Genomic DNA, 46,468 nt, shown 5'->3' with positions numbered 1-46,468 from the left:
TCTTTGTCGTAAAGAACTCACGACCCTTGATTACTCAAACGCCGCTCTTTCGTACTACCGAGGCGCATGGACAATTCCTCGGACGGGACTTTAACCCGCTAGCTAAATTACTGTTACTGCGAACGCGCTGACCCTAACCCCTGCCCTCTGCGCGCTTTTGCTCAAACCCGGCCACCACGAACCCGCGCGTTTTTTGCATGGTTTAATCGCTTCTTTGAACGAATCACGGGGGGCTATATTGCAGGAGTTAAATACCTGAATCGCCGCGTTGGCGTTGCGTTTGTGCTGTTTGCAGGGATTTTGGCCAGCACGGCGGCGCTGTATGTCTTAGTGCCGGGCTCCTTAGTCCCGGGAGAAGATCAAGGCACGATGTTTGTCAGCGTTGCCCTGCCCGATGCAGCCTCGCTGGCCCGCACCCGTCAGGTGAGCGCCGAATCAGATACCGCGCTCAGCAAGCTGGCCGAAATCAACAATGTCACTACCTTTACCGGTTTTGATATTTTATCCGGCTCTAAGCTCACCAATCACGCCACCAGCTTTGTGACGCTCACCCCTTGGGATGAGCGTAAGGGCCAAGGGCAGGATGCGTTTTCGCTGGCAGAAAAAGTCATGCAAAACGCCAGTTTTATCCAAAACGGGCTGGTTGCAGCCTTTACTCCGCCGCCCATTATGGGGATGTCAACCACCGGTGGCCTAGAGGGCTATTTACAAGATCGTAATGGCGCAGGTTCACAAGCACTTAGCTCGGTTACACAAAAGCTTATCGAGGCGGCAAAAAAACGCCCCGAATTTGCCAAGGTCAGCACCACCTTCCGCGCCGATGTGCCGCAATATTTTGTTGATCTGGACCGCGAAAAAGCCAAAGCGCTGGGCGTTAATATCAATGATGTATTCAGCAGCATGCAAGCCACCTTGGGCCAACTGTATATCAATGACTTCAATCGCTTTGGCCGCACTTACAAAGTGCAGCTGCAATCTGAAGCCCAGTATCGTAAACGTCCCAAAGATTTGGCCAATATTTTTGTGCGATCAGCCAAAGGCGAGATGATTCCGCTCACCAGCCTTGTCACCATTAAAGACACCAGTGGGCCGGAGCTAGTGGAGCGCTTTAATATTTTTGCTGCGGCCAAAATCATGATCCAACCTGCGGCAGGTGTTAGCTCTGGAGAGGCCATCAAGGCCATGGAAAGCGTTACAGCCGCCGCGCTAAGCAGCGATTACACCCTTGCCTGGACTGGCAGTGCTTATCAGGAAAAAGAAGCCAGCGGCACCGCCGGTATTGCCTTTTTACTAGGCATTGTGATGGTGTTTTTAATTTTGGCAGCGCAATACGAAAGGTGGAGTTTACCGTTTGCCGTCATTACCTCAGTGCCCTTTGCCCTATTTGGCGCGCTGCTGGCGGCGTATATGCGGGATATGAATAACGATGTGTATTTTCAAATTGGCATGGTGACGCTGATTGGTTTGGCCGCTAAAAATGCCATTCTGATCGTTGAATTTGCGGTGATGAAATTTGAAGAAGGCATGAGCTTATCTGACGCCGCCATCGAGGCAGCAAGGTTGCGCTTCAGGCCCATTGTGATGACATCCCTCGCCTTTATTTTAGGCTGCGTACCGCTGATTACCTCCAGTGGCGCGGGGGCGAACAGCCGACATTCCCTAGGCACGCCCGTGATTGGCGGCATGCTGGCAGCCACCTTTATTGCCATCTTCTTTATTCCGCTGTTTTTCCGCCTGATTATGAGCATAAAGAAAAAGTAGCCCCTCCCAAAAAAAACAAACACCCGCGCCTGCTGCTAACAGCAGGCGCACACCTTGAGATCTTCGCGATGAAACCATCCCTGATTGCCAGCCTGCTGGCGCTACTCTGCACGGCTTGCGCCATGACTCCCGAGCAAAGTCTACCTAGCCTTGATTTACCGCAATCCGCATATAACGCCCCTATAGCTAAGGACTGGTGGAAAACATTTGATGATCCACTACTCAATACGCTGATCGCGCAAACACTGCAGCACAATCATAATCTAAGCATCGCCATTGCCAGAATAGAAGAAGCCCGCGCCAAACTGGGCATCAGCAGCTCAGCCCAATGGCCTCGTTTAGAATTGCAAAGCATGCAGCAAAACAGCAGGGATACCTCAACCATCCAAGTTGCAGGTGCGGCAAGCTGGGAGCTGGATTTATGGGGCCGTCTTGCCAATCAAACAGAAGCTTCTAAACAACAGCTCTTATCCACTCAAGCGGCGCACACGGGCTTAGAACTGGCACTCAGCGCAGAGACGGCCCAAGCTTATTTCAATCTGCGCGCTCTGGACGCCCAGCTCCTGCTGGCCAAGCAAACCGTTGCATCGCGCAAAGCAGCTTTTTCCTTACAAACAAAACGTTTTCAAGGCGGGCTGATTAGCGAGCTAGAAGCACGACAAGCAGAGAGCGATTTTGCCACGGCACGAACGATTGTTCCCCAGTACCAAGCAAAAATTGCCCAAGCAGAAAGCATCCTTTCTGTGCTTAGCGGGCAATCCCCAAGAGCGCTTATCGAAGAAGGGCTACAGCGCGGCAAGCAAATCAGTGATATTCATATTGCCAATCAGCTACCCTCCCAGATTCCCTCTGATCTCTTATTGCGCCGCCCCGACATTGCCGAGGCAGAGGCCAAGCTACGTGCCAGCCATGCCGATGTAGCCGCCGCCCGCGCAGCATGGTTTCCACGTATCTCTTTAGCGGGGGTACTGGGTACAGCCAGTAATCCGCTGGCCAATCTATTTGCTGCTGGCAGCAAAACTTGGCAATTTGCAGGCAACCTTGGCATGCCACTCTTTGACGGCGGGCTAAACGCAGCCCAAATCGACCAGGCCCGAGCCCAAGATCAAGCCGCGGCGGCAGGCTATCGCCAAGCGGTACAAAACGCCTTTGCAGATGCCTATGCCGCGCTAAAAATTAATCAATTCAGCCTAGAAAAAACCACAGCCCAAACCAGCCAGAACTCAGCCCTTGAGCATCAGCTCAAATTAGCCATCCTGCGTTACGACAATGGCTATAGCGATTACCTAACCGTATTAGATAGTGAACGTAATTTATTTAATGGCAGGTTAGAGCTGATTAGCGCAACCCGCGATCAATTATTGGCACAGGTCAGTTTATTTAAAGCATTAGGAGGAGGAGCCACGTTAAATTGAAGCCAGTGGCTAAAAGCGGATAAAGAGATAAAGAGATAAAGATAGCAAAAAGGTGGAATACTACTTATGCCTCTTACTCATATATCGTAGAGGCGCTGCTTGCTGCGCTTTGTCCAGAAAAGGCACAGCAGCGCCCCAAAAATATAAATCTTCCTGACTATGCATCTTACTCAAACAAAGCCATGTATTGCATGTAGACCAATAGACTGTAGGGGCGCTGCTTGCTGCGCCCTGTTCAGCGAGGGCGCAGCAAGCAGCGCCCCTACAAGGTAACTCTATTAACTTTGATATTCTTAGATAAACGATAAAAAATAAGCAAGAGGCATAATCAGGTAAATCTTAATAATTTAACCCTTAGTGGAAATCCACTTCAATAGCTCTGCCTGCAAGACTTCAATACTAATTGGTTTAGACAAAAAACCATTCATGCCAGAATCAAGGCAACGCTGAACATCTTCTTTAAATGCATTTGCAGTAAGCGCTAAAATAATCACGTTACATTTATCACTATTTAAGGCCCTAATTGTACGGGTGGCATCAAAGCCATCCATATTCGGCATTTGGCAATCCATCAATACTAAATCATAAGTATATTGCTCAATCGCATGCACCGCCGCTTTACCATCATCCACCACATCAACTCGGCAGCCGATTCTCTCCAACATTAGCAAGGCAATTTTCTGATTTAATAAATTATCTTCCGCCAATAAAACATAGGGCTTTTCAACAAAATACTGAACCCCAATACTCGGCAATAATGGTCTTTCCTCTTTTAATACCTTCAAAGAAAAAGCCACTTGTAAACACTCAAATAATTGAGATGTACGGATGGGCTTATTCAGTAGCGCTTTAAACCCCATACCCCGCGCCCGCTCTGCCCGCCCAAGCAGCCCCATGCCCCCACTGAGCAACACCAAGGGCAGCTCAGCATATTCAGGGATTGCCCGCAGAGCCGTCAGCAAATCATCAAGTTCAGCTAATTGCGCATCCACAAAGGCTAAACAAATACCTTGCCGCTGCAGCAGCTCTTGCAAAAAAGCATCACTATTGGTGAATGCCTTAACGACAAACCCCAAGGCTTGCAATTGCACCGACAATAGCTCGCAATTTGCTGGCAACTCGGCAATCACCAAGACATACTGCCCGGTTAAATAGGCTGGCAGCACGAACGGTATGCCTGCTTGGCTCGCTTTACTTAAGATAATTTCAAACCAAAAAGTAGAGCCCTCACCCTCCTTACTATTTACATCGATTTGCCCCCCCATCGCCTCAGCCAAACGCCGGCAAATCGACAAACCTAAACCCGTCCCCCCAAAGCGACGGGTTGTAGATGCATCAGCCTGAGCAAAAGGCTGAAACAACTGAGCTTTTACCTCTGGCGCAATCCCAATCCCTCTGTCCACCACATCAATATGCAAGCGATACTGATTACTACTAATTAGCACCGTGCCTACCCTAATTAAAATAGGGCCTTTGCTGCTAAATTTAATCGCGTTATTAAGCAAATTTAATAAAATTTGTCTTAAGCGGCTAGAATCTCCATTAATGCGCCATGGCACATCAGGATCAATCAACAAAACAATTTCAAGGCTCTTTTCTACCGCCTTGCTCATGACTAGATCTAAAGATTCTTCAATTATTCTGCGTAAATCAAAATCAAGCAATTCAAGCTCTAATTTACCAGCCTCAATTTTAGAAAAATCAAGTAAATCATTAATCTGCGATAATAAGGCATCACCACCCGTATTAATGGCAGCCACAAATTCTTTTTGTTGAACATCAAGCGCCGTATCTCGTAGCAAAGCAGAAAACCCTAAAATAGCATTCAAAGGGGTTCTAATTTCATGGCTCATATTGGCCAAAAAATCACTTTTTGTTTGATTGGCACGATCGGCAGCCATTTTGGCATTTTGTAATGTTAAGGCTATCTTTTTAGCCGACTCCTCCCCTTTTTTACGATCAGAGATATCATCTAGTAAGCCCTGCAACATTTCTTCTTCAATTGGGTTTAAAACCAAGCTTAACCATTTACTATCTTTTTCATCCAAGAATGAAACAAACAGATCCTCATTCACCCCTCTATTTTCTCTTAGGGATAATTCAATAAGCTCACAGCAGCGTGGCGCAGCTTCCCCTAAATAATATTGCAGCATTTCTACACGATATGCAGTTAAAGGCTCTACTCCCAACAAACGCATAAAGGATAAATTATACGAATGTAAGCGCCCAAATTTATCTACTACAAAAATGCCCGTTTCGGCATTTTCAAAAATGGTCCGATATTTTTTTTCATCAATTTCACGTTGAATACGTAAATTTCGCTCATTATCTAAAATCAATACCAAACGATTTAATAACGCATTTACATCATCAACCAAGCGGCCAATTTCATCCCGTCCATGCCCACTCGGCAATTGCAGCTTGGCGCCTAGCTCCGCAGAAAGATGATGTAAATGATCAGAAATATCTTTAATCGGCCGAGTAATCAGCCGTAGCACAATCAATACCACAGCAAAAGCCACTAACATGGCTTGCATCAGCAATAGATAAACAATAAATTGAGAGCGCTCAGCAGCATTACGCTGAATCACTTCTGGGTCTAAATCTAATGCAATCTGGCAGACAATTTCTTGGGAATTAAATGGAGAACTAATCTGACGGACAATACTGCCTTGCACCTGCTCATCGTCTTCAATTTTTTCCCCTCCAGTTTGAGCGAGAATAGCGTGCTCATTTTTAATAAGAACGCGGTTTATAAAATGATTTTTAAGTAGGCCACGCGCAACTTCAGCGGCCAAATTTTTATCATTTAAAAAACAAGCAATTTTAACGGTATCTTCTACCGTGCTCAGTAATTCATTGGTTCGGATACGATGTTCCGCACGCTCTTTTTCTGCCAAAACAAAATAGGTTATGCCAGAAAAAAGTGCTCCTGTGAGTAAAGCGATACAAAGCACCAATATGGCACTACGAAAAACCAAGCTAGTATTTAAAAGTTTAAACATAACTATCGCTTTGCAAAATCAATAGCACACAAGCGCCTCTACAGTATATTGGCCTACATGAGATACATGGCTTTGTTTGAGCAAGCGCTATAATCAGGAAGAGTAATCTCCTTAAATTAACGACTTAAATCCAAAACCACTTTAACTTTAGCGCTTACTTTCTTTTTATCACAATAGGCAATAAAGCCAACATGATTAGCCACCATATCTAAAATGGCATCCGTATCATCAACAGGGGTGGGTGGTGCAATCTGCCCTGAAAATTTCAACCTTGCCCAGTAAGCATCCACATCGGCTAATTCTTTATTTAACAAAAACTTATAAAATTGTTCACGATCAGTTGGAGGAGAAATAACATCAAGTGGCACCGCATTTTGCCCAGAAGGAAACTTACGATAGCGCCCCATAAAAATATTAACCACTTCGTTTTTGCTCAGCTTTTCTACGCCGCTATTGGGATGGACAATCACCACCCAGTCTGCCGAAAAAGCAGCATGACTTAATAACAAAGAAAAGAAAAAGGCATAGATTCGCATTACATTGCCTTAAAAAATACAATCTAACGTTAAGCTATAAATTGTGGCACTCCCATCCCAGCCAGGCTGTTTATTTGCCCACTGAAATGAATCTCTACTTTGCACTTTATCTATTTGAAATTTTAAATCCAAATTACGCATAACATCATAGCGAACACCCATAGAATAAGTGTGCTGATCATCAATATAAACACCTTGCACATTTTTAATGAATGTATTCAATTCTGAAAACATCGGCACATCAGGTAAGCCAGGATTTTTGTTGACTCCCAAAGTGAAAATTTCAGAATATGCCGCAAAAGGAGTGAATTTGCCTATTCGATAACCAAGAATAATATAACCCGCATCATTATCAGGATAAGCAATCGTACTAGCGAATAAGCGGCGAAACATCAGTTGAATTTGTAATGGCCCATTGTCGTAAATCGCACCCGCCGATAAAAAATCAATCTGTTTTCCTTTAATCATAGCCGCATCAGCAAAGCCCGCCAAGCTAGGGTTAATGGCATTAATTTGGGGTGAGCGTAAAATAGCTAATGGCACATCAAAGCCTGGCACTTCATTTTCTAAAGTGAGTTGAGCGTAACCGCCCCTAAATTGCCAATTTTGCCATTGGTAATCTAAATAGCCGCCCCATACCAAGGAGCCTGCCAAATTAATGTTGCCCTCAACACCATTTAAGGGCAGCTTTTCTTTTGCTTCTCCAATAAATACTTTTGCAGTGACAATCCCGTCCCCTAATGGCTGCCGAAACACTAAATCAGCACCATCTATAAAACTAATAGGCAATCCGCCGTAATAATCAACGGGCGGGCGAACGGGTAAATAGGAATAGCCCACATGCTGTGAATCGGCCTGCATATACACATCAAAACCGAGCCGCCCAACGCGAGCTTGCACCGTTTCATTTGGCGCATATTTAACAAAAGCCCAACTGAAATCAGGAGTAAATGTATTGTCATAGCGACGTAAATTGGTGACTTGCGCAGTGGCAGAAAGCGACTCATTAACACGCAGGTCAAACTGAAGGCCAAGCCTAGAGTCCACCCCAAGATCAAAGCGCTGGGTATAGCCTACCCCTTTGCGTTGGGACAAATCACGTAAAAAGTCACCTTGATCGGTGCTGTTATACACGCCTCCCAACGTTGCAAAACCACTCCATGATAGTACGGATTCTTCTGCAAACGCAGGCAGCACCGTAGCGAGCTGCAGGCAGCCGTACATCATCAATAGTGAAGTGATTTTTTTACTCATCTACTTGTAGCCTGTTGAACTTACCGCCCTAGCTTTCAAAAAACCGTCCGCAAACACCCACCTTGCTTGCAGCGCCCCTCCCAAGCTCCTCACTTCAGGCTGACACCTACTTGAAGATAGCTAAGAAGCTAGGAACATCAAGGTTTTCCTGAGAAATGAAGCATGAATAGTGCGTCTGCCTTTCATAGGCCGAGGCAAACTTACATCGCAGCAAGCCTTATTGAGCCAATTCATGCACAAAAAAAACGACTCAAAGAGTCGTTTTTTTTAATTCAAAGCGAATGATCTAACAATAGAAAGGCTTATGCAATAAACGCAGCTACCGCACGCTCGAACCTTTGCATGGCTTCTTGAATATCTTCATCAGTAATCACCAATGAGGGCGCAAAGCGAATCACATTTGGGCCTGCCATTAAAATCATCAGGTTTTCTTTTACCGCTAAATTAAGCAGATCTTTCGCTCGGCCAGCAAATGCGGGGCTAAGCTCCGCACCAATCAATAAGCCCATGCCGCGAACATCCGCAAACACCGCATATTTTTCATTGATTTGATTGAGGGCAGCCACAAACAAGGTACGCTTAGTTTTTACCCCAGCCAATACGGCAGGAGTGTTCACCACATCTAGCAAGGCATTACCCACGGCACATGCCAAAGGATTGCCTCCGTAAGTGGTGCCATGCGTACCTACGGCGAAATGCTTGGCAATATCGTGAGTAGTGAGCATGCAGCCTAGTGGAAAGCCGCCACCAATACCTTTGGCACTGGTTAGGATGTCTGGCGTTACGCCATATTCTTGGTACGCATACAGGCTACCGGTGCGGCCTGCGCCGCTTTGCACTTCATCAAAGATCAGGAAGGCATGGTGTTTATCGCACAATGCCCGTACGCCAGCGATAAATTCCGCGGTAGCGGGCACAACACCGCCTTCACCTTGGATGGGCTCGATAATCACACAAGCGGTGTCATCATCGATCAGGGCTTCAAGTGCGGCTAGATTATTGTATTCAAAGTATTCAATACCCGCTGGTTTTGGGCCAAAACCATCCGAATACTTAGGTTGGCCACCCACGCATACGGTAAAAAAGGTACGGCCATGAAATGAATTGAGCGCGGAGAGCACTTTATGTTTTTTGTCACCAAAGCGCTCAATAGCCGCGCGGCGAGCCAGTTTTAGCGCGGCTTCATTCGCTTCTGCTCCCGAGTTACAAAAGAACACCCGCTCTGCAAAAGTAGCGTCCACCAATTTTTGCGCTAAATCCAGTGCGGGCTCATTGGTAAACGCATTGGATAAGTGCCACAGTTTGCTACCCTGCTCATTTAAGGCGAATACCAGTGCGGGATGGCAATGGCCCAGTGCATTAACGGCAATGCCGCCGGTTAAATCCACATACTCTCGGCCATCTTGATCCCAAACTCGGCTCCCTGCTCCGCGCACAGGTACAAAGGCGGCAGGGGCATAATTAGGGACCATATATTGGTCAAAATCGGCGCGGGTATGGGACATACGAGTATTCCTTTTTCTTAAATAAAAAGCGGCGAGCTACAATCGTAACCCGCCGCTTCTATTTTGTTCAAGATGAAAGCTGTTTTCTTCCACGAAAACCAGCAAAGCCACAAAAAAACACAGAAAATCGAGCAATACACGCCATATCATGGCGGTTTATTCGTAGCTTTTATACTTTTTGTGGACAAATCAAACTTTAAGCTGCTTTACCTGCTAGATACAACCAAGTTTCAACCACGGTATCAGGATTCAGCGAGATGGTTTCAATGCCTTCTTCCACCAACCACTGTGCAAAATCTGGATGATCTGATGGGCCTTGGCCACAAATACCCACGTATTTATTGGCTTTGCGGCAGGCTTTAATCGCCATCGACAACATCGCTTTCACGGCATCATCGCGCTCATCAAAGGACAGCGAAACAGGGCCGCCAGAATCGCGATCAATCCCTAAAGTCAGCTGCGTCATATCGTTCGAGCCAATCGAGAAACCGTCGAAGAATTGCAGGAATCGATCCGCCAGCACGGCATTAGCAGGAATTTCGCACATCATAATCACGCGTAAACCATTGTCGCCGCGTTTCAGGCCGTTGCGCTCAAGCAAATCGATCACGCATTCGGCTTCTTTGAGGGTGCGCACAAAAGGGATCATGACTTCCACATTGGTCAGGCCCATTACATCGCGTACTTTCTTAACCGCGCGGCATTCCAGCTCAAAGCAATCACGGAAGCTCTTATCCACATAACGCGCTGCACCACGGAAACCGATCATTGGGTTTTCTTCGTGCGGCTCGTATTCCGCACCGCCGATCAAGTTTGCGTACTCATTTGACTTAAAGTCAGACAAACGCACAATCACTTTTTTGGGCCAGTAAGCAGCGGCCAGCGTTGAAATCCCTTCAGCGATTTTATCCACATAAAAATCAACCGCACTGCGATAACCCGCAATACGCTCTTCAACCTGTGCTTTTAGTTCAGGCTGCAAATGTGGGTATGCCAGAAGGGCTTTCGGATGCACACCAATCATGCGGTTAATAATGAATTCTAAACGCGCCAAGCCTACGCCTTCATTGGGCAATTGGCAGAATTCAAATGCCAGCTCAGGATTACCCACATTCATCATGATTTTAACGGGCGATTCAGGCATTTGGCCGAGCGAGGTATCCATGCGCTCAAACTTCAAGATCCCTTCATACACATTGCCCGTGTCACCTTCGGCGCAAGATACAGTGACCAAGTCACCATCTTTTAAGACACGTGTTGCATCGCCGCAACCAACCACGGCAGGGATGCCCAACTCACGTGCGATAATCGCCGCGTGGCAAGTACGTCCGCCACGGTTGGTTACGATGGCAGAGGCGCGCTTCATGACCGGTTCCCAATCTGGATCAGTCATATCAGACACCAGCACATCGCCGGCTTCAACTTTATCCATTTCAGAAACATCACGAATCACACGCACGCGGCCCTGGCCAATTTTTTGCCCAACAGAGCGGCCTTCAGCCAGTACCTTGCCCGTTTCAAGCATGCGGAACTTGGTGAGCTTCTCAGCATTACTTTCTTGCGATTTCACCGTTTCTGGACGCGCTTGCAAGATATACAGCTTGCCATCAATCCCATCACGGCCCCACTCCACATCCATGGCGCGGCCATAATGCTCTTCAATAATTAAAGCGTAGCCTGCTAGTTCTTCTACTTCGGCATCGCTAATCGAAAACTTGCTCCGCTCGCTTGGGGCCACATCAACCGTTTTAACGGATTTACCCGCCACGGCTTCTAGATCGAATTCCATCTTGATGGCTTTGCCACCTAAATGGCGACGCACAATGGCTGGGCGGCCTGCACGCAGTGTCGGCTTATGCACATAAAACTCATCAGGATTCACAGCCCCCTGCACCACCGTTTCGCCTAGGCCATAAGACGCCGTTACAAACACCACTTGATCGAAACCGGTTTCGGTATCGATAGTAAACAACACACCCGCCGCGCCCAAGTCCGAGCGCACCATGCGCTGAATACCCGCTGATAGCGCCACCAGCTTATGATCAAAGCCTTTATGCACACGGTAAGAAATAGCGCGGTCATTATAAAGTGATGCAAACACTTCTTTCATCGCGACTAAGACGTTTTCAAAGCCACGAATATTTAAATATGTTTCTTGCTGACCAGCAAAAGACGCGTCGGGCAAATCTTCGGCCGTAGCAGAAGAGCGCACAGCAACGGTTACATCATCGCCAAGCAGTTTATAATGATCGTTAATTTCGCTTTCCAGCTGCGCAGGAAACGGTGTTTCTAAAATCCAAGTGCGAATTTGCTTACCCACGATGGCAAGCTGGCGTACATCATCCACATCTAAGCTACTCATGGCTGCATCGATACGATCGGCCAAGCCTTGATGGGCTAGAAATTGTCGATATGCCGCTGCGGTAGTAGCAAAACCACCGGGAACAGACACACCTTTTTCTGTAAGCTGAGAGATCATCTCACCGAGCGAGGCGTTTTTACCGCCTACCTGTTCTACATCGTGCATACGCAGATGGGCGAAATCGATCACATAGCGTTCGGACATGGTGCGGGCCTCTTAAATGTTGCGTTGCGATAAACTGAGTGCATTTTAGGCTGAGAGCGCTAAGAGACAACTCAGGATAATCCATTACAGGAAAATCCATTACTTGCAGTGAAGCCCTTACTAAATGGGCTGCTAGCAAGGCAGAGCCTAATAAGATAGAGACAGATTTTTGGTGTTTTTGAGCAAAAAGCTTACTATTAACGGAAAAAAACGTGCAAAACAGAGCGTAAACCCGCTTTTTTTGCAGCTAGAAACCTCTTTCAATAGATGGCAAGCCAAAACAAACGGCAGGCCTACACACATAATATTTGGAGATTTACGATGCGTCGCACGGCTTTCTTTGTCTCCGACAGAACTGGTATTACTGCCGAAATGCTCGGCCACTCTCTGCTTACACAGTTTGAAGACGTGACCTTTCACCGAGTCACCCTGCCTTATGTCGATACCCCTGAGAAGGCGATAGAAGTGGCTTTGGAGATTCGTAAGCATTCCGTCATTGATGGCTGCAGGCCATTAGTTTTTAGTACGGTGGTTGACCCGGTTATACGTAAGCTAACCCATGTACCTGAAGCTTTAGTCATCGATTTCTTTGAAATGTTTATCGGCCCACTTGAAGCCGAGCTAGGTCAAGACTCATCGCATACGGTGGGTAAATCGCATGCAATTGTTAATTTTGAAGAATATAAAAATCGAATTGACGCGGTTAATTTCACACTTAACCACGACGATGGCGTGATGCCACGCGATCTTTCTGAGGCAGATTTAATCTTAGTGGGCGTCTCAAGATCAGGAAAAACACCGACGTGTCTCTATTTAGCCCTGCAATTTGGGATAAAAGCTGCCAATTATCCACTGACACCCGAAGATTTTGGCAACCACACCATGCCCAAATTACTGCTTCCCTACCGTAATAAATTGTTTGGTTTAACCATTGAATCAGAGCGATTAACAGAAATCCGCGAAGAAAGAAAACCCGCCAGCAAGTATTCATCTATCGAAAACTGCCGTTTTGAAATCGCCGAGGCCGAAGCGCTCATGCGTCATGTGGGCGTGCCCTATCTCAACACCACCCGTATGTCGATTGAGGAACTCGCCACCACCATCATGCACCGCACAGGCTTGGTACGCCGCACCTATTAAATAGTGATTTTTAAGCCCCTAAAAACACGAAATAAAACCAATGGGCAGCAAAACGACGATTGATATGCTGCAGTTTCTGTTTGTGTATTCCGTGTTTTCCGTGGATAGCACATTGTTTGATTTCGCCACGTAAAGTAATCAAGGGAGGTTTGTAAATTAGCTTGCAACATCCCCACAGACAGGCATTCATTTGTGCTTACGCCATAACACAGCTTCCTTGCCGTTGCACTACACGGTAAACTCAAGCCCTCAACGATCAACGCACTTACTCGGCTTACTCGCATGACACATTCGGCCTCTGATTTAGACAGTATTTTTGAGTTTAAAAGCAGCAGCATCAAACTCCTGTCTTTTGTTCCCGCCACACTAGACCCCAGCCGATTAGAAGCCGCACTATTTGAAAAGCTAGGTGGGCGCGAGCATTTTCTGGCCGGCGAGCAACTTATTATTGATTTCAGCAGCTTACCCGAGCTGCCTTCGGCACTAGAAGTAGGTACTTTAGTCAGGCTTTTACAACAATTTAGCCTTTTGCCCATCGCCGTACATGGCGGTAATAGCGATCAAAAACTCGCTGCGGCGTCTGCTGGCTTAGTTGTTTTGCAAGACGATTCACTCTCCACCCCCATCCCTAGCGCCAACAAATCCGCACCGCCACCACCGGCACTAATCATTACTCGGCCTGTGCGCACTGGGCAGCAGGTTTATGCAAAAGGTGGCGATTTAATCGTACTGGCACTGGTGTCTGCGGGGGCTGAAGTGATTGCCGATGGCAACATTCACGTCTACGCACCTCTGCGTGGCCGTGCGCTAGCGGGTGCAAAGGGTGATAATCAGGCCAGAATTTTCACTACCTGCATGGAGGCCGAACTCGTGTCTATTGCAGGCATATACCGTTCTTTACAAGAAGATCTACCCGATTCGATTCGCACCAAGCCAGCACAAATCTACTTAGATCAAGAAAAAATCGTGATCGAAGCCTTAAACGAAACTAATTAAATATAAAGAAATCAGGGGATTTATAGTGGCAAAAATCATTGTTATCACATCAGGTAAGGGCGGCGTTGGCAAAACCACCACCAGCGCCAGCTTTGCCTCTGGCCTTGCTCTGCGCGGCTTCAAAACGGCCGTGATTGATTTTGATGTGGGCCTACGCAACCTTGATTTGATCATGGGCTGCGAGCGCCGTGTTGTTTACGATTTCGTCAATGTAATCAAGGGCGAAGCAACGCTAAACCAAGCACTCATTAAAGATAAGAACTGCGACAATCTTTATATCTTGCCTGCATCACAAACCCGTGACAAAGACGAGCTATCTAAAGAAGGCGTGGAAAAAGTTCTAAAAGAGCTAGAACAAAGCAACTTTGATTACATCATTTGCGATAGCCCTGCAGGCATTGAGACCGGCGCGTTTATGGCCTTGTATTTTGCTGAAGAAGCGATTGTTGTGACCAACCCTGAAGTCTCATCGGTGAGAGATTCTGATCGAATCATCGGCATTTTAGATGCTAAATCTAAACGCGCCGAAGACGGTGGCACGGTAAAAACACATCTGCTGATTACCCGCTATAGTCCTAAGCGGGTTGATTCGGGCGAGATGTTATCACTGGATGATGTGCAGCATTTATTGCGTATTAAATTGATCGGTGTAATTCCAGAATCCGAAAGTGTCTTGCAAGCGTCTAACTCGGGCAGCCCTGCGATTCATTTAGCGGGCAGCGATGTTTCTGAGGCTTACAAAGATGTGGTCGCCCGTTTCTTGGGTGAAGAGCGTCCATTACGTTTTATTGAAACACCCAAGGCACCGTTCTGGAAACGGCTATTCGGGGGTTAAATATGTCTATTCTGAGCTATTTCTTCGGTGAAAAGAAAAAAACAGCGTCGGTTGCAAGAGAGCGTTTGCAAATTATTTTGGCGCACGAAAGAAACGGTAGAAATACCCCTGATTACCTGCCCCAATTGCAAAAAGAGCTGATTGCCGTCATCTCTAAATATGTAGCGATTAATCCAGAAGACATCATTGTTCAACTGGATCGCAAAGATGATTTTGAAGTTTTAGAAGTGAACATTGTGCTACCTGAAAGCAAAAACGCTAAGGTACAAGAATTACGCTAATGTAATGTAATCCTCGAAAACCTCTTTTTCTACAGAGCACGATTAAATTGTTCGCCAGTTATGTGATTGATCTATCCGACGAGCAATTGCTAAGTAAGACCGGATCGTGACGTTAGGGTTTTCGAGGCGTCCTAAAGAACACCAATGAAGAGAGGCCACACCCTCTCTTCCTTATTTTGAGGTTCACCCATGTCTATAGTTATTAAAAACGCCGACGATATCGCTAAAATGCGCGTTGCAGGCAAACTTGCCAGCGAAGTGCTCGATTACATCACCCCTTTTGTCGCCGTTGGCGTCACCACGGCTGAGATCGATCGTCTTTGCCACGAATATATGCGCGACGTGCAAGGCACCATCCCTGCGCCGCTCAATTACTGCCCACCCGGTTACACGCCTTACCCGAAAGCCATTTGTACCTCGGTCAATCAAGTGGTATGCCACGGCATTCCTGCTGACAAGCCACTTAAAAACGGTGACTGCGTAAATCTGGATATCACCGTTATTAAAGACGGCTACCACGGCGATAACAGCCGCATGTACTTGGTTGGCGATGTCACACCCCAAGCTCGCCGCTTGGCTAAAGTTACATACAACGCGATGTGGATTGGGATTGATCAAGTCAAACCGGGCGCTCGTTTTGGTGATATCGGCGCGGCCATCCAAAAATATGCCGAAGGCGCAGGCTATTCGGTGGTGCGTGAATTCTGTGGCCACGGCATTGGCACCAAATTCCATGAAGACCCACAAGTTTTGCATTACGGCAAAGCAGGCACTGGCCCTGAAATCAAAGTGGGCATGATTTTTACCATTGAGCCAATGATCAATGCAGGCAAGCGCGAGATTAAAGGCATGAGCGATGGTTGGACCATCGTCACCAAAGATCGCAGCTTATCCGCGCAGTGGGAGCACACCATTTTAGTAACCGAAACGGGTTATGAGATTCTGACTCAGTCCGCAGGCACCCCCGCGCGCCCTGATAGCTACGCCATCTAAAATGAAATGCAGGGTGAGTATGTTTTCTCTGCTCGCCTGCATAACCATATAACTCAGGGACAAAACCGTGCTTCTTCTTACTTCACCCTGGCTAATTGGCCTACTTGTGATTGTGTTTTCTATTGGCGTGGCGCTGTGTTTTGTTGGGCTAATGGTGTCTTTAATGACGGCACTCGGCAATAGAAACTGGCTTTGGGCAGCGGGCATGCTACTGGCCTTTCCACTGGCGGCAGTATTCTGCCTGCGCCGCTGGCAGATTGCTGCGTGGCCCGGAAAAATGCTGCTGTCGGGGATGGGGCTGCTTATTCCACCCCTTGCTTACTTTTTACTCATGATTAAATAAGCACTTGCCCCCCCACAACAACAGCCATAAACCGAGGAACTCAAGGAAATAAGCGGCCTTGCTGAGGTAAAGGTACGCCACTTATTTGAGGCGCGTATTGCTGCCTCTGCTGCCACTGCAAGTATGCTTGCTCTCTTAGTGCCCGATCGGCGCGGGCCTCTTCTTCCTGCTTCGCCGTTTCTAAAGCCTCTGCAAATGTATTTTCTGCAAGCGTCGAACGCCCCTCCTTGACCTCTTGCAGCGCCTTTGCTTCCTTGCTAGGCAAAACATCAGCATTTTTTGCCGTGCGCAGGTGCTTAAACATACGGCGATCGATCACAATTACACCCCGCCGATCCTCCCCTTTATGACCAAACCCCAGCGGTACAAGCACCTCAAGTTCTGAGTGCGCGGTAGCTTTATCAGCTACAGAAGACGTAAGAGAATCACCCGTTTGCGCATCAGCCACATCATTTGCTGGCTGACTTAATGCGAGACTGATAGAGGGGCCAAGCGCCTTAGCCGCAAAACTTAATTGGCTTAGACCTAAAGCAAACAAACCCAACACAAAAACCCCATAAGATTTTCTTTCAAACAAAGCAAACACACCCAACTCCTTTTTATTAAAAACAATCACCACCACGCAACATCCGCGAAACCGCATTCATAATGCAGAATTGCAAATTACTATTTTTAGTATGACATCCAGACACCACGCTTCAAACGAGAACTATTACCAACAATAAACACTGATCCGATAATGCAAAGCGAGCAAGAAGTAAAAAACTTCACCTGATTATGTCTCTTGCTCAATTTCATTATAAATATCGTAGGGCGGGTGAAACCCGCGTATTTCTTCAGCATGGCTCACGGGCTTCACCCGCCCTACACATTCAAAAACCAAGTCCAACACTCAAGAAACCCATCTGCACAGACAAGAGACATAATCAGGAAACTTTAAACACTAGCCCGATTTTTTCGCCTTTACCTTCTAACTATTTACCCACTCATGCTGACGGCATTCATTCACATTGGTACACTGACCTTACAAAAAACAGCTAACGGGGTGAGCGCATGTACAGCATTAGACATAGTGAAAAACAGGATATAGAACAAATCTGCCAGCTTTACGCAGAGCCAAGTAATTACTCCGCCACACTGCAAGCACCTTTCCCATCTTTAGAAAAATGGGAAGCGAGGCTTACCCCCACCAGTAACGCTTATAGTTTGGTTGCTATACAGGGCAATGAGGTACTTGGGCAACTGGGCTTGCACCTTGAAACCAATCCACGCCGCAAGCACGTGGCGGGCATCGGCATGGCGGTAAAAAGTAGTGCCCACAGGCAGGGCGTGGGCAATGCTTTATTGCTAGCGGCAATTGATTTAGCCGAGCAATGCCAAGCGATCAGCCGTATTGAATTATCGGTCTACACCGATAATTTGGCAGCCCTCGCCCTTTATGAAAAGCATGGATTTATCAAAGAAGGCCTGTGCAAGAACTACGCGTTTAGAAACGGCCAGTTTTCTGATGTGTATATGATGGCAAGATGTAAATAACCCCTCAGTCACAACCACTCCAACAAGGATGTCACGATGAGCCAAACGCCCTTTGTACTTTATGCTGATTCTCTTTTTACCAGCCCTTATGCCATGTCGGTCTTTGTTGCACTACTGGAGAAAGACCTAGCCTTTGAAATCAAAACGCTGGATTTAGACGCTGGCGATCAGCCGCAAAATACCTACAGCCAGCAATCCCTGACTAGCCGTGTGCCTACACTAGTGGATGGTGATTTCTCTTTATCTGAATCATCTGCGATTACGGAATACCTAGAAGAGCGGTTTCCCGCACCGCAATACAGCCCGCTCTACCCAAAAGACGTAAAAGAGCGCGCCAAAGCACGGCAGATTCAGGCTTGGCTGCGCAGTGATTTGCTCGCGCTGCGCCAAGAGCGCTCCACCAACGTGGTGTTCTTTGCGCCTAGCGATCAACCCCTTTCTGCCAGCGCTCAAGCAGCGGCCGACAAACTGATCAAAGCCGCTGACCTGCTGATTACTGATAATCAGACTTCAATCTTTACCGAATGGTGCATCGCGGATATCGATCTTGCCATCATGCTGCAGCGCCTAATCAAAAATGGCGACCCAGTACCAGAAAAGCTAAAGAACTTTGCCAACACCCAGTGGGCAAGGGCTTCTGTGCAAGCGTGGCTTCAGCAAAACAGAGATTAGCCCGTTATTAAAGGCGCTATTTGCTCAGAGTGCAGCAAGCAGCGCCTGCATAGTTTAGTTCGCTTCCAAGATTTGACCTACACGCACATAGATTCAAAGCCCACCACACATTGCTGGCAAAAAAGATAGCTCGTTCAGGGGCGGCTCGCGCCAGCAGCGGCTAAGCCATCGGCATCAAGCACGGCCACTAAGCTGGCGGCCAATGCCTGTAATGCTGCAAAATCTAGTTCATGTACTGCCTCATTAAGCAACCGCGCAAAGCGTGCATGTGCTGGCGACAAACCCGCTATTCTTTCAGACCAGTCTTCAATCTCAGTGACCTGCCCACCTGCAATCAGGGCATGTAGTTGCCGCACACGCTCAGCAGGCAGCTCGGGGCCCGCTGCTGTAAAAGCAAGCGGCGCGGGTACTTCTTCTGCATGAGCCAAACAGAGGCTGAAATAAAAGCGGCTACCTAGCTGCACAGCACTCTCCACTTGCAGCTCTCCCCCCATGCTTTTGACCATTTGTGAAGCAATGGCCAGCCCTAGACCGTGCCCCTCCTGAGATTCGCTTTGCTCTGCACGCTCAAACGGCAAAAATACCCGCTCATGATCAGACTGGCACATCCCAACGCCCGTATCTTCCACCGCCACTTTCAGCGAAGAGGCGTATGCAGACGTAGGCTGCCATTCTAAGCTCAAAGAAATCACGCCATAACGTGTGAATTTGGCCGAATTAGACAGCAAGTTTTGCAAAACCTGCCTTAATCTCTTCCAATCAGCATAAAGCCAAATAGGGGGATGCCCTTGCTGCAAGTAAATAAACCGATTCTGATACTGTCTTGCCAGCAATTGAGCCTGCTCTCGAATATCCACAATAAACTCATCCAAATGCCCTACGCTTAATTGCACATTAGCATCAACAATTTCGCCCTTGGCGTATTGCATTAGCTCGTCAATTAACTCGAGCTGCTGCCCAGCGCTACGCTCAATCACGGCAGAGAAATGATCATTCCCATCGCCTTTACGTCTATTTTTTGCATATGCAATCATCGTGGCAAGCGGCGCTCGCAAATCATGGCCAATATAGGCCAATAATTTAGTTTTTAATTGATTGGCACTCTGCGCGTCTTCTGCTGCCATTTTTAAGGCAGCCGTTCTATTTTCAACCGCTTGCTCCAACATGCTTTGCTGCGAATTAAGCGTGTCTATCAATGTTTTTTGGGCACTTTCTTTCTCTTGCTTGGCCAAGACAATTCGATCTAAAATAGCCATAAAAAAAGACAGCATAGAAAACATAATCACAAACAACATAAAATGCTCACCCAATAACTCGCTACTGGATAAAACACCTAATAAATCGAGCGCCCTAAACACATTACCCGTCATCACAATCAGTAGCCCCCCAGCAAAATAGCGCATGGCAAGCGCCCCCTTACTGATAAGCTGAAAGCAAATAAGCAGCAATAACGGCACGGTCACTAAAGCAAGCAATACGCCCATTATCGTGCCACGCTGGTAATCCACACATTGCGAAACAAATACCGCACAAAGTGTCCATACCAGCATCAAGCGAATCACTTTATCTCCCCAAGGCAAAAGCACGGCCAAATTGAGGAAATGTCTAACAAATAACAAAAAAAATACAGCACAAATCTGACCAAAAAACGAAAGCGAATTAACCGACCACATCGTGCTTTCTGGCCATAAATATAAGGCGGCATAACCACGCATACAGGCTTCATTGAGCGCAAAAAAAACCACCGCTAAACCGTGATAAAGAAATGAAATATCACGCATAAACACAAATAGCAGTAAGCAATAAAGCACCACAATAACAAAAGCCCCTAATAGCACCCCTAGCCATAAAGAATCGGCCGTTTCATTTTCCCTAAATTCTAATGGCGTAAATAAAGAAGGGGCCAGCGCCATCGATGTCTTACTACTCACCCTAATCATGACGTCCACGGCGGCCCCAGCGGGCAGCTGCAGAGCAAAAACAGCGTGTTTTGCTTTAACGGGGTGTAAAGACAAAGGCGTATCTAGGCCCGCATGGCTCACACTTTGCCAACGGCCATTTTGCCTTAAGTACAGCGTGACAGATTGTAAACGGGGAGCGCCCAAATCCAGCCAACGCATTTGCGGCTGATCGCTCGGATTGCTTAATACCAGCCGCAGCCAAAATGCCGAAGATGAATAACCAAGGCTACGGTGGCCACTCATCCAAGGGGCAGAAAGCGTACGGCTGCTTAGCTGCTCGGCCGATAATGCTTGCGTATCCTCAAATAGCTGATAGGGAATCGGCCCTGATGATAAAACTGTGCTGGCGTAAAGATAAGACGAAAAAAAAAGCAAGAATAAAAACCGCACTTAAGCGGCCTCAATGGTTTTCAGCGACTGCCTAAATGCGGAAGGAGTTGTGGCAAAACGCTCTTTAAATGCGGTGGTAAAATTACATGCATTTTGAAAGCCCGATTGCTCTGCAACATCAATCACCGTCATTTGTGTTTTCGCCAATAATTGCTTGGCACTTAATAGCTTTTGTTCACGGATATAGGCAAAGACCGTCATGCCTGTTCGCGCTTTAAATAATTTACTTAATTTCTTTTCATGCGTGCCAATCTGGCTGGCAATCTCTGCCAAAGAAGGGAGCGGATATAGCGGCTCGCTCAGCATTTTTACCGCTGCGGCCACCAGCACTTCGTCCTGATCCAAAGGCTCAGTTTGCAACTGCGGAGCCTCATTTCTAAACAAACACCCAGATAACTCTAAATGTACTTTTATCCGTGCCAATACCTCATCAGCGGCAAAGGGTTTGCAAATAAAATCCACGGCTCCCGTCGCAAAGCCTTGCAAGCGATTACTCACCGTATTACCAGAAGATAAAAACAACACTGGGATATGCATCAACTGCCCATTCGCTTTTAGCAATCGGCAAGTGGCATAGCCATCCACCCGTGGCATATGCACATCCATAAGAATAAGATCTGGCGGATTTGCCTCTGCCCGCTGATAGCCCTGTTGCCCATCAAAAGCCACGCTGATACGGTAGTTTTGGCTGCGGAGCATATCTAATAACAAGCGTAATTCATCCACCGAATCATCAATAATCAGAATATGGGGTTTATTCGATTTGGTGCTTGACGCCGCTTGATAATCAGGAAAAGAAGACATAAACAGATGGCAATATTGGCAAAGGCGCAATCATAAACATCTATACGACAAACACATAAACAATTTTTTTAACGATAGCCTATAGCCCCCTCCCTCTTACCTATTTTTATCGAAAAACCTATCCCTTTTAGCAAAGCCTTTGTCTGCTCTGGCAAAGGCGGTCACAGTAAAACTCATTCAAACTCAGGCACTTAACAGGCTGGATATCCGCTTGCTTTAAATACTGCCAAATATTTCATTTTTAAGACAATTCGGCAAAAAAAATTTATACGCATTCAGACCACATGCTCTGACCGATTGATTACTTTTGACTACAAAGCCTAAAACCTCATATGAAACGCATAGAACTATCGCATCGCCTCACTAAATCCCAAGGCAAATTTATCTCTGTTGCCATTTGTGCCGTCACCGGCATGCTGATTTACGGTAGCGCAGGCGCTGCGCCCAAAATGGTCATCACCGCCGAGCACACCGCCACGGCAGACAGCAACAATGAAATCAATGGCAATGAAGGCGGCGGGTTTTTTGTTGAATCCGGCAAGCTCAACATCTCCAACACCACGGTTACAAACTTCACCACCAAGGGCGGCGATGGTAGCGGCGGCGGCGCGGGCTTAGGTGGCGCTATTTTTATTAATAGCGGCGCTGAAGCAGTGCTGGAAAATGTGAATTTCTCTGGCAACTCTGCGGTTGGGGGAGATGGCGGGAAAGGAACAGTTGGGGGCAGTTTAAATGGCATCATAAAAAACCAAGCTAACACTAGCGGCACCAACGGTAGTGATGCCAAATCAGGCTCAGCCTACTTTAATGGCGGGAATGGCCTTAACGGCTTAGGTGGTGATGACGGCAGCGAAGGGGGCAAAGGGGGTAAAGGCGGCATAGGAGCTGATGGCTCAGCAGTCACCGCAGACACCATCAAAGCAGCTGCTGACGCGGCCTATGATGTTGCAATGGCCATCAAAAATGCTGCGGATGGAATCAACACAGGAGCGGGTGCAGCTGCTGCGGCTGCCAACCCACTAACTGCAAGCCTAGCACCTTACTTTGGAACAAAAACTGGCTTCATGATCGGTCTACTGTCGGCTGACTCAGCCAAGGCCGCAGTAGATATAGCCTATGTAACCGCCATTACGATTAAAGTACTCGAGGATGGCGCCGCTGGTAATGGCGGTGCAGGGGGCAATGCTGGTAATGGTGGTAATGGCCTGTCATTCCTTGGCGGTGGTCAAGGCGGTGAAGGAGGAAAAGGTGGTGACGCCCATAACAACTCAAGGGCTATCGGTGGTGCTGGCGGCAATGGTGGTACAGGTGGAATTGGTGGCTTTGGTGCTGGTGGAGGCCAAGGTGGCGACGGCGGAAAAGACGGAAATGACGGCCACGATGCCACTCATGCAAAAGACCCAGGCGATGGAGGCAATGGAGGCAAAGGTGGCTTTGCTGCAGGCAAAGGCGGCATGGGCAATGGCGGAAATGACAGCGAACGTGAAGGTGGCGCAGGCGGTTCTGGCCTTGGCGGCTCTATTTTTGTTGGCAAAGGCGGCAAGCTGACCATCAAGGGCGATACCACCTTTGATCGCGGCAATGTCAGCGGTGGCAGTGGCGACGACAATGAAGAACATCTGGGTGAAGCTGGTAAAGAAGCAGGCTCGGATCTCTTTATGATGAAAGGCTCGACCGTGGTACTCGACGCGGGCAAGGGCAAGACCATCACTTTTAATGGCAGCATTGCCGATGACAGCAAGGCTGGCTTGGATGGCGCTAGCAACAACAGCGGCAAAGGCGCTGACCTCACCATTAAAAGTGGTCTGGTCGTCTTTAACGCTGACAACACCTACACCGGCCAAACCAAGATTGAAGGCGGCGCTTTGCACGCCGAAGATGGCACGGGCATCCACGAGCATAGCAATATCAACTTCACTGGCAATCATGACGGTGGCGTACTCGAAACTAAGGGTACTTTTGATCGCTACACTGGTACAGCTAAAGACCGTGTTCAGTGGACAGGCTCGGGCGGCTTTGCAGCAAACGGTGGCGATTTGGAAATCAACCTCAATGGTGGCTCAAAGCGCACATGGGGTAAAGAAGGCTTTGTAGGTGGCGATAATGCGCTGATTTTTGGCTCGGACACCGCCACCGACAATGTCACCTTTAAAAACGCCATTGATATTGACGGTAAAACTGCAACGATCTTAGTCAACACTGGCTCAGCCGAAGGCAAGCACGCGCAAATGGATGGCGTACTGTCCAATGGCAGCTTAGTGGTTGGCGATGCCAGCCATAAAGGTGAGTTAATTCTCAATGCCGCCAACACCTACGCAGATGGCACGACCATTAAAGCAGGTTCGTTGCAGCTTTCGAGTAAAGCCTCGCTGAATAAAGACGGTGCGGTGATCGTTGAAAAAGACGGGCAATTTGATTTAACTAAAACGGGCGATCAAGCCATTGGCACGCTGGCAGGCGCAGGCAAAGTGGCACTGGCAGCCAACACCCTGACGCTTAACCAAGCTGGCAACACCACTTTCTCTGGTGAGATCAGCGGCGAAAAAGGCAATGTGATCAAGCAAGGCGTGGGCACGCTGACCCTATCTGGCGACAATACTTATCTGGGGCAAACCCAGATCAAAGCAGGCACGGTTACGCTAGATGGTAGCTTAGCCAGCCAGAGCGTTGATGTCTTTGCAGGCGCAATACTGAACGACAATCAAGGTGGTCTGCATCAAGATGCCAAGCTTAATAACGACGGCACCATCAATCTAAACGCAGATGACACCGTTGCCAGCCTGACTAACACCGGCACCATTAACGGCAGCAACACGCTGACGGCTAAAACCTATGCGCTTAACCATGGCTCGGTGATCAATGCCAAGCTAGGCACAGGCGAGCTCACTGCCAATGGTACGGTCACTCTGACTGGCACTAGCGCAGCTGAAAAAGTAAATGTAGCCAGCGGCGTGATGACGCTCAGCAGCGGTGAGCGCTTGCTCGATAGCAGCGATGTGATCGTCGATGGCAAGCTAGTCATGGGCGGCAATGAAACCATTGGCACACTGGCAGGCAGCAAGGCAGATGGCGTGCTTGAACTAAGCGGTGCCAAGCTCACACTGCAGCAAAACAAAGACACCACCTTTGCTGGCCATATTGATGATAGTCAAGTCAATCAAGGCAGCGTACTTAAACAAGGCAGCGCAACCCTTACCCTGACCGGCGACAGCCATTACCTTGGCAATACCGTGATCGAAACAGGCGGCATTACGCTAGATGGCACGCTCGCCAGCCTGAATATTGATGTGCAAAAAGACGGCACGCTGACCAACAATCAAGGCGGTCTATCTGCCCTGGCCAAGCTGAACAACGACGGTATCGTTAATCAAAGTAGCGATGACACCGTTAAAACGTTGATCAACACCGGCACCATCAATGCAAGCGCAAATGGCAAGGCCACGCTGACCGCAGACACTTATGCCCTAAATGAAGGTTCGGTCATCAATGCAAACCTAGGTACGGGCGTACTTACCGCCAACGGCAAAGTACAGCTCAACGGCACAAGCTCGGCTGAAACCGTTAACGTAGAAACCGGCGTGATGACTTTAGGCTCGGCGGAGCGTTTACTGAATAGCAGCGATGTCACGGTAAACGCCAAGCTAATTATGGGCGGCGATGAAACCATCGGCACTTTAGCGGGCGCTAAAACGGGCGTGGTTGAACTCTCTGGCAGCAAGCTGACCTTAGAACAAAACCATAACACCACCTTTAACGGCGTGATTCAGGATAAGGACGGCGACAAAGGCAGCCTACTGAAACACGGCACAGGCGAAATCACCCTCACTGGCGATCACACCTTCAGTGGCGACACCACGGTGGATGGCGGCAAGGTGCAATTAAACGGCACGCTGGTCAGCAAAACCGTACACGTTAAAAATGGCACCATGACGTTAGGCTCCGCTGAGCGCCTGCTCAACACCGCAGACATCACCGTCGATGACAAACTCATCATGGGCGGCAATGAAACGGTTGGCACATTGGCGGGCACAACAGCCACTGCGATCGTTGATTTGAACGGCGGCAAGCTAACCTTACTGCAAGAAAAAGACACCCGCTATGCTGGGCAAATCAATGATGCAACATCAACACAAGGCAGTGTACTTAAGAAAGGGAAAAACACACTGACGCTCGCAGGCAACAGCCATTATCTGGGTGATACCACAATCGAACAGGGTGGTATTACTTTAGATGGCACACTGGAAAGCCTGAATCTTGATGTGCAAAAAGACGGCACGCTCAGCGACAATAAAGGCGGCCTATCTACACTGGCTAAGCTGAACAACGACGGCATCGTTAATCAAAATAGTGATGACACGATTAAAACGCTGGTCAACACCGGCACCATCAACGCCAGTACCGATGGCAAAGCCACACTGACGGCAGACACTTACGCCCTAAATGAAGGTTCGATCATCAATGCCAACCTAGGCACAGGCGTGGTAACCGCCAATGGCAAGGTTGCGCTCAACGGCACAAGCACGGCGCAAACCGTGAATGTGGCAAGTGGCACCATGACTTTGGGCTCTGCAGAGCGTTTGCTGGATACGAGCGATGTCAGCGTAGACGGCAAATTAGTACTGGGCGGCAATGAAACCATCGGCACGCTGGCAGGCAAGGCAAGTGGCATTGTTGATCTGAATGCGGGCAAGCTGACCTTACAACAAAATACCGACACCCTATTTGCTGGCCAGATTAATGACTCGCAAATAAATAAAGGCAGCGTTGTAAAACAAGGCACAGCCACCATCACCCTGACGGGCGCAAGCCATTACATCGGCGAGACTCGAATTGAAAGTGGCGGCATCACACTGGATGGCTCACTCGCCAGCCTGAAGCTGGACGTGCAAAAAGGCAGCACCCTGACAAACAATCAAGGCGGCTTGGCTGATCTGGCTCAGCTTAATAACGATGGCACCGTCAATTTAAACCATGACGATACCATTGCCGCGCTGATCAATACCGGCACCATCCATGCTAGCACCGACGGCAAGGCCACCCTCACCGCCAAGACTTACGCGCTGAACGACCACTCGCTAATCAACGCTAACTTGGGCTCGGGCAGCCTGATTGCCAATGGCAATGTAGCGCTTAATGGCACTAGCGCCGCAGAATCGGTCAAAATTGATTCCGGCATCACCACGCTGGGCGCAGCAGACCGATTATTAGACACCGCAAAAGTCAGCATTGCGGGCAAGCTGGTCTTGGGCGGCAATGAAACCATCGCCCAGCTATCTGGCCTTGGCGAGTTGGATTTAAACGCTGGCAAACTGACCCTTCAGCAAAACACCGACAGCCTGTTTAGCGGCCAAATCAACGACGCTTCTGGCAAGGGCAGCTTTGTTAAACAAGGCAGCGGCATGCTGAGTATGTCGGGCGTGAGCAGTTACAAGGGTGCAACGCGCATTGAGCAGGGTGCCATCACGCTTAGCGGCAAACTCGCCAGCCAAGATATTTATATCGCAAAACCCGCCACGCTTAATAATCAAAATGGCGGCTTATCGACAACAGCCAAGCTTAGCAACGATGGCACACTGAAAATTGATGCAAATCAACGCATTGCCAGCCTAAGCAATAGCGGCCACATCATTGGTAACGGCACCTTAAGCGCGAGCAACTATGCGCTGAACGATGGCTCGGTAGTGAATGCCAATCTAGGTGACGGCACGCTGGAAACGCACGGAAAAGTCACTCTCAATGGCACGAGTGCGGCAGAAAACGTGCATATTTTTGATCAAAGTGCGCTAACTCTAGGTGCAGCTGAGCGTCTGAATAAAAATGCCACGGTGCAGATCGATCAAACGGGTGAAATGATTCTGGCAGGCGGCGATCAAACGATCAAAACCCTGAACGGCTCAGGTACGGTGAATTCCACCACCCATAAACTCACCGTCACCAATGGCGGGGTATTTACCGGCAAGATCAACGCGGCCAAAACCGATTTGATCAGCACTGGCGGCAAGCTCGATATCAGTGGCAATAGCAACACCGACACCGATACCATTCATGTGCAAAACAATAGCCAAGTAGCGGTAAGCGACAAGGCCGTGGTTACAACAGGCACGGCAACGGTAGATAAGGGCGGCGTACTCACGCTGAACGATTCCAACAGCCTGAAGTACGATGTATTGACGGGCGGCGGCACGGTTAGCACTATTTCTGGCTTGTTTACCAACAGTAAGAAAGTGCAAGGCTTCTTAAGCTTTGACGGTGATTTCCGCAATGAAGGCACGCTGGCTCCGGGCAACTCGCCTGGCGTGATTAATATCGCTGGCAATTACAATGAAGCGGGCGTATTGCAATCTGAGCTGCAAAACACCACGCCAATCACTGGTCACGATCAGCTGCGGGTTGCAGGCAAGATCACGCTAGAATCCAACAGCCAGCTGGTGGTCCAAACCTACGGTGGCAGCGCACCACGCCTTGGTGAGGTTTATCAGATTCTTGCGGATCAAAACGGCAACGCCAAACGCGTCAGCGGCCACTTTGCTGAGGTGAAGTTTGATTTGGATGGCTTAGCGGGCAGCAATGCCGCCGTGGTCAATGCGGCAGCGGTATTTGACGTCGCCACCGGCCAAGTGCTAACCACGGGATTAAACCTGCCACAAAGCACCTTTGCTGACCTCGGCAATACGCCTAGCCAGCGTGCGGCAGCGGCAGCGTTGATGAATATTGCCACCAAGGAAGTTGGCAGCAATCAAATCGACACCTCGCTTGCAGCAGGTAAAAACGCGGGTGAATTCCTGACTGCCAATGGTGCAACGGTGTCATCCAATGTAGAGCGCCTCACACCAGAATATTACGGTGCGATCAGTGATTACGCCCTACAAAACAAACGCAGCATGTTGAACCTACTACAAGCCCGTGGCACGCAAGAGCAAAACTCAGCTTATGCAGGCTATATGCGCAGTGGTGGTCAATCGGCAGGCAACTCGCATATCAGCCGCAATGATTACTATCTGGGTGCGGAATTCAACGTGAGCCAAGATCTAAAGTTGGGCAGCGTCCTAACCGTTAACAACGGCAAGCTAGAGGCTCACTTTGGCTCAGGCAATGTCAATGGTCATAGCTTCACGGCCTACCTTGCCTACCAGCCTTTAAGCGCTCTTAATGTGCTTGCCAGCGTGGCTTACGCCAAGTATTCCTACGATCTAGATCGTAGCGGCGTGAGTGGCCAGATCACCGGCTCCACCTCGGCACGCGGCATTGATGCTAGCTTAGCCGCCAGCTACAAAGCCTATGCGGATCAAGACCTGACCGTGCTAACACGTAGCAACCTCAGCCACGGCAAAGTCATGGTGGATGCATTTAACGAGCAAGGCACCAGCCACCGCCTGCAACTAGGCAGTGTCGACGCCAACCAGTTTACTTGGCAGCTTGGTACATCATTGATTTGGGGCGCTAAAGATCAGCCTTTAAAACTAGGGGTAGATCTGGGGATTGAGCGTCACTTCAGCAATCAAAGTGATGATATGCAAAGCACATTAGCCGTTGATCAACGTGTGACCGCGCCAATTGAATTTGCTAAAGACCGCGATATCGGCGCGAGCATTGGCTTTAACGCCAACTATAAACTCAGCAAAGACGTCTCACTATTTGGCAAGGTGGAATACCTGAGCAACAAAGACAGCAGTTATAGCGGCCAAACAGGCTTGAACCTAAGCTTTTAATCAAGACGCAGGCTCTGCCTTGGCAGAGCCTCGTTAAGCCCCTTATTTAATCTAAACGGAGAGCCTTGCTCTCCGTTTTTTTGCCTAGAAACATCATCCACACCCTGTAGAAAACCAACGCGCCCCGTAGCCAATGCCCTGCCACAACGCGGAGGTTTAGCACTCCAGACAGGCCCTGTTGCATTTAAGGCTACCCCTTTCGAGATAGACCCAAATACCTGCCAGAAAAAACGGCTATATCCCTATACTAGGGCTATGCTTTCTGTCTCTGGCCTTTCCGCTCAGCGCGCCGACCGCACGCTATTTAGCAAGCTGTCATTCACCCTAAATTCAGGGCAATGCCTGCACCTGCGTGGCGCAAATGGGGCGGGTAAAACCACACTTCTTAAATTACTAGCAGGCTTAAGCCGCCCACAAAGTGGCGAAATAGTTTGGCAAGCGCAAGCGCTGACCAGCCTTGGCGACCAATACGCTGCTGCACTGCATTATTTAGGCCACAAAGATGGCTTAAAAGAGCTACTTAGCCCTCACGCCAATTTACACCTCGCCGCAGAGCTAGCAGGCCAGCCTTTAAGCGATGCGGCAGCGCTACAAGCTCTAGCAAAAGTGGGCCTAAGCCGTCAGTGTGATTTGGCCGTGCGCTCTTTATCTCAAGGGCAAAAAAAACGAGCGGCACTTGCTAAACTCCTTGCCCTGCCCCGCCCACTTTGGCTACTGGACGAGCCTTTTGTGGCGCTCGACACGCAAGCTCAAGATCAACTTGGTGGCTGGATTAGCCAGCAGCTCAGCAACGGCGGGCTAGTGATTTTGACTTCACACCAAACACTACCCGCAACGACTCCCCCCGTTATGGAGCTAGATTTTGCCCAGAGCCAAGGAGGCAAGAGTGAGTAGCGGGCACTTTTTCTTAGCCGTAATCAGGCGAGACTTACTCCTTGCTTGGCAGCAACGGGGTGATCTTTTGGTGGGCGTGGTGTTCTTTGTTTTGATCGCCTGTCTATTCCCGATCGCCATTGGCCCCGAGCCAAAGCTGCTCGCCCGCATTGGCCCCGGCGTATTGTGGGTGGCGGTGATCCTCGCCAACCTACTCGCCCTACCCAGATTATTTACTAGCGATTGGCAGGATGGCAGCCTAGAGCAACTTTTACTCTGCGCCGCTCCTACCAGCGTCATGGTGGCGGGCAAAATTATCGCCCACTGGCTCACCACCGGTATTCCGCTGACCTTAATCGCGCCCCTTTTAGGCATTCAATACGGATTAGAAAGCGACACGCTATTGATGCTGATGGCCAGCTTACTACTCGGCACACCCACACTCAGCGCACTGGGCAGCATCGGCGCAGCGCTGACCCTTGGCGTGCGTCAAGGCGAAATGTTATTGGCTCTTTTAGTATTACCGCTCTACGCCCCCGTCTTGATTTTTGGTAGCGGTGCGGTTGCAGCCGTAACAGGCGGGCTATCTGGCATGGCCGAGCTATCCTTACTGGCCGCCATCCTTTGCGGAACGCTATTTTTAGCGCCGTGGCTGGCGGCAATGGCCGTGAGACTGGCGGTGGAATAGTTTGCTTAAGGTTGAGAAAAACAGAGTCAAAAGCCGATTTTTCGTAGGGTGTGCAAGTCGTTTTTCTTGCGCACCGCTCTTGGTGCGTAACGACTGCGTCGTTATACACCCTATGAAACCCTTTATGTAGGCACACAATATTTAAGGAAACAATGAAACCAAGCCATAACGGCCCGCGCTGGCTGAATCTATTTTCTTTTGCCTCCCCCATGCAGTTTTACCCGCTGGCTGGGCGGCTATGTCCGCTGTTTATGGCCTTGGCCCTGCTCTTCTGTGCGATGGGGTTATGGCTGGGCTTTGCCATTGCGCCTAGCGATGCGCAGCAGGGTGAAGGCTATCGGATTATTTTTCTGCATGTGCCCACCAGCTGGATGGCGATGTTTATTTATATGGTGATGGCGTTTTGGTCCGTCATGCATCTCATTTTGCGCACCCGACTATCCGCAATGATGGCGCAATCCTTGGCCCCAACGGGGGCGTTAATGGCATTTTTATCGCTACTGACCGGCGCGCTGTGGGGCAAGCCGATGTGGGGCACTTGGTGGGTGTGGGATGCACGGCTCACCTCCATGCTCTTACTGTTTTTTCTGTACTTAGGCTTTATTGCCCTCAGCCGCAGCATTGATGAACCAGAACGAGCCGATAAAGCCGGATCGGTGCTGGCGATCGTCGGGGCATTTAATGTGCCAGTGATTTATTTCTCGGTGAAATGGTGGAACACCCTGCACCAAGGTGCGTCCATCTCTTTAGAAAAAGGCAGCAGCATGGCCAGCACCATGCTGGCGGCGATGTTATTGATGTCACTAGCGGCATGGATGTACAGCATCGCCACCTGCCTATCCCGCGTTCGCACCCTAATTTTGCAGCGTGAAGGCCGCACTCGCTGGGTAAAAGAGCGTATCGCACAGGGAGACAAATAATGTTTTCAACCCTCTACTGGGCCAGCTTCAGCGATTTTATTCATATGGGCGGATACGGCCTTTATGTATGGGGATCTTTTATTGCCTGTGTTTTTGGGCTAGGTATGGAATGGCTCTTGATCAAGCAGCAACGCAAGCAAGTGCTTCGGCACTTACAGAGAATGGCTTTGGCGGAGGAAATGGAATCAGAAAGTGACGAGCATCCAGCGCTATTGTAGGGCGGGTAAAACCCGTGAGCGATGCTGAAAAATGCGCGGGTTTCACCCATACGCGCGAAGCAATTTGTTTTTAGTAGCAAACAACAAAAAAACATAATAACCACGCGCTCGGCACGGGGCTTTTTAAGTCCCCTTGAAGCACGCCGAAGCGAGGAATAAGCGGATCGGGGTTTCGGAAAAGGGGTAGCGAGGCAGCGAGCGAGCAGCCTTTTTCGCCGAGCCGATTATCCGCAGTGAGGAGCCTTCGTGCTGGTCGGGGCGGCCTTCTTTGCTTACTTTCTTGGCCGTTCAAGAAAGTGAGTCCCTCGCGGGGGATTCCCGCACCAAAATCAACGTGCCGAAGGTACTAAAAAAGACCTTTTTTGCTTTGCGGCTTAGGACACAGACAGCAACACGCTAAGAATTATCAATAAATAGGAGAACCCCATGTCCCCCAGACGTAAACGTATATTTTGGATTATGGGCGCTTTAATTACGCTGGCTTTGGTCACGTTTTTTGTAGTGAATGCCTTTCGCCAAAACTTGGTTTTTTTCTACTCGCCAACGCAAATCATCAATGGTGAAGCGCCACATGGCAGAGCTTTTAGGCTGGGCGGAATGGTGGTGGATAAAAGCCTCATCCGCGCAAGCGATGGCGTGAGTATTCGCTTTACAGTCACCGACACCGATAAAAATATCCCCGTGCAATTTCGTGGGCTGTTGCCAGATTTATTTAAAGAAGGTAAAGGCGTTGTGGCCGAAGGAAGCTGGGAAAACGGCATCTTCACCGCCACCGAAGTGCTCGCCAAACACGACGAAAACTATATGCCACCCGAAGCGCAGGATGCGGTAAACAAGGCACATCAGAAAGCGGCAGATAAAAAGATTTAACAATTTAAAAAGGTCTGTGAACACAGAGAAAAACAATACATGTAGGGTGGGCAAATTTTTTTGCCCACGCGTTCTGAGCGTGATTGCCCGCGTGGGCACGATAAAACATTGTGCCCACCCTACAGATATTGTTTCTTATAACAAGCAGAGAAAAACTAAGGAAGCGAGATTAAGCAGAATTCAGCAACGAAAAATGTATGTTTTCTCTGCGTGCTCAGTGCTCTTCATGCTCTCAGTATCTACAGACCTTTTGTCCTTAATGACCCATGCTCAGCTTTACTTCAGGAAAAACAATGATTGGTGAACTTGGTACTTTCACGCTGATTCTGGCGCTACTGGTGGCGCTGGTGCAGGGCACGCTAGGGATTGGGGGAGGAATCAGCAACTGGCTGCCCGCCATGCGCATTGCTCGGCCAGCGGCGCTATTGCAATTAGCGCTCACCGCCAGCGCCTTTGCACTACTGGCAACGGCTTTTTTGCAAGACGATTTTTCGATCCGCTATGTGGCGCGGCAATCCAATAGCCTGCTGCCGGTCTGGTTTAAGTTTGCCGCCGTTTGGGGCGGGCACGAAGGCTCGCTGCTGCTATGGGTGCTGATGCTTTCTGGCTGGGGCGCGGCGGTGGCGGTGTTTGCGCGCAACCTCCCCCTTTCGGTGCAATCTTTGGTGAGTGGCGTATTAGCTTGGGTGGGCAGCGGCCTGTATCTGTTTATTTTGCTAACATCCAGCCCCTTTATTCGCCAACTTCCCGCGCCGAGCGACGGGGCCGATTTAAACCCGCTACTACAAGATTTGGGGCTTATCCTTCATCCGCCACTCCTTTATATGGGTTATGTTGGCTTTTCGGTTGCCTTCGCCTTTGCCGTGGCCGCGCTCATTTCTGGCCGGCTTGATGCCAGCTGGGCGCGCTGGAGCCGCCCTTGGACTGCCGCTGCATGGGTTTCGCTCACGCTGGGCATTATGCTGGGCAGTGCATGGGCTTATTACGAACTAGGCTGGGGCGGCTGGTGGTTTTGGGATCCAGTTGAAAACGCCTCCTTTATGCCTTGGCTGGCCGGAACGGCGCTAATTCACTCCTTAGCGGTGGCCGAAAAACGCAATGCCTTTAAACACTGGACGGTATTGCTGGCGATTGGCACCTTCTCGCTATCCTTACTTGGCACGTTTTTAGTGCGCTCCGGCGTACTGACTTCGGTACACGCCTTTGCCACCGATCCGGCTCGCGGCTTATTTATTTTGATTTTTCTTTGCGTGGTGATCGGCGCATCGTTGGCGCTTTATGCTTGGCGCGCACCCTTACTGGAAGGCGGTGGCGCGTTTAACTGGTGCTCACGCGAGGCGCTGCTGCTCGCCAATAATGTGATTTTAGTCGTGGCCTGTAGCACGGTATTTATTGGCACGCTCTACCCGCTGCTGATCGACGCACTCGGCCAGGGCAAGCTATCGGTTGGCCCGCCCTACTTTAATAGCGTGTTTATTCCGCTGATGATGCCGGCCCTGCTACTGATGGGCTTATCGGGCAGCGTGCGCTGGAAAAACCAAGATGGCCGTAGCTTGTGGCTGGCCTATTACGGGCCAATGATTCTGGCAATTGTGGGAGGCGCATTACTGCCATTTTGCTGGGGGCAGTGGAAATGGGGCGTAGCCGCCGCTTTAGTCGTCGCGCTTTGGGTGGCCATTACCTCCATCCGTGATTGGAGCCGCCGCTTAATCAGCAACCGCCGTAATGGCAACACATGGTGGCAAGCGCTATGCAATGTGCCGGCGGCTTTTTCTGGCATGCATATCGCCCACTTTGGGATTGCGGTGTTTGTAGCGGGAGTAACCGTCGTTTCAAGTTACGAGCACGAAGATGATCTGCGCATGGCCTTTGGCGACACGCACCATATTGCGGGCTATACCCTTAGTTTTGACGCTGTGAAATCAACCCGCGCCAGCAATTACGCCGCGCTCACCGGGCAGCTTACGCTCAGCCAAAACGGCAAGGCGATTAGCGTGATGCAGCCCGAAAAACGCCAGTATTTCTCCAGCCAAATGCCGATGACCGAAGCGGCGATTCACCATACGGCGATCAAAGATATCTACGTATCCCTTGGCGAGCCATTGGGCGACAACCCATTTACTGGCGACTGGCTAGTGCGCATCCATTACAAACCGCTGGTTGGCTGGATCTGGTACGGCTGCATCTTAATGGCACTAGGCGGAGCCATCGCCCTATCCGATCGCCGCTACAGGCAGACGCGCTTGGCTGCTAAGGATGTAAAACCTTAAACCTGTAGACACGGAGAACACGGAGAAAAAAATCAAACACACGCAAATTCAAAATGACTCAAGGTATTGGTTTTCTCCGTGTAACTCCGTGTTCTCTGTGCCCACAGAACTTTTATGCAGCTTAGGAAGCTTTAATGAAACGCTTTGCTCCTTTAATTATTTTTGCGGCACTGGCGCTATTGCTGGCGGCGGGTTTAACGCTTAATCCGCGTGAAATCCCTTCCGTGCTCATCGGCAAGCCTGCGCCGCAATTTAAGCTTGATCGCTTAGACGCCGCAGGGCAGTTCTCCCCTGCTAGCCTCAAGGGCCAAGCATGGCTGCTAAATGTATGGGCCTCATGGTGCAGCGCATGTATTCAAGAGCATCCGGTACTCAACAGCATTGCGACGGAGCATAAAGTCACCCTTGTTGGCTTGGCTTATAAAGATTTAGATAGCGATGCCAAACAGTGGCTACAAAGCCGTGGCAATCCTTACAATGTGGTAGTGGCGGATAGGGATGGCAGAGTGGGCATTGATTACGGCGTATACGGCGTGCCCGAGACCTTTGTGATCGATAAAAACGGCCATATTGCTTACAAACACATCGGTGCAATCACCCCAGATATTTTTAAAAACATCCTGCTACCTGAGCTGCAAAAGGCACGGCTATGAATAACTACCGCTTATTGGCATATTTTAAAACACAAAATATTAAAAACCAGGTCCTAAACCACGGAGAACACGGAGTTACACGGCCTTGGTTTTCTCCGTGGCTCTCTGTGTCCTCCTTTTCCTCCGTGGTGCAAGGTTTGGGTTTTAGTACTCTGGCTATATGTGGATTATGGCTAGCACTGATATTGCCCGCAGCGGCCAAGGTAGCTGCGCCTGCCGCCAGCGATGTGGCTGCGAATGCACGTTTGGTCGAGTTGTCTACCGAGCTGCGCTGTTTAGTTTGCCAAAATGAAAGTCTAGCTAGCTCACGTGCGCCGCTGGCCGAAGATTTACGCCGCGAAGTAAGGGAGCGCATTGCCGCTGGCGATAGCAACCCACAAATCATCAGCTACCTCACCGATCGCTACGGTGACTTTGTCACTTACCGCCCACCATTCAAGGCCAGAACGCTGTTGCTATGGCTCTTACCGCCTCTGCTGCTCTTAATTGGTTTGTTTCTGTTGCTGCGGCAAATCCGCAGTCGAAAATCCACGCCCAGCGAGGTTGATCCGGCCCAGCTAGTGGCTTTACAAAAAGAATTTGATAACACAAACAGTACTCAATAGTGCACTTGTAGGGCGGGTGAAACCCGCGAAACTGTATGAAAAACACGCGGGTTTCACCCGCCCTACGACAGATGGAAAAACAATGAACACATCGCACTTTGGCTTATTTACCCTGATCTGCGTACTAATGGCGGTGATTACCTCGCTGCTGCTTACTTGCCGCCTTCACCCGCAAGAGAGAACATCCTCATGAATCCTTTCTCCCTATTTGCCATTATCTGCACACTGATGGTGGTCATCACACTGGCCGCGCTGATTTGGCCTTTGCTGCGGGGCCGCTCGCAAGCCGGTGATATTCGCCGCGCGCGCTATGCCCTGCACGACACGATCTTGGCCGAGCTGGATGAAGACTTACGCTATGGCCGTTTAAGCGAGAGCGACCACGCCATCGCCCGCATCGAGGCCGAAAGCCGTCTGATTAATGAAGTAGGCCACGCCAGCTCAACACTGAACGAGCGCTCTGCACGTGGCCTAGTGATCGGGCTGCTACTTATCTTGCCTTTAGCCGCAGGCGGCCTGTATTTCAAGCTGGGCACACCCACCGCGCTCGACCTAAGCACGCGCCAGCGCCCCAATGTCGGCCCAAATGAAATCGCCGCCATGGTTAAAAAACTCGAAGCACGGATGGTTTTAGAGCCGAACGATCAAAAAGGCTGGCTGATGCTGGCACGCAGCTATCGATCGCAAGCCCGCTATACAGAAGCGATCAGCGCTTACGAAAAAGCATGGCCTGCCATTGAAAAAGACGCAGGAGAAATCGCCCGTTTTGCAGGCGTACTCGCCATCGAGCAAAAAAGCTTCAAAGGCAAGCCAACCGATCTATTAGTCAAATCGCTATCCGTCAACGCCAGCGAGCCTGATGCCCTTATGCTAGCGGGCAGCGCCGCCGTAGAGCGCGGCGACAAAGCAGCAGCCAAAGAGTGGTGGAATAAATTACTGATCTTGCTGGAAGTGGGCTCGGAAGATGAGCAATGGCTAAAAGAAGAAATCCGCTTATTAGATAAGCCTAGGGATGCGGTGAAGTAGCCCTGTTCCGCATTACAACCCAAATCTTGAACCACGGAGGGCACGGAGAACACAGAGTTTCACGGAGAAAAGAAAAAATTGAACCGCAAGTAGGGTGGCAAGGGTGCCGCTTTAGTCTGAAATAACAGCCTCAGCGAAATAGAGCCAGAGTCCGGCATGGTACCTTCACTGGGGACTCCAGAACGGTAGGATGCTGGCCTCTACCAACTGAGCGGCGGCTTGCGGCTAGTGTGAAATACCCTAAGTACATGCAACTCATTACCCACCACACGATAGGGCACGAGGAAGGGGTATCGGTCGATGACTAGCTCACGGGTACCGAGTACGCGCCCCAGCCTACCCGACGCTGGAAAATGGACCAAATCTTCAACTTTGGCTTTCACATAGGCAAACATCTCGGCTGCGGCCTGCGGGTTTTCCTGCGTGATATATTCCGCCTCTGCATCCAGATTAGCGATGGCTTTGCGTAGCCACCTAAGCCGCAGGGCATGGGTATGATTCAAGGTAGCGGCCACTTTGCGCTTAGCGCAGCCACTTCGTCGTCACTGGCAAAATCACCCGCATCGGCCTCTTGCAGCGCGGCCTTAATTTCCTTGACCTGCCAAGCCTCCTGCTCGACAAAGGCCCGAATGGCCTGCCCAGCCAGATAAGATTTAGTACGTCCCGTCGCCACGGCCAGCGCTTCCAGCTGCTGGCTTAACTCATCCGGCAAACGCATCGACATCATGCTCATGATTAAGCCCCATGTATTGCAATGTTTTCATTGTAATACATCAGCAAGCCATCACCAATACCAACTCACAAGCTGCAGCTCAATCGCTGAGTCAAAAGCATTCCAGCCCCCATGCACAATAGATAAGCGCCCGCCAACTATCCCTCACCCGCCCCCAAATGATATTTCTTCACTTTGTCATACAGCGTTTTACGTGGTAGGCCAAGGGCGAGGCTGGCGGCGGTGATTTGGCCTCCAGCGCGCAGTAGAGCATCTTCGATGAGGTTTTTTTCAAAGCGCTCAACCAAGGAGGGTAAATCAAGCGTGGCTTCGCTGGCGGGCACGTCATCTAGTAACGCCAGCACAAAGCGATCGGCCATATTGCGCAGCTCGCGCACATTACCAGGCCAGGAATGCAGCATTAATTCACGCATCCGGCTGGCGGCAACAATGGCTGCGGGGCGGTGGTAACGTAAAGCGGCTTGCAGCACAAAATGCTCAAATAAAAGCGGGATATCTTCGCGCCGCTCGCGCAGCGGCAGCAGGTTGAGCGTGGCAACATTGAGGCGGTAATAGAGATCAAGGCGAAACTGCTGCTGATCGCTGAGCAGTTTTAAATCACTTTTGGTAGCCGCGATCACTCGGCAATTCACTGGGATACTGACATTGCCGCCCAAGCGCTCAATTTCGCGCTCTTGCAATACCCTGAGTAGCTTTACCTGCAGGGTTACGGGCATGCTTTCTAGCTCGTCTAAAAACAGCGTTCCGCCGCTGGCGTACTCAATTTTGCCGATTCGCAGCTTAGTCGCGCCGGTAAATGCCCCCGCTTCGTGGCCAAAGATTTCGCTTTCAAATAATTGCTCTGGCAGCGCGCCACAATTTAGTGCCACAAAGGGGTGATCTGCACGGTGACTGTATTCATGCAGACAGCGGGCCACCAGCTCTTTACCCGTGCCGGTTTCGCCCATAATCAGCACATCGGCATCGGTGTCGGCAATGCTGATAATACGGCGGCGTAGTTGTTCTATGCCTGCGCCACGCCCCAGCAAACGTCCTTCTATGCCGGATCTGCGCTCTAATTCACGCCGTAGCTGGCGGTTTTCTAGCACCAGTGCGCGTTTTTCTTGGGCGCGCCGCACTACTTCAATCAGTTGCTCCGATGCAAAAGGCTTTTCGATAAAATCATAAGCACCATCCCTCATCGCCTGCACCGCCATCGCCACATCACCGTGGCCGGTAATCAGCACCACCGGTAGCTCGGCATCTTTTGCCACGCTTTTTGCCAGCAGCTGCAAGCCATCCAGCCCTGGCAGGCAAACATCACATACCACTACCCCAGGAAAATCGGCATGCAAAAGCGGCAGAGCCGATTCTGCATCGGCAAAGGATTCCACCTCAAAACCTGCCAACTCTAAAGTTTGACTACCGGCGTGGCGGATCATGGCTTCATCATCGATCAACAGCACTTTCATGCGTCTTGCTCCTGCACGGCAAGTAACTCCAGTTCAAAACACGCACCGCCATCTGGGCGATTGCTAGCAAGCAAATTACCGCCAAAATCACGCACAATAGATAGAGAGATCGCCAGCCCCAGCCCCAACCCTTCGCTGGCAGGCTTGGTGGTAAAAAAAGGATCAAAAACGCTGGCTAGCTGCTCTGGGGCAATTCCCGCGCCATTATCGGCAACGCTGATTTTCACCCTGCCCGCCTCTGCCCATACCAGCAAGGTAATACAGGCATCGGCCTTGCCCTGCACGGCATCCAGCGCATTTCGCAGCAGATTAATCAGTACTTGCTCCAGCCGCACCGCATTGCATTTTACCCGCAGCTGCTCATCGCTCTGACTGATATTCAGCAAGACCGCCTGCTGGCGCAGCCGCTGCTCAAGCAGCAGCAAGGCATTTGAGATGGATTGCTTAACCAGCACGGCTTCGCTGCGGTTATCGCTTTTTCTGGCAAAGGAGCGCAGCTGGCCGGTGATTTTGCCCATGCGCTCGGTTAGCTGGCTGATAAAGACTAGGTTTTCTGCCACCGCACTGGTTTTGCCACGCTCCAGCAGCAGCTTGGCATTATCGGCCAGCGCGCGCATGGCCGTCAGTGGCTGGTTTAACTCATGGGTTACCCCCGCCGCCATTTGCCCGAGCACGGCCATTTTACCGGCCTGCACCAGCTCATTCTGGGCCGCGCGCAAATCAAGCTCGGTGCGGATGCGCTCGCTAATTTCACGCTGCAGCTGGACGTTGGCCCCTAGCAAATCATCGGTACGCTCAGCCACTTTTTGCTCTAGCTGATCGTGTGCCTGCTTAAGCGCCGCACTGGCGCGGATATTATCTCTGATACGGCGGCGGCGCTGCCGCCAGAACAAAAACCACGCCAGCAGCGCCAATAGCCCGAGGCCCGTGCCAACTAAAACGCGATTAATGCCCTGCTGCACCGTTGCCAGATCGGTTAGCAGCACAATTTGCCAGTCTAAATCAGGCAGGTTGGCGGTTTGCACCAGCATATCAGCCTGCTGCGCGCCACTTTTCAGGCTGGCCCTGAGCGTGCTTTTATCTATTGTTTGCTGCTTGATCAGCTCCAGCCGAGCAAAGGTATTGCGGCCATATTGGTGGCTCTGTTTGATTTCATTCAGCGTAGCAGCAGGCAAAGGCCCCAAGGTGTGCCATTTCCAGGCTGGGTCTGTTGCTAAAAAGGCGACGCCATAGCGATCTGCCACCAGCATGCGTTCGCCGGTTAAGCGCCAATCACGCTCTAGTGCCTCTAGACTCACTTTGGCCACCACCACGCCGATCACGCGCTCGCCCTCCCGAATAGGGTAAGACAAAAAATAACCAGGCTGCTGAGTAGTAAAGCCCACGCCGTAAAAACGCCCAGCAGCGCCTGCCCTTGCCTGCTGAAAATAGGGCCGAAAAGCATAGTTATTGCCGATATAGCTTTGTGGGGTATCCCAATTGCTGGATGCCAGCGCCAAGCCTTCAGCATTTAACACATAGATCGCCGAGGCTTGCGCTGCGTTGTTGACCGCTTTTAAATAGCGGTTCACTCGCTCTAATTGCACCGTATCTTGCGGGGCGCGGAGTAAATCAGCCAGATCACGCTGGCTGGATAACACAAAAGGCAGCCACGTATAGCGCTCTACCGCATTACGTAAGCTGCCGGTGTAAACATCGAGGCGATGCTGACCGGCAGTACGTAATTGCGCCAGCGCGTTGCGCTCACTCCACTGCGCGGCCGCCCACAACAGACTGCCCGCCAAGCAAAGCGTCGCCAACATCCAAAAGATTCGCGCTGGTTTAAGCATCTTTAATCAGAGCTCAAGCCGCATAGCTCTGCCTGCTGATGACGCTGCTGCTCTTCCATCACCAGCGCGCCAAGTTCACGTTTGAGCGCGTTAAATTCAGCCGAGCTAGGGTCTCGCGGCCTTGGAATATCCACCAGCACATCGCGCTTCACCGTGCCAGGGCGGTAGGTGAGCACAATGATGCGATCGGCCAGATAGATTGATTCCTCGATACTGTGGGTCACAAACAGAATGGTTTTTTTATGCTCCTGCCAAATTTTAAGCAGCTCATCTTGCAAACTGCGGCGGGTGAGCGCGTCCAGCGCACCAAAAGGCTCGTCCATCAGCATAATCGGTGAATCCAGTGCCAAAATACGCGCAATAGCCACGCGTTGGCGCATCCCACCCGACAAATCTTTAGGAAAACGGTGGCGAAACTCCACCAATTTCAGCGTTTCTAATAGCTCCGCCACCTTGCTATCGATATAGTCTTGTGGCATTTTTTTGATGGTCAGGCCAAAGGCAATATTCTGCTCAACCGTCATCCAAGGGAAAAGCGCGTATTCCTGAAACACCATGCCACGATCTGGGCCAGTGTCTTTAATCAGCGTGCCATCCACGGTAATGCTGCCGCTAGTAGGATGAGAAAACCCAGCCACCGCGTTCAGCAAGGTAGATTTGCCACAGCCCGATGGCCCAAGCAGGCAAACAAACTGCCCATTGGGGATATCCAAATTGATATCCCGCAAGGCCACCACATCGTCACCCGAAGTTTTAAAAACTTTATGAACCTGCGCTATTTTGATTTGTGCCGTCATGATATTAGTGCTCCAAGCCACGGTGCCAGCGCAACAGATGGTTATTAAGTTTATTCATCGCCATATCAATGGCTAGACCCAGCAAGCCGATAGTAAACATACCGGCGATAATTTTATCTGACCAAAAATACTCACGCGCTTCCAATATCCTGAAGCCCAGCCCATTATTCACCGCAATCATTTCTGACACGATCACCACAATAAACGCCGTTCCCACGCCAATTCTTGCCCCAGCCAGAATATACGGCGTGGCCGCAGGCAAGATCACTTTCAGAAATAAGGTGCTCTGGCCTGCGCCCAAATTACGTGCCGCCCGCAGATAAATAGAATCCACCTGACGCACCCCCGCAATAGTATTCATCAGCACAGGGAAAAACGCGCCAATCACAATCAGAAAAATCGCCGGTGCATTGCCAAGGCCAAACCATAAAATCGACAAGGGAATATAGGCAATCGGCGGAATAGGCCTAAGCACCTGCACCAGAGGATTAAACCAACTATAAACCCGCTGACTGGCCCCCATCAGCAAACCAAGTGGCAAAGCCAGCGCCGCACCAATCGCAAAACCCACAATCACCCGATACAGCGTACCGATGGCATCGTGAATCATTTCACCAGAAAACAACCACGCCGCGTAGCTACTCTGCGCCGCGTCATAAGGCTCCATCGGCAATAAATACGCATACCAGCGCACCACCACCTGCCATGGAGACGGCAGAATCTGTGGATTTAACCAGCCCGCCATCGCCGCCGCCTGCCAAAGTGCAATCAATAAAACGGGCAGCCAAAGGCCGGTTGCGATCCGGACTACTATTGCTTTATTCATCAGATAGCCCTTATTTCACGTTTAAAGATTTCTTGGCTTGCTCAAGCAGATCAAGCTTCACCCACTCTTTGGCCACCGGCGGTTTTACCATCTTGCCCACGCCGTACTTCACCATAAAATCGGTCGTAATCTGAATATGCTCGGCACTAAGGTTGTAATAAAACGGCGAATTAGCGATGGCATCCTGATAGTCATCCACAGTAATTTGGCCCTTAAACATATTGCTGCGCACATAGTTTTCGGCCAGCTTTGGATCATCCATAAAGGCCTTGGTGGCTTGCACAAAGCACTTCATAAACTTTTCTGCCAGCGGGCGATTAGTGTTGTAAAGCTTCTCGCTCATCACAAGGGTACGAATCGGCTCGCCCATCGGTGTTTCATAGGGCTTAAGCAGCTCCACCCCAAAACCCTTATTAATGGCTTGCGAAGCCTGCGGCTCAGATTGCGACATGGCATCAATCTGCTTTTGCATCAGTGCTTGGTTTAAATCGGCAAAGGGCAGGTAAACAATTTTTACATCTTTACCCGGTTTTTCTGACCAGCTTAGATTCGCCTTAGCCAACTCTGCCAATAGCGCCAGCTCCTGTGCGCCACCACGCGCCACGCCCACAGATTTACCTTTAAAATCAGCCACGGTTTTAATGGCTGAACCCGGCTGCACCACAATCCTAATCCCGCCTTTGGCAAAACCCGCCACCGCATACACCGGCACCCCGCCCGCCCGCCCCGCAATCGCCGCATCAGCCGCGCTGGCCGCTACATCAATCTCGCCCGCAATAATGGCCGGCATAATATCCAGCCCCTTGGCGAACATCCTCTCCTCAACCTTAATCCCGCATTTAGGGGCAATTTCCTTGATATAAGACACCGCACCGTAGTGGGCAAACTTGAGATTACCCAATCGAATCACATCATCTGCGGCATAAGCTGGCAAAGCAGCGGTGGCCAGTGCAGCAGCAAGCAAAGTTAATTTCATCATTGAACTCCGTAGGTAAAGGAAGAGGACTACCGCGATATCAGGCAAAAGCGGCATCCGCCTCATTTACTGAGCAATTTCCTTGCCAGCCGCAAAGCACAAGCCAACTACATTGCAGAGCCTTGCTTGCAAAGGAGAAACGGCGAAATGCCATTAGCAACGCTGACCACCATACTGGCGAAACTACGGAATCAATGGACATATAGCGGCGGCAAACCGCCATAAAACAGGGCTGAAGTATTTTCAAAAAAAGGCATTAAACTAAAATTCAACACCAAGCATCAAAGCAGCATCTCCCAGCAGGTCAATTAAAGCAGCGCTTGTGTACTAATTACAAACAACCCCCAACAGCATGGAAAAAGTTTGGTGTAATACACCGGGCTTCTCGTAAGCCCTTGGTTTAAAATGACCTTCTATTTTCTTGCCTCATTTGCCGCTGCTTTTAATCAGCACAATCGCCTTATTAGCCTTCAGCTTGGCTGATGGCGCAGCGTGGGGCGAGCAATTTTCTTGAACACCTCACTCAACATAAGCGTTATACCTTACAAGACCTGCTTGTGTTCATAATCACACCATCCAATCATTGCAATGTTAGATCAGAAAGCACAAAGCTTCGTGTAATATAGAGAAATCCCTGTAAGCCATTGGTTTTCTATGACCTTAGATCTACTTGCCTCATTTGCCGCTGCTTTTAATCAAGAACAGCGCCTTATTTCACTTCAATTGGGGGACGGTACGGCATGGGGTGAACAGTTACTCCCCCAGCAAGTAACGGGCAGCGAGGGGATTAATCGGGCTTATTGCTATCAAATCAAATGTCTTTCCCCCACTGGCGATTTAGAGCTTAAATCGCTATTAGGCTTGCCGGTGGTATTGTCTATTGCAGATGCCAATGGCGATGCAATTGAGCGTTGCGGGGTAATCTCGCAAGCTCAACTATTGGGATCTGATGGCGGCTTTGCTAAGTATTCGCTCACCGTAGAGCCGCCTTTTGCACTGCTTAGATATCGCCGCACTTCTCGCATATTCCAAGATTTAACCATTGTCGAAATAGTGAAGCAGATCTTGGCCGAACATCAGGCTAAAAATCCGGTGTTTGCTGCCGTGCAAACCGTTGATTTCAAATTATCCGGCGAATATCCACCACGCTCTTATTGCGTGCAATACCGAGAAGACGATCTTGCCTTTGTGTGCAGGCAGCTCAAAGAAAGCGGCCTTTCTTGGCGTTTTGAACATCTGGCGGGAGACAACCCACAAGTGCAGCTGGTGGTGTTCGATGATGTTTTTGCGATTCCCGAAGCCATAGACCCCATCGCCAGATTTCACCGCGCATCGGCCGCAGAAGAAAGTGATTCACTCACCCAATGGCACAGCCAGCGGCAAATTGGCAGCAGCTCGGTGTCCTTAGCTAGCTTTGATTACAAAGCCACTAGTACCAGCCATAGCCAGAGCGATAGCGCGGTTGATCAAGGCGATGGCGGCCAACAAATCCAAGCCAGCCTCGAATATTACGACCCACAGGCGCATTACTACGCCAGCGATTTAGACCAGCTAAACCACGATGCTAAGCTGCGTCAAGATGCCTTAGATGGGCAAAAGAAATCCTTCACCGGCTCGGGCACTTTACGCAGCCTGCAAGCGGGGCAATGGTTTAGATTAGAAGATCACCCCGCCCATGAATGGGACTCAGCCGAGCAAAGGGAATTCGCTGTTACCGAGCTTAACTTCACCGCAAATAATAATTTGCCGGTGGATTTAAGCCAGCAATTACAATTAATCGCCCCCAGCCTACTTGCCCCTTCAGCCAAAGATAACGCGCCTTATCAAGTAGACTTTACCGCCCAAAGGCGCGGCCAGCCTCTGCTTAGCCATCTAGGCCAGCAAGAATTTACTAAGCCCACCAGCCTAGGCGTGCAAACCGCCACCGTGGTTGGCCCTGCGGATACAGAAGTCCATACCGACGAGCTGGGCCGAATTAAAGTGCAGCTACACTGGCAACGTACCGCTGAGCACCCAGAGTTTGGCGCTAAT

At 49.9% G+C, this 46,468-nt stretch carries 36 protein-coding genes; 21 read left to right on the top strand and 15 right to left on the bottom strand.

All coding sequences use genetic code 11. The features are described 5' to 3' along the window. Nucleotides 1–147: 147 nt before the first annotated feature. A complete protein-coding gene (locus R6242_RS17995) occupies nt 148–1,761 on the top strand; it encodes an efflux RND transporter permease subunit (protein WP_318429491.1) in 1,614 nt (537 codons plus the stop codon). Nucleotides 1,762–1,829: 68 nt separating this feature from the next. Beyond that, complete coding sequence (locus R6242_RS17990) at nt 1,830–3,176, top strand: efflux transporter outer membrane subunit (RefSeq protein ID WP_318429488.1); 1,347 nt, start codon at nt 1,830–1,832, stop codon at nt 3,174–3,176. Between the two features lie 347 nt (nt 3,177–3,523). On the opposite strand, the gene R6242_RS17985 is transcribed toward R6242_RS17990, so the two are convergent. The 5 genes from R6242_RS17985 to ppsA all read right to left on the bottom strand — a co-directional run bounded on the left by R6242_RS17985 (nt 3,524) and on the right by ppsA (nt 12,042). Beyond that, complete coding sequence (locus tag R6242_RS17985; RefSeq protein WP_318429486.1) at nt 3,524–6,181, bottom strand: response regulator; 2,658 nt, start codon at nt 6,179–6,181, stop codon at nt 3,524–3,526. A gap of 116 nt (nt 6,182–6,297) precedes the next feature. Next, the gene (locus R6242_RS17980; protein ID WP_318429483.1) at nt 6,298–6,717 is read right to left on the bottom strand and encodes a hypothetical protein; all 420 of its coding nucleotides are present in this window, start codon (nt 6,715–6,717) and stop codon (nt 6,298–6,300) included. A gap of 9 nt (nt 6,718–6,726) precedes the next feature. Next, complete coding sequence (locus R6242_RS17975; RefSeq protein ID WP_318429481.1) at nt 6,727–7,971, bottom strand: hypothetical protein; 1,245 nt, start codon at nt 7,969–7,971, stop codon at nt 6,727–6,729. A 302-nt stretch (nt 7,972–8,273) separates the two neighbouring features. After that, a complete protein-coding gene (locus R6242_RS17970) occupies nt 8,274–9,476 on the bottom strand; it encodes an aspartate aminotransferase family protein (RefSeq protein WP_318429479.1) in 1,203 nt (400 codons plus the stop codon). 196 nt (nt 9,477–9,672) lie between these two features. Continuing rightward, entirely contained in the window at nt 9,673–12,042 is a 2,370-nt protein-coding gene (ppsA, locus tag R6242_RS17965) for a phosphoenolpyruvate synthase (protein WP_318429477.1), read from the bottom strand. Between the two features lie 321 nt (nt 12,043–12,363). On the opposite strand from ppsA, the gene R6242_RS17960 reads away from it, so the two are divergent. The 6 genes from R6242_RS17960 (at nt 12,364) to R6242_RS17935 (ending at nt 16,630) form a co-directional block, all read left to right on the top strand. Then, nucleotides 12,364–13,182, top strand: coding sequence for a pyruvate, water dikinase regulatory protein (locus R6242_RS17960; RefSeq protein ID WP_318429475.1), 819 nt, complete (start codon nt 12,364–12,366; stop codon nt 13,180–13,182). 282 nt (nt 13,183–13,464) lie between these two features. After that, nucleotides 13,465–14,178, top strand: coding sequence for a septum site-determining protein MinC (gene minC / locus R6242_RS17955; protein ID WP_318429473.1), 714 nt, complete (start codon nt 13,465–13,467; stop codon nt 14,176–14,178). Between the two features lie 25 nt (nt 14,179–14,203). Further along, nucleotides 14,204–15,013, top strand: coding sequence for a septum site-determining protein MinD (gene minD / locus R6242_RS17950; RefSeq protein ID WP_130107571.1), 810 nt, complete (start codon nt 14,204–14,206; stop codon nt 15,011–15,013). A gap of 2 nt (nt 15,014–15,015) precedes the next feature. Next, complete coding sequence (gene minE / locus R6242_RS17945) at nt 15,016–15,294, top strand: cell division topological specificity factor MinE (protein ID WP_293935719.1); 279 nt, start codon at nt 15,016–15,018, stop codon at nt 15,292–15,294. Nucleotides 15,295–15,483: 189 nt separating this feature from the next. After that, nucleotides 15,484–16,287: a type I methionyl aminopeptidase gene (map, locus tag R6242_RS17940; protein ID WP_318429469.1), complete on the top strand. Its 804-nt coding sequence runs from the start codon at nt 15,484–15,486 to the stop codon at nt 16,285–16,287. Nucleotides 16,288–16,354: 67 nt separating this feature from the next. Further along, nucleotides 16,355–16,630 (top strand): hypothetical protein, encoded by a 276-nt coding sequence (locus tag R6242_RS17935; protein ID WP_318429467.1) that lies wholly within the window; start codon nt 16,355–16,357, stop codon nt 16,628–16,630. 40 nt (nt 16,631–16,670) lie between these two features. Here the strand turns inward: R6242_RS17935 and R6242_RS17930 are convergent, their stop codons facing one another. Continuing rightward, nucleotides 16,671–17,273, bottom strand: coding sequence for a hypothetical protein (locus R6242_RS17930; protein ID WP_318429465.1), 603 nt, complete (start codon nt 17,271–17,273; stop codon nt 16,671–16,673). A 410-nt stretch (nt 17,274–17,683) separates the two neighbouring features. On the opposite strand from R6242_RS17930, the gene R6242_RS17925 reads away from it, so the two are divergent. Both R6242_RS17925 and yfcF read left to right on the top strand, forming a co-directional pair. Further along, complete coding sequence (locus R6242_RS17925) at nt 17,684–18,166, top strand: GNAT family N-acetyltransferase (RefSeq protein WP_318429463.1); 483 nt, start codon at nt 17,684–17,686, stop codon at nt 18,164–18,166. 36 nt (nt 18,167–18,202) lie between these two features. Next, nucleotides 18,203–18,838, top strand: coding sequence for a glutathione transferase (yfcF, locus tag R6242_RS17920; RefSeq protein ID WP_318429461.1), 636 nt, complete (start codon nt 18,203–18,205; stop codon nt 18,836–18,838). Nucleotides 18,839–18,972: 134 nt separating this feature from the next. Here the strand turns inward: yfcF and R6242_RS17915 are convergent, their stop codons facing one another. Beyond that, a complete protein-coding gene (locus R6242_RS17915; RefSeq protein WP_318429460.1) occupies nt 18,973–21,189 on the bottom strand; it encodes a sensor histidine kinase in 2,217 nt (738 codons plus the stop codon). Further along, a complete protein-coding gene (locus R6242_RS17910) occupies nt 21,190–21,993 on the bottom strand; it encodes a response regulator (RefSeq protein ID WP_318429459.1) in 804 nt (267 codons plus the stop codon). Nucleotides 21,994–22,325: 332 nt separating this feature from the next. On the opposite strand from R6242_RS17910, the gene R6242_RS17905 reads away from it, so the two are divergent. The 10 genes from R6242_RS17905 (at nt 22,326) to ccmI (ending at nt 37,825) form a co-directional block, all read left to right on the top strand. After that, on the top strand, nt 22,326–29,702 hold the full coding sequence (locus tag R6242_RS17905) for an autotransporter-associated beta strand repeat-containing protein (protein ID WP_318429457.1): 7,377 nt from the start codon (nt 22,326–22,328) through the stop codon (nt 29,700–29,702). Nucleotides 29,703–29,957: 255 nt separating this feature from the next. Beyond that, on the top strand, nt 29,958–30,596 hold the full coding sequence (gene ccmA, locus R6242_RS17900; RefSeq protein ID WP_318429455.1) for a cytochrome c biogenesis heme-transporting ATPase CcmA: 639 nt from the start codon (nt 29,958–29,960) through the stop codon (nt 30,594–30,596). Beyond that, complete coding sequence (ccmB, locus tag R6242_RS17895) at nt 30,589–31,263, top strand: heme exporter protein CcmB (RefSeq protein WP_318429452.1); 675 nt, start codon at nt 30,589–30,591, stop codon at nt 31,261–31,263. The genes ccmA and ccmB overlap by 8 nt, the downstream gene beginning before the upstream one ends. Before the next feature lie 152 nt (nt 31,264–31,415). Then, nucleotides 31,416–32,183: a heme ABC transporter permease CcmC gene (gene ccmC / locus R6242_RS17890; RefSeq protein ID WP_318429450.1), complete on the top strand. Its 768-nt coding sequence runs from the start codon at nt 31,416–31,418 to the stop codon at nt 32,181–32,183. Beyond that, on the top strand, nt 32,183–32,401 hold the full coding sequence (gene ccmD / locus R6242_RS17885; RefSeq protein WP_318429448.1) for a heme exporter protein CcmD: 219 nt from the start codon (nt 32,183–32,185) through the stop codon (nt 32,399–32,401). Before ccmC ends, ccmD begins: the two co-directional genes overlap by 1 nt. Before the next feature lie 426 nt (nt 32,402–32,827). Continuing rightward, nucleotides 32,828–33,271, top strand: coding sequence for a cytochrome c maturation protein CcmE (gene ccmE, locus R6242_RS17880; protein WP_293936637.1), 444 nt, complete (start codon nt 32,828–32,830; stop codon nt 33,269–33,271). A gap of 293 nt (nt 33,272–33,564) precedes the next feature. Further along, nucleotides 33,565–35,541 (top strand): heme lyase CcmF/NrfE family subunit, encoded by a 1,977-nt coding sequence (locus R6242_RS17875; RefSeq protein ID WP_318429443.1) that lies wholly within the window; start codon nt 33,565–33,567, stop codon nt 35,539–35,541. A gap of 134 nt (nt 35,542–35,675) precedes the next feature. Then, nucleotides 35,676–36,194, top strand: a complete 519-nt coding sequence (locus R6242_RS17870; protein ID WP_318429441.1) for a DsbE family thiol:disulfide interchange protein — start codon at nt 35,676–35,678, stop codon at nt 36,192–36,194. Between the two features lie 107 nt (nt 36,195–36,301). Then, on the top strand, nt 36,302–36,799 hold the full coding sequence (locus R6242_RS17865; protein WP_318429439.1) for a cytochrome c-type biogenesis protein: 498 nt from the start codon (nt 36,302–36,304) through the stop codon (nt 36,797–36,799). Between the two features lie 189 nt (nt 36,800–36,988). Continuing rightward, nucleotides 36,989–37,825: a c-type cytochrome biogenesis protein CcmI gene (ccmI, locus tag R6242_RS17860; protein ID WP_318429435.1), complete on the top strand. Its 837-nt coding sequence runs from the start codon at nt 36,989–36,991 to the stop codon at nt 37,823–37,825. Nucleotides 37,826–38,025: 200 nt separating this feature from the next. Here the strand turns inward: ccmI and R6242_RS17855 are convergent, their stop codons facing one another. From R6242_RS17855 to R6242_RS17825, 7 genes are all read right to left on the bottom strand, one after another. Further along, nucleotides 38,026–38,328, bottom strand: a complete 303-nt coding sequence (locus R6242_RS17855; RefSeq protein ID WP_318429432.1) for a type II toxin-antitoxin system RelE/ParE family toxin — start codon at nt 38,326–38,328, stop codon at nt 38,026–38,028. Further along, nucleotides 38,325–38,558 (bottom strand): hypothetical protein, encoded by a 234-nt coding sequence (locus tag R6242_RS17850; RefSeq protein ID WP_318429429.1) that lies wholly within the window; start codon nt 38,556–38,558, stop codon nt 38,325–38,327. The genes R6242_RS17855 and R6242_RS17850 overlap by 4 nt, the downstream gene beginning before the upstream one ends. Nucleotides 38,559–38,695: 137 nt before the next feature. Continuing rightward, nucleotides 38,696–40,009, bottom strand: a complete 1,314-nt coding sequence (locus tag R6242_RS17845; RefSeq protein ID WP_318429426.1) for a sigma-54 dependent transcriptional regulator — start codon at nt 40,007–40,009, stop codon at nt 38,696–38,698. Further along, nucleotides 40,006–41,838, bottom strand: coding sequence for an ATP-binding protein (locus tag R6242_RS17840; RefSeq protein WP_318429423.1), 1,833 nt, complete (start codon nt 41,836–41,838; stop codon nt 40,006–40,008). The genes R6242_RS17845 and R6242_RS17840 overlap by 4 nt, the downstream gene beginning before the upstream one ends. Nucleotides 41,839–41,840: 2 nt before the next feature. Continuing rightward, the gene (locus tag R6242_RS17835) at nt 41,841–42,635 is read right to left on the bottom strand and encodes an ABC transporter ATP-binding protein (RefSeq protein WP_318429420.1); all 795 of its coding nucleotides are present in this window, start codon (nt 42,633–42,635) and stop codon (nt 41,841–41,843) included. Between the two features lie 4 nt (nt 42,636–42,639). Beyond that, a complete protein-coding gene (locus tag R6242_RS17830) occupies nt 42,640–43,461 on the bottom strand; it encodes an ABC transporter permease (RefSeq protein ID WP_318429417.1) in 822 nt (273 codons plus the stop codon). 10 nt (nt 43,462–43,471) lie between these two features. Then, nucleotides 43,472–44,440 carry an ABC transporter substrate-binding protein gene (locus tag R6242_RS17825; RefSeq protein ID WP_318429414.1) on the bottom strand — a complete coding sequence of 323 codons (969 nt, stop codon included), beginning with the start codon at nt 44,438–44,440 and terminating at the stop codon, nt 43,472–43,474. 651 nt (nt 44,441–45,091) lie between these two features. On the opposite strand from R6242_RS17825, the gene R6242_RS17820 reads away from it, so the two are divergent. Further along, nucleotides 45,092–46,468: type VI secretion system Vgr family protein (locus R6242_RS17820; protein WP_318429411.1), on the top strand; the 1,377-nt coding region annotated here is incomplete at its 3' end.

The sequence above is a fragment of the Iodobacter sp. CM08 genome, from assembly GCF_033446605.1.
Classification (GTDB): Bacteria; Pseudomonadota; Gammaproteobacteria; order Burkholderiales; family Chitinibacteraceae; genus Iodobacter.
Note: the sequence above shows the minus strand (reverse complement) of the source record. Positions and strands in the feature narration are given on the sequence as shown.

What these genes read in the sequence shown, in the direction of transcription:
- R6242_RS17990 (WP_318429488.1), top strand. Translation starts at nt 1,830, where the DNA reads ATGAAACCATCCCTGATTGCCAGCCTGCTGGCGCTACTCTGCACGGCT.
- R6242_RS17985 (WP_318429486.1), bottom strand. Translation starts at nt 6,181, where the DNA reads ATGTTTAAACTTTTAAATACTAGCTTGGTTTTTCGTAGTGCCATATTG.
- R6242_RS17980 (WP_318429483.1), bottom strand. Translation starts at nt 6,717, where the DNA reads ATGCGAATCTATGCCTTTTTCTTTTCTTTGTTATTAAGTCATGCTGCT.
- R6242_RS17975 (WP_318429481.1), bottom strand. Translation starts at nt 7,971, where the DNA reads ATGAGTAAAAAAATCACTTCACTATTGATGATGTACGGCTGCCTGCAG.
- R6242_RS17970 (WP_318429479.1), bottom strand. Translation starts at nt 9,476, where the DNA reads ATGTCCCATACCCGCGCCGATTTTGACCAATATATGGTCCCTAATTAT.
- ppsA (WP_318429477.1), bottom strand. Translation starts at nt 12,042, where the DNA reads ATGTCCGAACGCTATGTGATCGATTTCGCCCATCTGCGTATGCACGAT.
- R6242_RS17960 (WP_318429475.1), top strand. Translation starts at nt 12,364, where the DNA reads ATGCGTCGCACGGCTTTCTTTGTCTCCGACAGAACTGGTATTACTGCC.
- minC (WP_318429473.1), top strand. Translation starts at nt 13,465, where the DNA reads ATGACACATTCGGCCTCTGATTTAGACAGTATTTTTGAGTTTAAAAGC.
- minE (WP_293935719.1), top strand. Translation starts at nt 15,016, where the DNA reads ATGTCTATTCTGAGCTATTTCTTCGGTGAAAAGAAAAAAACAGCGTCG.
- map (WP_318429469.1), top strand. Translation starts at nt 15,484, where the DNA reads ATGTCTATAGTTATTAAAAACGCCGACGATATCGCTAAAATGCGCGTT.
- R6242_RS17930 (WP_318429465.1), bottom strand. Translation starts at nt 17,273, where the DNA reads ATGCGGTTTCGCGGATGTTGCGTGGTGGTGATTGTTTTTAATAAAAAG.
- R6242_RS17925 (WP_318429463.1), top strand. Translation starts at nt 17,684, where the DNA reads ATGTACAGCATTAGACATAGTGAAAAACAGGATATAGAACAAATCTGC.
- yfcF (WP_318429461.1), top strand. Translation starts at nt 18,203, where the DNA reads ATGAGCCAAACGCCCTTTGTACTTTATGCTGATTCTCTTTTTACCAGC.
- R6242_RS17910 (WP_318429459.1), bottom strand. Translation starts at nt 21,993, where the DNA reads ATGTCTTCTTTTCCTGATTATCAAGCGGCGTCAAGCACCAAATCGAAT.
- R6242_RS17905 (WP_318429457.1), top strand. Translation starts at nt 22,326, where the DNA reads ATGAAACGCATAGAACTATCGCATCGCCTCACTAAATCCCAAGGCAAA.
- ccmA (WP_318429455.1), top strand. Translation starts at nt 29,958, where the DNA reads ATGCTTTCTGTCTCTGGCCTTTCCGCTCAGCGCGCCGACCGCACGCTA.
- ccmC (WP_318429450.1), top strand. Translation starts at nt 31,416, where the DNA reads ATGAAACCAAGCCATAACGGCCCGCGCTGGCTGAATCTATTTTCTTTT.
- ccmD (WP_318429448.1), top strand. Translation starts at nt 32,183, where the DNA reads ATGTTTTCAACCCTCTACTGGGCCAGCTTCAGCGATTTTATTCATATG.
- ccmE (WP_293936637.1), top strand. Translation starts at nt 32,828, where the DNA reads ATGTCCCCCAGACGTAAACGTATATTTTGGATTATGGGCGCTTTAATT.
- R6242_RS17875 (WP_318429443.1), top strand. Translation starts at nt 33,565, where the DNA reads ATGATTGGTGAACTTGGTACTTTCACGCTGATTCTGGCGCTACTGGTG.
- R6242_RS17870 (WP_318429441.1), top strand. Translation starts at nt 35,676, where the DNA reads ATGAAACGCTTTGCTCCTTTAATTATTTTTGCGGCACTGGCGCTATTG.
- ccmI (WP_318429435.1), top strand. Translation starts at nt 36,989, where the DNA reads ATGAATCCTTTCTCCCTATTTGCCATTATCTGCACACTGATGGTGGTC.
- R6242_RS17850 (WP_318429429.1), bottom strand. Translation starts at nt 38,558, where the DNA reads ATGAGCATGATGTCGATGCGTTTGCCGGATGAGTTAAGCCAGCAGCTG.
- R6242_RS17845 (WP_318429426.1), bottom strand. Translation starts at nt 40,009, where the DNA reads ATGAAAGTGCTGTTGATCGATGATGAAGCCATGATCCGCCACGCCGGT.
- R6242_RS17840 (WP_318429423.1), bottom strand. Translation starts at nt 41,838, where the DNA reads ATGCTTAAACCAGCGCGAATCTTTTGGATGTTGGCGACGCTTTGCTTG.
- R6242_RS17835 (WP_318429420.1), bottom strand. Translation starts at nt 42,635, where the DNA reads ATGACGGCACAAATCAAAATAGCGCAGGTTCATAAAGTTTTTAAAACT.
- R6242_RS17830 (WP_318429417.1), bottom strand. Translation starts at nt 43,461, where the DNA reads ATGAATAAAGCAATAGTAGTCCGGATCGCAACCGGCCTTTGGCTGCCC.
- R6242_RS17825 (WP_318429414.1), bottom strand. Translation starts at nt 44,440, where the DNA reads ATGATGAAATTAACTTTGCTTGCTGCTGCACTGGCCACCGCTGCTTTG.